49 protein-coding genes, 1 tRNA gene and 3 pseudogenes (1 of these 53 running past the window's edge) are annotated in these 57,671 nt (G+C 29.4%); 38 read left to right on the top strand and 15 right to left on the bottom strand.

What is annotated here, in order from left to right; all coding sequences use genetic code 11:
• The 7 genes from ftsY to CAMP5053_RS00875 all read left to right on the top strand — a co-directional run.
• Window positions 1-455 carry the 3' portion of a signal recognition particle-docking protein FtsY gene (ftsY, locus tag CAMP5053_RS00905; protein ID WP_261545191.1) on the top strand. Its footprint begins 412 nt before the window's first position, so only the last 455 of its 867 coding nucleotides appear in the window; the start codon falls outside the window, past its left edge; it ends in the stop codon at window positions 453-455.
• A gap of 3 nt (window positions 456-458) precedes the next feature.
• Window positions 459-1,799: a DNA repair protein RadA gene (gene radA / locus CAMP5053_RS00900; protein WP_258108000.1), complete on the top strand. Its 1,341-nt coding sequence runs from the start codon at window positions 459-461 to the stop codon at window positions 1,797-1,799.
• Complete coding sequence (locus CAMP5053_RS00895) at window positions 1,790-3,298, top strand: phytoene desaturase family protein (RefSeq protein ID WP_337217091.1); 1,509 nt, start codon at window positions 1,790-1,792, stop codon at window positions 3,296-3,298. The genes radA and CAMP5053_RS00895 overlap by 10 nt, the downstream gene beginning before the upstream one ends.
• Window positions 3,299-3,360: 62 nt before the next feature.
• On the top strand, window positions 3,361-4,041 hold the full coding sequence (locus tag CAMP5053_RS00890; RefSeq protein ID WP_039668715.1) for a F0F1 ATP synthase subunit A: 681 nt from the start codon (window positions 3,361-3,363) through the stop codon (window positions 4,039-4,041).
• Window positions 4,042-4,165: 124 nt separating this feature from the next.
• Complete coding sequence (gene gatB / locus CAMP5053_RS00885; protein ID WP_087699293.1) at window positions 4,166-5,584, top strand: Asp-tRNA(Asn)/Glu-tRNA(Gln) amidotransferase subunit GatB; 1,419 nt, start codon at window positions 4,166-4,168, stop codon at window positions 5,582-5,584.
• Window positions 5,585-5,586: 2 nt separating this feature from the next.
• Complete coding sequence (locus CAMP5053_RS00880; RefSeq protein WP_214100287.1) at window positions 5,587-6,489, top strand: NAD(P)H-dependent glycerol-3-phosphate dehydrogenase; 903 nt, start codon at window positions 5,587-5,589, stop codon at window positions 6,487-6,489.
• Window positions 6,486-7,649, top strand: a complete 1,164-nt coding sequence (locus CAMP5053_RS00875) for a metal-dependent hydrolase (protein WP_087699297.1) — start codon at window positions 6,486-6,488, stop codon at window positions 7,647-7,649. The genes CAMP5053_RS00880 and CAMP5053_RS00875 overlap by 4 nt, the downstream gene beginning before the upstream one ends.
• Window positions 7,650-7,660: 11 nt before the next feature.
• Here CAMP5053_RS00875 and cetZ (CAMP5053_RS08585) read toward each other — a convergent pair.
• The 5 genes and pseudogenes from cetZ (CAMP5053_RS08585) to CAMP5053_RS00855 all read right to left on the bottom strand — a co-directional run.
• A pseudogene (cetZ, locus tag CAMP5053_RS08585) lies at window positions 7,661-8,086 on the bottom strand (energy taxis response protein CetZ); the annotation flags it as partial.
• Window positions 8,087-8,188: 102 nt separating this feature from the next.
• Window positions 8,189-8,854 (bottom strand): annotated as a pseudogene (cetZ, locus tag CAMP5053_RS08580) (energy taxis response protein CetZ); the annotation flags it as partial.
• A gap of 166 nt (window positions 8,855-9,020) precedes the next feature.
• Entirely contained in the window at window positions 9,021-9,455 is a 435-nt protein-coding gene (locus CAMP5053_RS00865) for a hypothetical protein (RefSeq protein WP_263667247.1), read from the bottom strand.
• Window positions 9,456-9,476: 21 nt separating this feature from the next.
• A tRNA-Leu gene (locus tag CAMP5053_RS00860) sits at window positions 9,477-9,562 on the bottom strand.
• A gap of 29 nt (window positions 9,563-9,591) precedes the next feature.
• Window positions 9,592-9,915 (bottom strand): F0F1 ATP synthase subunit C, encoded by a 324-nt coding sequence (locus CAMP5053_RS00855; RefSeq protein WP_012661906.1) that lies wholly within the window; start codon window positions 9,913-9,915, stop codon window positions 9,592-9,594.
• Between the two features lie 194 nt (window positions 9,916-10,109).
• On the opposite strand from CAMP5053_RS00855, the gene CAMP5053_RS00850 reads away from it, so the two are divergent.
• From CAMP5053_RS00850 to pckA, 5 genes are read left to right on the top strand one after another with little or no spacing between them, the layout of a single operon-like run.
• The gene (locus tag CAMP5053_RS00850) at window positions 10,110-11,462 is read left to right on the top strand and encodes a sodium-dependent transporter (protein WP_263667249.1); all 1,353 of its coding nucleotides are present in this window, start codon (window positions 10,110-10,112) and stop codon (window positions 11,460-11,462) included.
• Between the two features lie 9 nt (window positions 11,463-11,471).
• Entirely contained in the window at window positions 11,472-12,809 is a 1,338-nt protein-coding gene (locus CAMP5053_RS00845; RefSeq protein ID WP_263659755.1) for a sodium-dependent transporter, read from the top strand.
• 9 nt (window positions 12,810-12,818) lie between these two features.
• On the top strand, window positions 12,819-14,153 hold the full coding sequence (locus CAMP5053_RS00840) for a sodium-dependent transporter (protein ID WP_133319885.1): 1,335 nt from the start codon (window positions 12,819-12,821) through the stop codon (window positions 14,151-14,153).
• Window positions 14,154-14,211: 58 nt separating this feature from the next.
• The gene (locus CAMP5053_RS00835) at window positions 14,212-15,990 is read left to right on the top strand and encodes a biotin/lipoyl-containing protein (protein ID WP_337217090.1); all 1,779 of its coding nucleotides are present in this window, start codon (window positions 14,212-14,214) and stop codon (window positions 15,988-15,990) included.
• A gap of 10 nt (window positions 15,991-16,000) precedes the next feature.
• Window positions 16,001-17,575, top strand: a complete 1,575-nt coding sequence (pckA, locus tag CAMP5053_RS00830) for a phosphoenolpyruvate carboxykinase (ATP) (protein WP_337217089.1) — start codon at window positions 16,001-16,003, stop codon at window positions 17,573-17,575.
• A gap of 17 nt (window positions 17,576-17,592) precedes the next feature.
• Here the strand turns inward: pckA and CAMP5053_RS00825 are convergent, their stop codons facing one another.
• Window positions 17,593-17,958, bottom strand: a complete 366-nt coding sequence (locus CAMP5053_RS00825) for a histidine triad nucleotide-binding protein (RefSeq protein ID WP_039626806.1) — start codon at window positions 17,956-17,958, stop codon at window positions 17,593-17,595.
• An 84-nt stretch (window positions 17,959-18,042) separates the two neighbouring features.
• On the opposite strand from CAMP5053_RS00825, the gene pheS reads away from it, so the two are divergent.
• The 8 genes from pheS to efp are packed head-to-tail and all read left to right on the top strand — an operon-like array spanning window position 18,043 to window position 27,887.
• Window positions 18,043-19,035 (top strand): phenylalanine--tRNA ligase subunit alpha, encoded by a 993-nt coding sequence (pheS, locus tag CAMP5053_RS00820; RefSeq protein ID WP_337217088.1) that lies wholly within the window; start codon window positions 18,043-18,045, stop codon window positions 19,033-19,035.
• Complete coding sequence (gene pheT / locus CAMP5053_RS00815) at window positions 19,032-21,362, top strand: phenylalanine--tRNA ligase subunit beta (RefSeq protein WP_337217087.1); 2,331 nt, start codon at window positions 19,032-19,034, stop codon at window positions 21,360-21,362. Before pheS ends, pheT begins: the two co-directional genes overlap by 4 nt.
• Window positions 21,359-22,645 carry a 3-phosphoshikimate 1-carboxyvinyltransferase gene (gene aroA, locus CAMP5053_RS00810; RefSeq protein WP_337217086.1) on the top strand — a complete coding sequence of 429 codons (1,287 nt, stop codon included), beginning with the start codon at window positions 21,359-21,361 and terminating at the stop codon, window positions 22,643-22,645. The genes pheT and aroA overlap by 4 nt, the downstream gene beginning before the upstream one ends.
• Window positions 22,635-23,471, top strand: a complete 837-nt coding sequence (locus CAMP5053_RS00805) for a 4-hydroxy-3-methylbut-2-enyl diphosphate reductase (protein WP_087699982.1) — start codon at window positions 22,635-22,637, stop codon at window positions 23,469-23,471. The genes aroA and CAMP5053_RS00805 overlap by 11 nt, the downstream gene beginning before the upstream one ends.
• A 55-nt stretch (window positions 23,472-23,526) precedes the next feature.
• Window positions 23,527-25,194 carry a 30S ribosomal protein S1 gene (locus CAMP5053_RS00800; protein WP_087699984.1) on the top strand — a complete coding sequence of 556 codons (1,668 nt, stop codon included), beginning with the start codon at window positions 23,527-23,529 and terminating at the stop codon, window positions 25,192-25,194.
• Between the two features lie 6 nt (window positions 25,195-25,200).
• On the top strand, window positions 25,201-25,680 hold the full coding sequence (locus tag CAMP5053_RS00795) for a hypothetical protein (protein WP_087699986.1): 480 nt from the start codon (window positions 25,201-25,203) through the stop codon (window positions 25,678-25,680).
• Window positions 25,677-27,257 (top strand): phosphoglycerate dehydrogenase, encoded by a 1,581-nt coding sequence (gene serA, locus CAMP5053_RS00790; protein ID WP_087699988.1) that lies wholly within the window; start codon window positions 25,677-25,679, stop codon window positions 27,255-27,257. The genes CAMP5053_RS00795 and serA overlap by 4 nt, the downstream gene beginning before the upstream one ends.
• Window positions 27,258-27,317: 60 nt before the next feature.
• Complete coding sequence (gene efp / locus CAMP5053_RS00785) at window positions 27,318-27,887, top strand: elongation factor P (RefSeq protein WP_039618934.1); 570 nt, start codon at window positions 27,318-27,320, stop codon at window positions 27,885-27,887.
• A 16-nt stretch (window positions 27,888-27,903) separates the two neighbouring features.
• Here the strand turns inward: efp and CAMP5053_RS00780 are convergent.
• Together CAMP5053_RS00780 and uvrB are read right to left on the bottom strand one after the other, a co-directional pair.
• Window positions 27,904-29,881 (bottom strand): annotated as a pseudogene (locus tag CAMP5053_RS00780) (LTA synthase family protein).
• 8 nt (window positions 29,882-29,889) lie between these two features.
• Window positions 29,890-31,863, bottom strand: a complete 1,974-nt coding sequence (uvrB, locus tag CAMP5053_RS00775) for an excinuclease ABC subunit UvrB (protein WP_337217085.1) — start codon at window positions 31,861-31,863, stop codon at window positions 29,890-29,892.
• 156 nt (window positions 31,864-32,019) lie between these two features.
• On the opposite strand from uvrB, the gene CAMP5053_RS00770 reads away from it, so the two are divergent.
• From CAMP5053_RS00770 to ispG, 6 genes are all read left to right on the top strand, one after another.
• Entirely contained in the window at window positions 32,020-32,253 is a 234-nt protein-coding gene (locus CAMP5053_RS00770) for a hypothetical protein (RefSeq protein WP_012661890.1), read from the top strand.
• On the top strand, window positions 32,240-32,479 hold the full coding sequence (locus CAMP5053_RS00765) for a hypothetical protein (RefSeq protein WP_012661889.1): 240 nt from the start codon (window positions 32,240-32,242) through the stop codon (window positions 32,477-32,479). The genes CAMP5053_RS00770 and CAMP5053_RS00765 overlap by 14 nt, the downstream gene beginning before the upstream one ends.
• A complete protein-coding gene (locus tag CAMP5053_RS00760) occupies window positions 32,480-32,950 on the top strand; it encodes a type II secretion system protein (RefSeq protein WP_214100300.1) in 471 nt (156 codons plus the stop codon).
• The gene (locus CAMP5053_RS00755; RefSeq protein ID WP_337217084.1) at window positions 32,947-34,791 is read left to right on the top strand and encodes a primosomal protein N'; all 1,845 of its coding nucleotides are present in this window, start codon (window positions 32,947-32,949) and stop codon (window positions 34,789-34,791) included. Before CAMP5053_RS00760 ends, CAMP5053_RS00755 begins: the two co-directional genes overlap by 4 nt.
• Before the next feature lie 120 nt (window positions 34,792-34,911).
• Entirely contained in the window at window positions 34,912-36,405 is a 1,494-nt protein-coding gene (locus tag CAMP5053_RS00750; protein ID WP_214100302.1) for a C69 family dipeptidase, read from the top strand.
• Between the two features lie 56 nt (window positions 36,406-36,461).
• Window positions 36,462-37,526, top strand: a complete 1,065-nt coding sequence (gene ispG, locus CAMP5053_RS00745; protein WP_250322407.1) for a flavodoxin-dependent (E)-4-hydroxy-3-methylbut-2-enyl-diphosphate synthase — start codon at window positions 36,462-36,464, stop codon at window positions 37,524-37,526.
• Here the strand turns inward: ispG and CAMP5053_RS00740 are convergent.
• From CAMP5053_RS00740 to CAMP5053_RS00720, 5 genes are all read right to left on the bottom strand, one after another.
• Window positions 37,523-38,887: a nicotinate phosphoribosyltransferase gene (locus tag CAMP5053_RS00740; protein WP_337217083.1), complete on the bottom strand. Its 1,365-nt coding sequence runs from the start codon at window positions 38,885-38,887 to the stop codon at window positions 37,523-37,525. The two genes, ispG and CAMP5053_RS00740, sit on opposite strands and share 4 nt — an antisense overlap.
• Window positions 38,888-38,907: 20 nt before the next feature.
• Window positions 38,908-40,014 (bottom strand): cell division protein FtsZ, encoded by a 1,107-nt coding sequence (gene ftsZ / locus CAMP5053_RS00735; RefSeq protein WP_039626779.1) that lies wholly within the window; start codon window positions 40,012-40,014, stop codon window positions 38,908-38,910.
• Between the two features lie 11 nt (window positions 40,015-40,025).
• Window positions 40,026-41,405, bottom strand: coding sequence for a cell division protein FtsA (ftsA, locus tag CAMP5053_RS00730; protein ID WP_087699999.1), 1,380 nt, complete (start codon window positions 41,403-41,405; stop codon window positions 40,026-40,028).
• Window positions 41,402-42,880 carry a peptidylprolyl isomerase gene (locus tag CAMP5053_RS00725; RefSeq protein ID WP_337217082.1) on the bottom strand — a complete coding sequence of 493 codons (1,479 nt, stop codon included), beginning with the start codon at window positions 42,878-42,880 and terminating at the stop codon, window positions 41,402-41,404. Before CAMP5053_RS00725 ends, ftsA begins: the two co-directional genes overlap by 4 nt.
• Window positions 42,881-42,959: 79 nt before the next feature.
• Window positions 42,960-43,538, bottom strand: a complete 579-nt coding sequence (locus CAMP5053_RS00720; protein WP_087700003.1) for a class II aldolase and adducin N-terminal domain-containing protein — start codon at window positions 43,536-43,538, stop codon at window positions 42,960-42,962.
• 59 nt (window positions 43,539-43,597) lie between these two features.
• On the opposite strand from CAMP5053_RS00720, the gene rsmH reads away from it, so the two are divergent.
• Window positions 43,598-44,515 (top strand): 16S rRNA (cytosine(1402)-N(4))-methyltransferase RsmH, encoded by a 918-nt coding sequence (gene rsmH / locus CAMP5053_RS00715; protein ID WP_087700005.1) that lies wholly within the window; start codon window positions 43,598-43,600, stop codon window positions 44,513-44,515.
• 3 nt (window positions 44,516-44,518) lie between these two features.
• Window positions 44,519-45,427: a hypothetical protein gene (locus CAMP5053_RS00710; RefSeq protein WP_192866630.1), complete on the top strand. Its 909-nt coding sequence runs from the start codon at window positions 44,519-44,521 to the stop codon at window positions 45,425-45,427.
• Here CAMP5053_RS00710 and CAMP5053_RS00705 read toward each other — a convergent pair.
• Window positions 45,424-45,915: a hypothetical protein gene (locus CAMP5053_RS00705; RefSeq protein WP_337217081.1), complete on the bottom strand. Its 492-nt coding sequence runs from the start codon at window positions 45,913-45,915 to the stop codon at window positions 45,424-45,426. The genes CAMP5053_RS00710 and CAMP5053_RS00705 overlap by 4 nt on opposite strands.
• A gap of 132 nt (window positions 45,916-46,047) precedes the next feature.
• Between CAMP5053_RS00705 and CAMP5053_RS00700 the strand changes: the two genes are divergently transcribed.
• Together CAMP5053_RS00700 and CAMP5053_RS00695 are read left to right on the top strand one after the other, a co-directional pair.
• Window positions 46,048-47,025, top strand: coding sequence for a glycosyl transferase family 90 (locus CAMP5053_RS00700; RefSeq protein WP_337217080.1), 978 nt, complete (start codon window positions 46,048-46,050; stop codon window positions 47,023-47,025).
• 11 nt (window positions 47,026-47,036) lie between these two features.
• Window positions 47,037-47,894 carry a D-amino acid aminotransferase gene (locus CAMP5053_RS00695; protein ID WP_214126542.1) on the top strand — a complete coding sequence of 286 codons (858 nt, stop codon included), beginning with the start codon at window positions 47,037-47,039 and terminating at the stop codon, window positions 47,892-47,894.
• Here CAMP5053_RS00695 and CAMP5053_RS00690 read toward each other — a convergent pair.
• A complete protein-coding gene (locus tag CAMP5053_RS00690) occupies window positions 47,891-49,267 on the bottom strand; it encodes a cation:dicarboxylate symporter family transporter (protein ID WP_337217079.1) in 1,377 nt (458 codons plus the stop codon). The two genes, CAMP5053_RS00695 and CAMP5053_RS00690, sit on opposite strands and share 4 nt — an antisense overlap.
• Before the next feature lie 283 nt (window positions 49,268-49,550).
• Here CAMP5053_RS00690 and CAMP5053_RS00685 point away from each other — a divergent pair, with 283 nt between their 5' ends.
• The 8 genes from CAMP5053_RS00685 to CAMP5053_RS00650 all read left to right on the top strand — a co-directional run bounded on the left by CAMP5053_RS00685 (window position 49,551) and on the right by CAMP5053_RS00650 (window position 57,601).
• Window positions 49,551-51,602, top strand: a complete 2,052-nt coding sequence (locus tag CAMP5053_RS00685; RefSeq protein WP_337217078.1) for an FTR1 family iron permease — start codon at window positions 49,551-49,553, stop codon at window positions 51,600-51,602.
• Entirely contained in the window at window positions 51,599-52,120 is a 522-nt protein-coding gene (locus CAMP5053_RS00680) for a ferrirhodotorulic acid transporter, periplasmic binding protein (RefSeq protein ID WP_012661874.1), read from the top strand. The genes CAMP5053_RS00685 and CAMP5053_RS00680 overlap by 4 nt, the downstream gene beginning before the upstream one ends.
• A 77-nt stretch (window positions 52,121-52,197) precedes the next feature.
• On the top strand, window positions 52,198-53,619 hold the full coding sequence (locus tag CAMP5053_RS00675; protein ID WP_337217077.1) for a Fe-S-containing protein: 1,422 nt from the start codon (window positions 52,198-52,200) through the stop codon (window positions 53,617-53,619).
• The gene (locus tag CAMP5053_RS00670; protein ID WP_337217076.1) at window positions 53,609-54,901 is read left to right on the top strand and encodes an ABC transporter permease; all 1,293 of its coding nucleotides are present in this window, start codon (window positions 53,609-53,611) and stop codon (window positions 54,899-54,901) included. Before CAMP5053_RS00675 ends, CAMP5053_RS00670 begins: the two co-directional genes overlap by 11 nt.
• Window positions 54,891-56,006, top strand: a complete 1,116-nt coding sequence (locus CAMP5053_RS00665) for an ABC transporter permease (protein WP_337217075.1) — start codon at window positions 54,891-54,893, stop codon at window positions 56,004-56,006. Before CAMP5053_RS00670 ends, CAMP5053_RS00665 begins: the two co-directional genes overlap by 11 nt.
• On the top strand, window positions 56,006-56,662 hold the full coding sequence (locus CAMP5053_RS00660; RefSeq protein WP_012661870.1) for an ABC transporter ATP-binding protein: 657 nt from the start codon (window positions 56,006-56,008) through the stop codon (window positions 56,660-56,662). Before CAMP5053_RS00665 ends, CAMP5053_RS00660 begins: the two co-directional genes overlap by 1 nt.
• Complete coding sequence (locus CAMP5053_RS00655; RefSeq protein WP_337217074.1) at window positions 56,652-57,143, top strand: TlpA family protein disulfide reductase; 492 nt, start codon at window positions 56,652-56,654, stop codon at window positions 57,141-57,143. The genes CAMP5053_RS00660 and CAMP5053_RS00655 overlap by 11 nt, the downstream gene beginning before the upstream one ends.
• The gene (locus CAMP5053_RS00650; protein ID WP_087700024.1) at window positions 57,104-57,601 is read left to right on the top strand and encodes a TlpA family protein disulfide reductase; all 498 of its coding nucleotides are present in this window, start codon (window positions 57,104-57,106) and stop codon (window positions 57,599-57,601) included. The genes CAMP5053_RS00655 and CAMP5053_RS00650 overlap by 40 nt, the downstream gene beginning before the upstream one ends.
• Window positions 57,602-57,671: the final 70 nt, after the last annotated feature.

Genomic DNA, 57,671 nt, shown 5'->3' with positions numbered 1-57,671 from the left:
ATATAGATATCATAGCTACTTCACAAGGACACGATCCTTCAGCGGTTGCTTATGATGCTATTTCTAAAGCTTTGGCAAAAAACTATGATAGGGTTATTTTAGATACAGCAGGACGCTTGCAAAATCAAAAAAATCTTGCTAATGAACTTGAAAAAATCGTTCGCATAAGCGATAAAGCTATGCAGGGAGCTCCTCATAGAAAAATCCTTGTGCTTGATGGCACTCAAGGCGTAGCAGGAATTTTGCAAGCAAAAGCTTTTAATGATTTAGTAAAACTTGATGGAGTGATTATTACAAAACTTGATGGAACGGCTAAAGGCGGGGCTTTATTTAGTATAGCAAGAGAACTTGAGCTTCCTATTTTATATGTAGGAGTAGGGGAGCAGCTAGGACAAATTCATGAGTTTAACCCTAGTGAATATGTTAAAACTTTAGTTGAAGAGATTTTTGCATAATTTATGGCTAAAAAACATATTTTATTTGAATGCCAAGCTTGTGGAAACCAACAAAGTAAATGGCTAGGAAAATGTCCTGAATGTGGTTCTTGGGATAGTTTTGTTGAGTTAAAGCAAGAACAAATTAAGGTTTTAAAAGAGTTAAATTCGCTCTCAAACACTCCAAGTTCTGCAGTATGTATCAATGATGTTATAGCAGAAAATTTCACACGTATTAGTACTGATGATAATGAGCTTGATTTGGTTTTAGGTGGTGGGCTTGTTGTAGGTTCTTTGGTGTTAATTGGGGGTTCACCTGGGGTTGGAAAATCCACACTTTTATTAAAAATTGCTTCCAATTTAGCTAAAAGTGGTAAAAAAGTACTTTATGTAAGTGGCGAGGAAAGCAAATCTCAAATCAAACTGCGTGCAGATCGTTTAAATGCAAATTGCGAGAATTTATTTTTACTTACTGAGCTTTGCTTGGAAGATATTTTAAGCGAGCTTTCTAAAAAAGATTATGAAATTTTAATTATTGATTCTATACAAACTTTATATTCTAATAAAATTACTTCAGCAGCAGGTAGTATCACTCAAGTTAGAGAAATTACCTTTGAGTTAATGCGCTATTCTAAGGCCAATAATATTAGCACTTTTATCATAGGGCATATTACTAAAGATGGAGCTATAGCTGGACCTAGAATTTTAGAGCATATGGTAGATGTAGTGCTTTATTTTGAAGGTGATGCTAATAAAGAAATAAGAATTTTAAGAGGTTTTAAAAATCGTTTTGGAAATATTTCTGAAGTTGGTATTTTTGAAATGACTTCTAAGGGTTTAATTAGCGCTAAAGACATAGCTAATAGATTTTTTACGCGTGGTAAGGCAGTAAGTGGTAGTGCTTTAAGTGTAGTGATGGAAGGAAGTAGAGCTTTAGTACTAGAAATTCAAGCCTTAGTTTGCGAGAGTGCTTATCCAAAACGCAGTGCAACAGGCTATGAAAAAAATCGCTTAGATATGCTTATAGCTTTACTTGAGAGAAAGCTTGAAATTCCTTTGGGTCATTATGATGTTTTTATTAATGTAAGTGGTGGAGTGAAAATTAGCGAAACTGCAGCAGATTTAGCGGTGGTTGCGGCGATTATTTCAAGTTTTAAAAATCGCCCTTTAAGTAAAGATAGTGTTTTTGTGGGCGAACTTAGTTTAAATGGTGAGATCAAAGAAGTATTTTCACTTGATGTGCGTTTAAAAGAAGCTAAAATGCAAAAATTTAAAAATGCCATAGTGCCTGTAAAACCTATGGAAGAACTTGGCTTAAAATGTTTTGTAGCCAAAGAATTACGTGAGGTTTTAGAATGGATGTAAAATTTGATGTAATCATTATAGGTTCAGGTCTTGGAGGCTTAAGTGCGGGTGCTTTTTTAGCTAGAAATGGTAAAAAAGTTTTAGTTTTAGAACAGCATTCTTTAATCGGTGGTTGCGCTACTTGTTTTAAAAGAAAAGGCGCTTTGATTGATGCGGGACTTCATGAGATGGACCTAGGTGAAGCAAAAACTGATATGAAGCATTTGGTTTTTGATAAGCTTGGTATAAAGAATAAAATTCAAATTTTACCTTTACCAAATGCATGGAGTATTAAAAGTAAAAATTATAATCTAACTTTACCTCATGGTATAGAAAAAGTAAAAGAAGTTTTGAAAAAAGAATTTCCACAAGAAAGTAAAGGTATAGATAAATATTTTAAAGCTATAAAAACGCAAGCTTATGCTATTCGAAGATTTCCTTGGGATTTAAAATTAAGTGAGTTATTGTTGTTTCCTTTTGACACTGCTTGGATATTTATTAAAAATAGATTGTTTAATAAAAAAGTTTATGATGTTTTAAATGCTTATATTAAAAATGATAAGCTAAAAAAGATTTTAAATGCAAATATGAGTTATTATCATCATGATAGTAAAGAATTTATTTTTAGTTTTCATGCTATTGCACAAAAGCATTATTATGATGGTGGGGTGTATATTAAAGGTGGCTCGCAAGCTTTAAGTGATGTCTTGGCTGAGGTTATCAAAGAAAATCAAGGGCAGGTTTTAGCTAAGGCTGAAGTTGTTAAAATACTCACAAAAGATCAAAAAGCTTATGGAGTAGAATACATTCAAAATAATCAAAAACACACCATCCATGCGCAAAATATCATCGCAAATTGTGATCCTTTAATCGTATATAAAGACTTGCTTAAAGATTTAAATTTAACCCAAGAAATCAAAGCAATAGAGTCTAAAAAGCGCGCTTGTTCTTTGGTAAGTGCTTATTTTATTTATGATAAAGATATTTCTAAAATTTATAAAAATATGGATTATTGTAATTTTATATTTGAAGATGATTTTTTAAATAGTTCATATGAAAATACTAATATTTTAAAACTAGATATCAAAAAAAGACCTATGGCTTTTGTGAATTATTCTAAGGTTGATAGTGGCTTAGCTAGTGATAAGTATATAGGTGTTGTAGCTTTTAGTTCAAATTATAGTGAATGGGATTTAAATAAGCAAGATTATAAAACTAAAAAAGAAGAAGTGTTAAAAGCTATAGTGCAAAGACTAGATGAGATTTTTCCGAATTTAAGTTCACACTTAATCCATCAAGAATTAGCTACCCCAAAAACTATACAAAGATACACTAAAGCTTATGAAGGTGCAATTTATGGATTTTCTCAAGATCAAGAAGGAGTTAAATATAGGTTACATTATAAAAGTAAAAGTATAGAAAATTTGTATTTTGCTAATGCTTTTATATTTCCTGGTGGTGGCTTTACAGGCGCGATTTTGGGTGGATATTTTTGTGCTAATAAAATGAATTTTCATTAAAATATAAGCAATTTTTTTCTATAATATTAGCTTTGAAATATTTATTCTGCTAAGGATTTTTAATGAAGGATTTATTTTTATTTAGTTCTTTTATAGATTCTAGTCACACTTTTGCATACTTTTTTCATTTGGGTATAGTAGTTGTGATTTCTTTGATTTTAGCAAAACTTGCTACAAGATCTATGCAAATTGTCCCAAGAGGTAGTCAGAATTTAGCCGAAGCTTACATGGAAGGCATTTTAAGTATGGGTAGAGATACTATGGGTAGTGATGAAGCTGCTAGAAAATATTTACCTTTAGTTGCAACTATAGGTTTTATGGTATTTTTTAGTAATATTATAGGAATTATCCCTGGTTTTGAAGCTCCAAGTGCTAGTTTAAATTTTAGTGCTTCTTTGGCTATTATAGTATTTGTGTATTATCATTTTGAAGGCATTAGAACTCAAGGATTTTTTAAGTATTTTGCACATTTCATGGGGCCTGTGAAAATTCTAGCGCCTTTAATGTTTCCTATAGAAGTGGTTTCTCATTTTTCAAGAGTTATTTCTTTATCTTTCCGTTTATTTGGTAATATTAAAGGAGATGATTTATTCTTAGCAGTTATTTTAGCTCTTGTGCCTTGGGTTGCACCACTGCCTGCTTATATGCTTTTAACTTTTATGGCATTTTTACAATCTTTTATTTTTATGATTTTAACTTATGTTTATTTAGCAGGTGCAACTGTAGTTGATGAGCATCATTAATTTTTAAAAAGCAAAAAATTATTTTTTGCTTTTTTCTTTTTTAATATACTTCTTTTATTCTTTTTTAAACTCTTTTTGAAATAAAAAACGCTAGAATAAACAAAAAATTCTAAGGAAAATTTTAATGTTTGAAGTTGTTATAGGACTTGAAGTTCATGCGCAATTAAATACAAAAACAAAAATCTTTTGCTCATGTGCGACTTCTTTTGGAGAAAAATCAAATACTAATGTATGCCCAACATGTTTAGCTTTACCAGGTGCTTTACCTGTATTAAATCAAGAAGCGGTAAAAAAAGCCATAGCATTTGGAAAAGCAGTTAATGCAACTATAAATAAAAAAAGTATTTTTAATAGAAAAAATTATTTTTATCCTGATTTGCCAAAAGCTTATCAAATTTCACAATTTGATATTCCTATAGTAGAAAATGGTGAGTTATTTATTAATGTAAATGGAGAAAATAAACGCATAGGTATCACCAGAGCTCATTTAGAAGAAGATGCAGGAAAAAATATACATGAGAGTAATTTCTCAAAAGTAGATTTAAATAGAGCAGGTACGCCTTTGCTTGAAATCGTTAGTGAGCCTGAACTTAGAAGTTCTGATGAGGCAGTGGCTTATTTGAAAAAGTTACATTCTATTATAAGATTTTTAGATATTTCAGATGCAAATATGCAAGAAGGTAGTTTTAGATGTGATGCTAATGTTAGTATTCGTCCAAAGGGTGATGATAAGCTTTATACTAGAGTGGAGATTAAAAACTTAAATTCATTTCGTTTTATCCAAAAGGCGATTGAGTATGAAGTAAAACGCCAAAGTGAAGCTTGGGAAGATGGAAAATACGATCAAGAAGTTGTGCAAGAAACAAGATTGTTTGATACGGTTAATTTAGTTACTAGAAGTATGAGAGGTAAAGAAGATTCTGCTGAATATAGATATTTCCCTGATCCTGATCTTTTACCTGTGATTTTAAATGATGAAATGCTAAATCAAGATATACCTGAACTTCCTGATGAGAAAAAAGCTAGATTTGTTAGTGAATTAGGTATTAAAGAAAGTGATAGTGAAGTGATTGTTTCTTCATTAGAGCTTTGTAGATATTTTGAGTATCTAATTAATCAAAAATTAAATCCAAAACTTTGTGTTACTTGGCTTACGACTGAGTTAATGGGACTTTTAAAAGGCGAATTGACCATAGAAAACTCACCTATAAAACAAGAAAAATTAGCTATTTTAATCAAACGCATAGAAGAAGGTGTTATTAGCGCTAAAGCAGGTAAGGATATTTTAGCTTATGTGTTTGAAAACACAGAAGTTGAAATTGATGATGCTATTGAAAAACTTGGTTTAAAACAAGTAAGTGATGATAGTGCTATTGAAAAGATTATTGATGAAATTTTAGCAAATAATGAAGATAAAGTAACTGAATATAAAAGTGGTAAAGATAAACTTTTTGGTTTCTTTGTTGGTCAAGCAATGAAAGCAGGTAAAGGTGCATTTAATCCTGCTAAGGTAAATGAAATTTTAAAAGCAAAACTTGGTTAAATATGAAAATAGCAGTTGTTGGTGCAGGAAAATGGGGAAGTGCTTTATATGATGCATTGAGTGTTAAAAATGAATGCGTGATAACTTCTTTTCATGAAAAAGATCTTTCTTATTTTGTTAGCACCAAAGAAGCTTTAGAATATGAATATTTAGTTTTTGCTTTATACGCTCAAGGAATACATGAGTGGCTTGCAAATAATTTTAAAGATTTAAATCAAAAAATTCTTGTAGCTTCTAAAGGTATTGATTATAAAAGTTTAAAATTTATGGATGAGGTTTTTAGTGAGTTTATAAGTAGTGATAGACTTTGTTTTTTAAGTGGTCCTTCTTTTGCAAGTGAAGTTTTAGAAAAAAAACCTTGTGCTTTGGTTGTTAGTGGTAAAAATCAAGAGCTTTGTAATCAATTTGCAAGTTTTTTTCCAAATTATATTAAAACCTATACAAGTTCTGATGTTAAAGGCGCTGAAATTTGTGGTGCATATAAGAATGTTTTAGCAATTGCAAGCGGGGTTTGCGATGGTTTAAATTTAGGTAATAATGCAAGAGCTTCTTTGGTTTCAAGAGGCTTGGTGGAAATGCACCGCTTTGGACAATTTTTTAACGCTAAAGAAGAAACTTTTTTAGGACTTAGTGGGGCTGGAGATTTATTTTTAACAGCTTCAAGCAATCTATCAAGAAATTATAGAGTAGGTTTGAGTCTAGCTAGTGGTAAAAATATAAAAGATATTTTGATGGAACTTGGTGAGGTAGCCGAAGGAGTGCAAACTGCTTATGCTATACATTCTTTATCAAAACAATTTCAAATTTATACCCCAATTGTTAATGAAGTAGTCTTAATGTTAGAGGGTAAAAATGCTTGGGAATCTTTGAAAGATTTGATGTCATCAAAGGAGGAAATATCATGATTATCAAAAATGCAAAAATTTATGGTGAGCAAAAGCTTGATCTTAAAATAGAAGATGGAAAAATCACTCAAATTGCTAATGATTTAAATGATGATGAGCATATTGTTGATATAGAAGGTAAGACTTTACTTCCTTCATTTATTGATTTAAATGTTAGTTTGCTTGATAATGAATTTAGTATAGATAGATTATATGATCTAGAAAAAGCATGCTTAAAAGGTGGGGTGGGAACTATTGTTTTAAAAGATAGTTTAGAAGCTAATACTCAAGGCTATGCACTTTATTTTGATAAATTAAAATCTTTAGATATTAATGTTTTACCTATTATTAATGTATTAGATAAAACAAAAAAATTAAAAAATATTGCTACCTTGATTGATATGGGTGCAAAAGGCTTAGAGCTTTCAAGTACTTTGGGTGCAAATTATTTAAGACAATGTATGCAATATGCTAATATGAAATCAACTCCGGTGTTTTTAAAGTGTTTTGATGAGAGTTTTGATGATCATGGAGTGATGAATGATGGACAAATAAGCTTTGAATTAGGTCTTATAGGAATTAGTAATATAGCTGAAACTAGTGAAGTAGCAAAAATGAAAGAACTAATGGAATTTTATAAAAACAAAGCTTGTTTTAGTTCTTTAGCAATTGCAAGATCATTTGAATTATTGCATGATCAATATAGTGAAATTTCAATCCATCATTTAATCAAAGATGAAAGTGCATGTGAAAATTTCAATACTCAAGCAAAAATTTTACCTCCACTGAGAGCAAAAAATGAATTAATAAGTCTTAAAAAATTACTTCAAGATAAAAAAATTACTTTCTTAAGCTCTTTACATACTCCTAGCACTAAAAAAGATTTAGCTTTTGATGAAGCAGATTTTGGAGTTAATGCCATAGCTATGTATATGAGTTTATGTTTTACATATTTAGTAAAAGAAGGTATTTTAACTTGGAAAGAATTATGTGATTTTACAAGTTATAATCAAGCGCAATTTTTAGGGTTAAACAAAGGTAAAATAGAACTTGGTTTTGATGCTGATTTAGTTGTATTTGATGAAAATCTTTCTTTTAATGGAGAAGGTTTATATGTAAATGATATCTTACAAGGTAAGGTAGAAAAAAGCTTTATAGCAGGAAAAGTTTTTAGCCTTTAAGCTAAAAACTTTTATTTATTCTGCATAGCTTGTGCTACTTGAGCTGAGCTATTTCTAATTTTTTCCATACACTCTCTAGCTTCTTTAGCTAAGTCCACACTTTGATTTACGCCGCTTAAGCCATCTTTAATGCTTTGTACCACTTCAGCTGTTACATTTCTTATAGAATTAATGGTAGTAGTAATTTCATTTACTGAATGTCCGGTTCTTTCGGCTAGATTTCTAACTTCATCAGCAACTACGGCAAAGCCTCTACCATGCTCACCTGCACGCGCTGCTTCAATAGCTGCATTTAGTGCTAAAAGATTAGTTTGATCAGCTATATCACTAATGGTTTGAATGATATTTTTAATTTCTTCTGATTGCTCATTTAGCGATGAAACCAAATTACTACTATTATTCATCATATCAGCAATGCCTTGAATATTTTGAACTGTATTTTCTATAACGCTATCACCTTCTTGAGTTAAATTATCATTTTGCTCAGCTAATTCGCTGATAAGTTTTAATTTTTCTTCATCTCTTACAACTTGCTCGGTAATATCTGTTGCAAATTTAATAACTTTGTAAATTTCTCCATCATCATTTTTAATAGGATTATAACTTGCTTCTAAATGGATTAGCTTATTGTTTTTACCAAAGCGTATAAATTTTCCTGATTGAAATTTACCGCTTCTTAGCTCTTCCCAAAAAATTGTATATTCTTTTGAATTTCTAAATTTTTCTTCACAGAACATACTATGATGCTTTCCTTTGATTTCGCTTAATGAATAGCCCATAGTTTGAGTAAAATTTTCATTAGCACTTAAAATTTCTCCATAAGGATTAAACTCGATAATGGCCATAGAACGATTAGCGGCATCTATGGTGTTTTTTAGATCAAGCATTTCATAGTGTCTTTGAGTGATATCGTTTGCAAATTTAATAACCTTATATACTTCGTTATTTTGGTTTAAAATAGGAAGATAATTTGCTTCAAGATAAATATCTTTCCCGCCTTTTGCAATACGTCTAAAAAGACCATTTCTTGATTTACCGCTTTTTAAATCTCTCCAAAAGTCAACATAGCGTTGTGATTTTACTACCTCAGGCAAGCAAAACATACTATGGTGTTTTCCCTTAATTTCATCTAGAGAGTAATTCATGGTTTTTAGAAAATTTTCATTAGCACTAATAATAGTCCCATCTGTTTGAAATTCTATCATAGCCATAGTTTTACCAATGGCATTAAGTATATCTTGAAAAGCTTGAATGGACTGCTCTAATTGAGTAATTTGTTCATTAATTTTTTTCTTGTTGATAAACATAAAACCCCTTTATAAAATAATTTGAAATTATATAGTGTTTTTTAAAATAAATAATTTGTTTATATTAGTTTTTTGTTAAATTAGAGAATTTTTCTTGTAAAGAAAATCTTATTAAATCATTGATTTTTTCACTATCATTTAAGAATTGTTTATTGAGATTTTCTAGTTCTTTTAAAAAATTAAAAAGAGTTTCTTCCCATAATGCATTATTTTTTTTACTTAAATTCATGGTTTGAATATGATTAAGTTTTCTACTCATATCGCTTAAATTTTCTAAAAATTCATCTTTGTAATTTTCATTTTGAAGTGTAAAAGTATTTTGCAAAAGATTATTTTTGATATTTCTTATTTCTTCATTGATTAGATCACAAAATTCAGGATAGATGTCATTTTTTATAGGTTCAAGTAAAGATTGCTCGTCTAATTTTAAAGTGTATTTTTTAATAGCAAAGAAAAGAACTAAAAAAGCTAATGCACTAATTAAGAGATAAAAAACCATTTTTCTAAAATTTCCTTAAAATGGTGCGGTTAGCGAGATTTGAACTCGCACACGCTGAGCGTACCACCCCCTCAAGATGGCGTGTCTACCAATTCCACCATAACCGCATAAGCCCCACAAGAGGGCTTTGAAAATTTTAAGCTGCTACTAATGCTTGGAATGGATTAGCATAAAGAGCGATAAGAGCAATAACAAGCGCATAAATAACTTGAGCTTCAATCATCGCTAAAGCAATAAACATAGTAGTCATTAATTTACCACCAAGACCAGGGTTTCTAGCAGTACCTGCTATAGTTGCTGCTGCAGTATTACCCATACCGATAGCTCCACCTAAAGCTGCAACACCAAGTCCTAAACCTGCTGCTAAGATAGAAAAAGAAGCTAACCATTGATTCATAGAACCTTCAGCTGCAAATGCAAAACCGCTTAAAGCTAGCATTAAAAATACGATTTTTTTCATAGTTTTTCCTTATAAAAATTTAAATCCTTTCGGCTTGCGTATCCCTACTCGTGATTTATAAAAGCGTAATTATATATCAATATAGCTTTAAAATTATTGAAATTTAAATTAATAGATCTATTTTAAAACAAATTAAAGTTTTTTTTAGCTACATTAAAAATTTTTTATAGTTTTATAAATTTAAGGTTATTTTTATGAATGAAAAATTTTCTAAAATAGGTTTTGTATTAGCAGTGGCAGGTTCAGCTGTTGGACTTGGAAATGCTTGGAAATTTCCAACTTTAGTAGGACAAAATGGAGGCTCAGCTTTTGTACTTTTGTATTTACTTTTGACTTTGGGCGTAGGTTTTGTGATATTTTTAGCCGAACTTAGCATAGGAAAACTCAGCGAAAAAGACCCAGTGAATGCTTATTATACTTTAGCTCCAAAATATAAAAGAGCTTGGTCTATAGTTGGTTTTTCTTTAATAGGTGCTATTTTGATTGTATCTTTTTATAGTGTGATTATAGGATGGATTGTCAAATATGCTTATTTTGGATTTTTTCCTTTACCAAAAAGCATAGAAGAGAGTGGCGCTATTTTTGGAAATTTACTTTCTAATGATGTTTTATCTCAATTTATATGTTTTACTTTTGTATTTATAGTTATTTTTTATGTAGTATCAAAAGGTGTTAAAAGTGGTATAGAAAAACTCAATGTTTGGATGATGCCAAGTTTATTTATACTACTTATTTTAATGCTTGGATATTCTTTTAGTATGGATGGTTTTTCTAAGGCAAGTGAGTTTTTATTTTCTCCGGATTTTTCCAAGCTTGGGGTAGGAGCTTTTTTGAGTGCATTGGGACTTGCTTGTTTTTCTTTATCTATTGGAGTGGGCTCGATTATAACTTATTCTGCAAGTTTATCAGATAAAACAAATTTTATTACAAGTACTATTAATATTATTATTATTAATATTATCATTGGTATTATGATGGGGCTTATTGTATTTACTTTTATATTTGAATTTAATGGCAATCCAGCTCAGCAAGGTCCAGGTTTGATTTTTGTATCTTTAATGAGTTTATTTTCAAATATTGACCCAATTGGCTTTTTACCTTTGGGAAATATTTTAGCTGTGGCTTTTTTTATTGCATTGTTTTTTGCAGGGATTACTTCAGCAGTTTCCATGATAGAGCCTTTAACTTTTTATTTAATCAATTCTTATAATTTTACAAGAAAAAAAGCTTTGATTTTTATAGCTTTCATTGTATATTTTTTGGGAAGTTTGTGTATTTTATCAGGAATTGAGTGGAGTAAAGATTCTTTAGAATTTTTTGGAAAAAGTTTTTTTGATATATTAGATTTTATTGCTTCAAATTTAATGATGCCTTTGGGCGGATTATTTGGTGCAATTTTCGTAGGTTTTGTGCTTAAAAAAGAAGCTTTACAAACTTTATTTTATCCTTATATGAGGGGTAAATATTTTGAGTGTTGGTATTTTTTTGTAAGATATATCTCACCTTTAGCGGTGATTTTAATCATGGTAAAACAATTATTTTTTTAAGGTTAAAAGATGAATGAAAAATTTTCTAAAATAGGCTTTGTATTAGCGGTAGCAGGTTCAGCTGTTGGACTTGGAAATGCTTGGAAATTTCCAACTTTAGTGGGTAACAATGGCGGTTCAGCTTTTGTGGTGGTATATTTACTTTTAACCTTGGGTGTGGCTTTTGTGATATTTTTGGCTGAACTTAGCATAGGAAAACTTAGTGAAAAAGATCCTGTAAATGCTTATTATACTTTAGCGCCAAAAAATAAAAAGGCATGGTCATTTGCGGGATTTTTTATGCTTGGTGCTATTATTTTAGTGTCTTTTTATAGTGTTGTTATAGGTTGGATAGCAAAATATGCTTATTTTGGGTTTTTTGAATTACCTAAAGATACAAAAGAAGCAGGCGCTATTTTTGGAAATTTACTTTCTAATGATGTTTTATCTCAATTTATATGTTTTACTTTTGTGTTTATGGTAATTTTTTATGTAGTATCAAAAGGTGTTAAAAGTGGTATAGAAAAACTCAATGTTTGGATGATGCCAAGCTTATTTATACTGCTTATTTTAATGCTTGGATATTCTTTTAGTATGGATGGTTTTTCTAAAGCAAGTGAGTTTTTATTTGTACCTGATTTTTCAAAATTAAGTGTTAATTCTATATTAGACGCACTAGGGCTTGCATTTTTTAGTATGTCTTTGGGTGTATGTGTGATTTTAACTTATGCAGCAAGCTTGCCTGATAAAACAAATTTTATAAGCAGTGCTTTAAATATTATCATTATTAATACTATCATTGGTTTGATGATGGGACTTATTGTATTTACTTTTATATTTGAATTCGGAGCCGATCCTACTCAACAAGGTCCAGGACTTATATTTATATCATTAACAACGCTTTTTGCAAAGTTAGGATTTTTGGGAAATGTTTTAGCCATAGCCTTTTTTATAGCTTTATTTTTTGCAGGGATTACTTCGGCTATTTCTATGATAGAACCTTTTACTTTTTATCTTATAAATCGTTATCAAATTTCAAGAAAAAAAGCTTTGGTTTTTGTGGGTATGATTGTTTATTTTCTTGGAAGTTTATCTATACTTTCTTTTTATCATGTAAGTGCATCAAGTTTAAATTTCTTTGGAAAAAGTTTTTTTGATATTTTAGACTTTTTCATACAAAATTTATTAATGCCAATTTCTGCTTTAATTACAGCATTTTTTGTGGGTTTTGTGCTTAAAAAAGAAGCTTTACAAACTTTATTTTACCCATTTATGCGTGGGATATATTTTGAAATTTGGTATATCTTTTTAAGATACATTTCTCCATTAGCGGTTATTTTAATCATGGCCAGACAGCTTTTTTTCTAAGGTGTTAAAATGAATGATAAATTTTCTAAAATAGGTTTTGTGTTAGCAGTAGCAGGTGGAGCTATAGGGCTTGGAAATGCTTGGAAATTTCCAACCTTAGTAGGCCAAAATGGTGGTTTTGCTTTTGTACTTTTGTATTTACTTTTGACTATTAGTATAGGATTTTGTGTATTTTTGGCTGAAATTGCTATGGGAAGATTAAGTCAAAGTGATCCTGTCAATGCTTATAAAAGCTTAGCAACTAAGTATGCTCAAAAATGGAAATTTGCTGGATTTTTTATGCTCGGTGGAATTTTTGTATTATCTTTTTATCTTGTTATTATGGGTTGGGTTTTAAAATACATGATAACTTCGATTTATTATCTACCTAGCAATACTCAAGAAGCAGGAGCTTTATTTGGAAATTTAATACAAAATAGTATTTTAGAAAGTAGTTTGTATTTTTTAATTGCTTTTTTTCTTACCTTGTTTGTTGTTTCAAGAGGGGTTAAAAGCGGTATAGAAAAACTTAATGTTTGGATTATGCCAAGTTTGTTTATTATGCTTGTTTTAATGCTAGTATATTGTTTTTTTCAAGATGGTTTTAAGGAAGCTTTTGTTTATTTGTTTTATCCTGATTTTACCAAGCTTAGTTTAAACTCTGTTTTAACAGCTTTAGGTCTTGCTTTTTTTACTTTATGTTTAGGTATAGGTTGTATTACCACTTATGCAGCCTCTTTAAAAGACGATACAAATTTAATTACAAGTTCGGCCATAATTGTGCTTTTAAATATCAGTATAGGTTTGATGATGGGACTTATTGTATTTACTTTTATATTTAAATTTAATGCTAATCCTGCAGAAGGAGCTGGGCTTGTATTTATATCTTTAACAACTTTATTTTCTAATTTAGGTGCTATCTTTGGACATTTTTTAGCTTTTTATTTTTTCTTAGCTTTATTTTTTGCAGGGATTACTTCAGCAGTTTCTATGATAGAACCTTTTACTTTTTATCTTGTAAATGAATATAAAATTTCAAGAAAAAAAGCTTTGGTTTTTATAGGCTTTGTAGTCTTTCTTTTGGGAATGAGTTGTATTTTATCTTTTAGTGCTAATTATGGGGCTAGCTTTAGTTTTTTTGGTTTAAGTTTTTTTGATATTTTAGATAAATTAACTTCTAATTTTATGCTCCCACTTGGAGCTATTGCAAGTGCTATTTTCGTAGGATTTTTTGTGGAAAAAATAAAAATTTACAATTTATTTTCTAAGTTTATGAGTAGAAGTATTTTTGAAGTATGGTATTTTTTACTTAGATTTGTTGCACCTATTGCGATTATTATCATTATGTTAAATCAAATTTTATAAATTTATTTTTTAAGAAAGTAGAGTTATAATTGCAAAGATGTAAAAATAAGGAAAAATTATGGCTAAAAAGTTAATTGATGTGATGGATACCACATTTAGGGATGGTTTTCAATCTGTTTATGGTGCTAGAGTTTTAATGAATGATTTTTTTCCTGCCCTAGAAGCAGCTAAAGAAGCAGATATTAAGCATTTTGAATTTGGTGGTGGAGCTAGATTCCAAAGTCTATTTTTTTATTTGAATGAAAATGCTTTTGAAATGATGGACAAATTTAGAGCCATCGTTGGAAAAGATGCAAATTTACAAACTCTTGCAAGAGGGGTTAATACCGTAGCACTTGATACAGGTAGTAAAGAAATTATCAATTTGCATGCAAAAATGTTTGCAAAACACGGCACAACTACAATAAGAAATTTTGATGCATTAAATGATGTAAATAATTTAAAATTTAGTGGAGAATGTATAGTTAAACATGGTTTAAAACATGAAATTACCATTACTTTAATGGATTTACCTCCAAAATGTAAAGGTGCGCATGATGTGCCATTTTATGAAAGAATTTTAAAAGAAATTCTACAAGCTCAAATTCCTTTTGATAGTATTTGTTTTAAAGATGCAAGCGGAACTTCAAATCCAAATAAAATTTATGAAGTTATTAAAATGGCTAGAAAAAACCTGCCTGAAAATATGCATATAAGATTACATACGCATGAAACCGCAGGGGTGAGTATAGCATGCTATTTAGCAGCTTTAGAAGCAGGTGTTGATGGTATAGATTTAGCTGCAGCTCCTGTTAGTGGTGGTACTTCTCAACCTGATATTTTAACAATGCTTCATGCTCTAAAAGGAAGCAATTTTGATCTTGGTTTAGATGAAGAAAAAATTTTAAAATACGAAGAAGTATTAAAAGATTGTTTAAAAGATTATTTTCTACCACCTGAAGCAACGGCGGTAAATCCTTTAATACCTTTTTCACCTATGCCAGGTGGAGCATTAACTGCTAATACGCAAATGATGAGAGATAATAATATTTTAGATAAATTTCCTCAAGTTATAAAAGCTATGCAAGAAGTAGTAGAAAAAGGTGGTTATGGTACTTCTGTCACTCCTGTATCGCAGTTTTATTTCCAGCAAGCTTTTAATAATGTAATGTTTGGTCCTTGGAAAAAAATTGCAGATGGATATGGAAAAATGGTTTTAGGATATTTTGGAAAAACTCCCGTTGCTCCAGATCCTGAAGTAATTAAGCTTGCAAGTGAGCAATTAAAATTAGAGCCAACTACAAAATTAGCAACAGATATTGCCGATGCAGATGAGAGTAAAAGCATAGCTTATATTAAAAACTTATTGGAAAAAGAAAATTTAGAAACAAGTGAAGAAAATATTTTTATCGTTGCAGCTTGTAAAGAAAAAGGCATAGCTTTCTTAAAAGGTGAAGCTAAGGTTAATGTTAGAAAAAATAGCAAATTAAAACCAAGTCTTGTTAATGAAAATCAATTTACTGTTTCAGTTAATGGTAATAAATACCATGTAGAAGTAAGTGCAGGTTTTGATAGAGATGTTAATGTTAAAAGTGCTGTAAAAGTAAGTAGTAACAACGCAGAAGCTAAAAAAGCCCAAACAGGCGATAATGCTATCGTTGCAAGTATGAATGCAAATGTATTTAAAATTTTAGTCAAAGAAAATGATAGTGTAAAAGCAGGGCAAGTTGTAGCTGTACTTGAAGCTATGAAAATGGAGATTGAAGTTAGTGCAAGTAAAGATGGAGAAATTGCAGAACTTTTAGTAAATGCTGGTGAGAGTGTAAGTGAAGGCCAAGCTTTAATGACTTATAAATAAGGAGGCAAAAATGATAGGTTTAGAAAATTTAGGTTTAGAAAATATCGGACAAGTTTTTCATAATCTTAGTTATGATGAGCTTTTAAAACACGAAAAAAACAATAATGAAGGTGTATGTACTAAAAATGGTACTTTTAGTGTGGATACGGGAATTTTTACCGGAAGAAGTCCTAAGGATAAATATTTTGTAAAACAAGATCCTTCACAAAAATATATTGCTTGGGGTAAGATTAATCAACCTATTAGTGAGGAGTTATTTGAAAAACTTTTAGCAAAAGCTAAAAAACAACTTAGTAATAGTGATATTTATATCCAAGATGCATATTGTGGAGCTTCGTTAAAAAGTCGTAAAGCTGTGCGTTTTGTAACGCAAATTGCATGGCAAGCGCATTTTGTAAAAAATATGTTTATTCGCCCAAAAGAAGAAGATCTTAAAGAGTTTAAGCCTGATTTTGTAGTATATAATGCTTGTAAATGTGTGAATGAAGATTATAAAAAAGATGGTTTAAATTCAGAGGTTTTTGTCATTTTTAACATAGAAAAAAATATAGCAGTAATTGGTGGAACTTGGTATGGTGGAGAGATGAAAAAAGGAATTTTTTCTATGATGAATTATTGGCTTCCACTTGAAAATAAACTTTCTATGCATTGTAGTGCTAATGTTGGAGAAAAAGGCGATGTGGCGCTTTTCTTTGGGCTTAGTGGTACAGGTAAAACTACTCTTTCAACTGATCCAAAAAGAAAATTAATAGGCGATGATGAGCATGGTTGGGATGATGAGGGTGTGTTTAATTTTGAAGGAGGTTGTTATGCAAAATGCATTAACCTTGATCCTCAAAGTGAGCCAGAAATTTATGGGGCAATCAAACAAAATGCACTTTTAGAAAATGTAGTTTTAAAAGATGATTTAAGCGTTGATTTCAATGATGGCTCTAAAACTGAAAATACTAGAGTTTCTTATCCGATAGAGCATATTTTAAATCACGAGCCAAGCCTTAGTGCAGGTCATCCTAGTAATATCATTTTCCTTTCAGCGGATGCTTTTGGTGTTTTACCTCCGGTTAGTAAACTTAGTAAAGAACAAGCAATGTATTATTTTCTAAGTGGTTATACTGCTAAAGTAGCAGGAACTGAAAGAGGTATTACTGAACCTGTTGCGACTTTTTCAGCTTGTTTTGGAGAAGTGTTTTTGCCATTACATCCAACTGTTTATGCAAAACTTTTGGGCGAAAAAATCAGCAAGCATAATGTGAATGTTTATCTGGTAAATACCGGTTGGAGCGGTGGAACTTATGGTGTAGGTAAAAGAATGAGTATTAAAGCTACTAGAGCTTGCATTAATGCGATTTTAGATGGTAGTATACAAAATTGTGAGTTTGAAAACTATGATTTATTCAATCTTGCAGTTCCAAAAGAATTAGCAGGTGTAGAAAGTAAGCTATTAAATCCTATTAATACTTGGGAGGATAAAAAAGCTTACGAAGAAACCAAATTAAAGCTTGCGAAAATGTTTATAGAAAATTTCAAACGCTATGAAGATGTAAAAGAAGGAGCAGAATTTAAATTAGCTGGCCCTGCTATCTAAAAAGAGTTGAGCTCTTTTTAGAATAGTGATTCAGGATTGATTTGGGTTTCTTTATTTTTTGGAAGCTCAAATCCACCTAACATATGAAAATGCAAATGAAAAACTTCTTGTCCGCTATTTTTTCCACAATTTGTGATTAATCTATACCCACTTTTATCAAGTCCTAAAAGAGTAGCTAGTTCTTGAATGAATTGTGTCATTTCGCTCATTAATTCAGGTCTTAATTCTTGAAAGTTTTCAAAATGTTCTTTTGGAATGATTAAAATATGAATAGGTGCTTTAGGATTGATATCATGAAAAGCTAAAAATTTTTCACTTTCTAAAACTTTATTAGCAGGAATTTTTCCTTCTACGATTAGTTCAAATACGGTTTTTTCTCTCATTTGGTAGTCCTTTTTTTATTATTTTTGCTAATTTTAAATAATTTTACATTAGAATGTTTAAAAAAAATTTAGTTGGAGCTAAAATTGCAAGATATGATAGAAAAAATTGCTTCTGTAAATACTTTAGCAGAGCTTGAAAATATAAAAGTAAGTGTTTTAGGAAAAAAAGGTATTTTGACTTTAGAATTTGCAAAGTTAAAAGATTTGCAAGGTGAAGAAAAAAAAGAATTTGCCAATGGTTTAAATAAAACAAGAGATGAATTTAATGAGGCTTATCAAATAAAATTAAAAGAATTAGAAGAAAAAGCTTTAAATGAAAAAATGAAACAAGATGTGCAAGATTTTAGCTTTTTTGATGAAACTTCAAATGCAGGTGCTTTGCACCCAATCATGCAAACTATGGATAAAATCATAGAATATTTTACAGCTTTAAATTTCAGTATAGAAAAAGGGCCTTTGATTGAGGATGATTTTCATAATTTTGAAGCATTGAATTTACCACAAAATCATCCTGCAAGAGATATGCAAGATACTTTTTATTTTGAAGATAAAACCTTGCTTAGATCTCAAACTTCTCCAGTTCAAATTAGAACTATGCTTTCTCAAAAACCACCTATTAGAATGATAGCACCAGGTGCAGTTTTTAGAAGAGATTTTGATATTACTCATACCCCTATGTTTCATCAAGTAGAAGGACTTGTGGTAGAAGAGGGTGATAAAGTCAATTTTGCAAATTTAAAAGATATGCTAGAGCATTTTTTAAAACATATGTTTGGCGATGTAAAAGTGCGTTTTAGACCAAGCTTTTTTCCTTTTACAGAGCCATCTGCTGAAGTAGATATTTCTTGTGTGTTTTGTAAAGGTTGTGGATGTAGGGTTTGTAAGCAAACAGGATGGCTTGAAGTTTTAGGATGTGGCGTTGTTGATCCTAATGTTTATAAATTTGTTGGTTATAAAAATGTAAGTGGCTATGCTTTTGGTTTGGGTGTGGAGCGTTTTACTATGCTTTTACATAAAATTCCTGATTTGCGTTCTATGTTTGAAGGTGATTTAAGATTATTGGAGCAATTTAGATGATTATTAGTAGAAATTGGTTAAATGAATGGATTGATTTAAGTGAAATATCAACACAAACTATAGTAAATACTTTAAATTCTATAGGATTAGAAGTTGATAGTTTCAAAAGTGTTAAAGCTCCCCAAAAAGTTGTAATAGGTAAGGTTTTAGAAAAAGTTAAACATGAAAATTCAGATAAATTGAATATTTGTAAAGTAGATGTTGGGAATGAAATTTTACAAATTGTTTGTGGCGCAAAAAATGTTGATAAAGATCAATTTGTAGCCGTATCTTTAGTAGGTGCAGTGCTTCCAAATGGACTTGAGATAAAACCTGCCAAACTTAGAGGGGTTGAATCTATGGGTATGATTTGCTCTTCTAGTGAGCTTGGTTTTGGAAAAAGCAATGAAGGTATTATGGTTTTAGATGAAAGCATGGGGGAGTTGGTTTTAGGAAAAGCTTTAAATGATTATGAACTTTTTAATGATGAATTAATTGAAATAGAACTTACTCCAAACCGCGGGGATTGCTTGAGTTTATATGGTGTTGCTAGAGATTTGAGTGCAGCACTTGATTTAAATTTAAAAGAATTAAATCCTTTAAAAGAAAGTGAAAATAGCGTAGGTATAGGAAGAATACTCAGTGTTAAAAATCAAAGTGATGTTGAAGGATTTTTTGCTTATAAGGCACTAGAGATTAAAGAAGAATTTAAGTTAAATATCACGATACAAATTCGTCTTGCTTTGATTGAAGCATATAAAAATAACAACATAGAAAATCTTTTAACTTATGCAACTCATGCAAGCGGAGTGATTTTTTGTGCTTATGATTTTCATAAGCTTTGTCAAGAATGTCAAATCGATGAAAAGATTGTTTTAGAGATTAAAACTCAAGAACATGGAGAATATGGGGTTTATTATAAAGATGAGTTGATTGCTTTAGCAGGTATAGTGCAAGAAGATAAATTTAAAATCAATGATGAGAGTAAAATCATCATTATAGAAGCAAGTTATACTCATCCTCAAACTATAGCAAATGCAATAGCCTTTTATAAAAAGAAAAATGACACTATATATCGTTCTTTAAGAGGCAGCGAGCCTAAGCTTTCTTTGGGAATGGAGTATTTATTTAATGAGTGCTTAAAAATTAGTGCAATGAGTGTTTTTTCAGGAAGCCAACAAGTTTTTAAAGAAAATGAAGCAAATATTATTGGGATTTTTGGTGCAGAGGTTGATAAAATCATTGGTATGCCTATAGATAAAAATAATTTAGTCAAAATTCTTAGAAAACTAGGCTTTGAAATAAGTGTGGTAAATGATGAACAATTTAATATTAAAATTCCACTTCACCGTAGTGATATAGTAAATATAGCTGATATTAGTGAAGAGATAGTAAGAATTATTGGTATTGATAATATCCCATCAAAAGCTTTAGAATTTAAAGAAAAAAATCGCTTAAATCAAGTATATTTTGATTATCAAGAGCTTAAAAATTTAAGATTAAAAGCAAGTAGCAATGGATATTTTGAAAGTGTGCATTATGTTTTGGATAATGAAGAAGAATTAAGTCAGCTAGGATTTAAATGTATTAAAAACAAACTCATTAATCCTATTACTAACGAACTTAATACTTTAAGAAGTACTTTAATAAATCATCTTTTAAATGCAGTAAGCTTTAATCTAAGAAATTCAAAAAAGAAAATTAAACTTTTTGAATGTGGTAGTGTTTTTGATGAGTTTTCAAACGAGCATGCTAAATTTGCAATGATCTTTAGTGGTTACAAAGAAGAAGCTAAAATCATAAATAAGGCCAAGCCTGTTTTAGTGGATTTTTATACTTTTTTAGCAGAATTAAAGAGCATTATAGGTGAGTTTAGTTTGCAAAAATCAGAATACGCATTTTTAAGCCCATATGAGCAAGCAAATGTATATAAAAATGGCAAGAGTATAGGATTTATAGGTAGAGTGCATTTAAGTATAGAAAATAAAAGAGATTTGGTTAAAACTTATATTTGTGAGCTTGATTTAGAAGGGTTAAAACAAGACTTTAAAACTGCTAAAGCTTATTCTAAATTTCCATCTATGAGCAGGGATTTAAGTATAGTTATACCTAAGGGTTTTGAATATGAAAAAATCAAACACACTATTGCTAAATTAGATATTGAAAGATTAGAAAGTTTTAGAGTAGTAGATTTATATACAGATGAGAATTTAGGCGATTTTTATAGCTTGACTATTAATTTAGTATTTAGAGATTTTGAAAAAACCTTAGAAGATAATATTATTCTTGGATATATTGATAAAATCATCAAAGCTTTAGATGATGAACATGGTTTAAAACTTCGATGAAAATCAGTCCTATTTCATCTTTTAAAGTAGAGCTTGAAGATATAGCTTCTGATAAGTCTATATCTCATCGCTTTGCTATCTTTTCTTTGCTTACCCAAGGAACTTGCAAAATTAAAAATTATTTAAAAGCCCAAGATACCTTACATACCTTAGCAATTATTCAAGCTTTGGGAGCTGAAGTTGAAGAAATTAACGGATTAATTTATATTAGAGCTCCAAAATATATAAAATCTCCAAATTGTGTTTTAGATTGTGGCAATTCAGGTACAGCTATGAGACTTTTAATAGGTCTTTTAAGTGCTATCGAAGATGAATTTTTTGTACTTAGTGGAGATTGTTATTTAAATGCTAGGCCGATGAAGCGGGTAAGTGAGCCTTTGATGAGTTTAGGAGCTAAAATTTATGGAAGAGCTAATGCGAATTTAGCACCTATTTGTATACAAGGATCCAAGTTAGAAGGTTTTGATTTTAGTAGTAATATTGCCTCAGCTCAAGTAAAATCAGCTTTAATTTTAGCAGCTTTATTTGCCAAAAAAGAAAGTTATTTTAAAGAAATTGATCTTTCAAGAGATCATAGTGAGATTATACTTAATAAAATGGGAGCTTGCATTGAATATTTAAATGAGGATAAAACTTTTATTAAAATAAATCCTTTAAAAGAAAAATTAAAAGCATTTGAAGTATGTGTACCAAATGATCCATCATCAGCCTTTTATTTTGCCTTAGCCGCTTGTATTTTACCTCATTCAAAAGTAGTTTTAAAAAATGTTTTGTTAAATAAAACACGCATTGAAGCCTTTAAAATTTTAGAAAAAATGGGTGTAAAAATTACTTATAATACTACTAATGAAGATTTTGAAAGTATTGGAGAAATTTATGTTGAAAGTGCGCCCTTAAAAGCGATAAATGTGAGTGAAAATATCGCATGGTTGATTGATGAAATTCCAGCTTTGGCTATAGCTTTTGCTTGTGCAAAAGGAAAAAGTACTGTAAAAAATGCTAAAGAATTACGCGTAAAAGAAAGCGATAGAATTAAATCAATTGTATTAAATTTGCAAAAATGTGGCATAAAAGTAAAAGAATTTGAAGATGGTTTTGAAGTAGAAGGTGGCGAAGCTAAAAGTGCTAAAATAGAAAGCTTTGGAGATCATAGAATTGCGATGAGTTTTTTAATTTTAGGTTTAAGATGTGGAATGGAAGTAGATGATAGCGAATGCATTAAAACTTCTTTTCCAAATTTTATCGAAATTTTAAAGCAAATAGGAGCTAAAGTTGGAGATTGAGCTAGCAAAAAGTTATGGATTTTGTTTTGGAGTAAAAAGAGCCATTAAAAAGGCTGAGCAGATTAAAGATGCAGCTACTATAGGCCCTTTAATTCATAATAATGAAGAAATCACAAGACTTTGGAAAAATTATAATGTTAAAACATTAAATGATATCAATGAATTAAGCACAGAAAAAAAAGCCATCATTAGAACCCATGGAATTACAAAACAAGATTTAGAAAAATTAAAGCAAAAAGACATGGAAATTTTTGATGCTACATGTCCTTTTGTGACTAAACCTCAAAAAATTTGTGAACAAATGAGTAATGAAGGCTATGAAGTGGTAATTTTTGGCGATGAAAATCATCCTGAAGTAAAAGGGGTTAGAAGTTATGTAAGTACTAAGGCTTATGTAGTGCTTGATGAAAAAGAATTGCTTGATATTAAATTGCCTTCTAAAATTGCAGTGGTATCACAAACTACAAAAAAAGTAGAAAAATTTATGGAAATTGTAAATTATTTAATGCTCAGGGTTAAGGAAGTGCGTGTTTTTAATACTATATGTGATGCAACTTTTAAAAACCAAGAAGCAATCAATGAACTTGCCAAGAAAAGTGATGTAATGATAATAGTTGGAGGAAAAAATTCAGCCAATACTAAGCAACTTTTTTTAATAGCAAAAAATTACTGCGAGGATAGCTATTTAATCGAAAATGAAAAAGAAATTCAAAAAGAATGGTTTAGTGGTAAAGAAAAATGTGGTATTAGCGCGGGTGCTTCTACACCTGATTGGGTGATTAATTTGGTTTTGGAAAAAATCAAAGAATACACCAAAATTAACTAAGTTTAAAGAAAACAATACTATAATCAAGAATTAAAATTTAAAATAAAGGACCACGATGAGCGAGGTGAACAAAAAAGTTCAAAACAGACTAGAGGATATTATCATAGAAGAAGATTTTGAGCAAATGCTTGAAGAATCTTTTAAGTCTGATGAGGAGGCAACTACACAGGGTATAATTGTCGCGATTAAAGGCGATGAAGTATTTGTAAATGTAGGGCAAAAATCAGAAGGTATTTTAGCAATAGAAGAAATTCAAAACGACAAAGGCGAATTTATCTTCAAAGAAGGCGATACATTAGAAGTTGCTATAGTGGGTTCTCGCGGTGGCAGATCTTTACTTTCTCATAAAAAAGCTTTAAGAAAGCAAAAAGTTAAAGAATTTATTGATAATTATAAAGATGATGAAAGTATTTTTGATGTAAAAATCATTGGTAAAAATAGAGGTGGCTTTGTAGCTGTGGATGAAAATGGAGTAGAGTTTTTCTTACCAAAATCACAAAGTAGCTTTAAAGATTCAAACAATATCATCAATAAAACCTTTAAAGTTAAAATCATCAAAATAGACAAAGAAGCTCAAAGTATAGTAGTTTCTAGAAAAAAAATAGTAGATGAAGAAAGAAAAAAACGCAAAGAGATTATCTCAAATGTGTTAAATCAAGAAGAAATTATAGAAGGTACTGTTAAAAAAATCACTACTTACGGTATGTTTGTTGATGTAGGTGGTGTTGATGGTTTGGTTCATTATAGTGAAATTTCTTACAAAGGGCCAGTAAATCCTAGTTCATTATATAGTGAAGGCGATAAGGTTCCTGTAAAAGTGATTAAATATGATAAAGATAAAAAACATCTTTCTTTATCTATCAAACTTGCTATGCCTGATCCTTGGGATGAAATTAAAGATGGTTTAGAGGTTGGTGACACCATTAAGGTTACAGTTTCAAATATAGAGCCATATGGTGCTTTTGTTGATTTAGGAAATGATATAGAAGGATTTTTACATATAAGTGAAATTTCTTGGGATAAAAATGCTAAGAATCCAAAAGATTATATTAGCGAAGGTCAAGAGCTTGATGTGGAAGTGATTGAGATTAATGCTAAAGAAAGAAGACTTAGGGTTTCTTTAAAAAATTTATTAGCAAAACCTTTTGATGAGTTTTTAAAATCACATAAAGTAGGTGATGTAGTAAAAGGTAGTGTTACTTCTGTGACTAATTTTGGTGCCTTTGTAAAAATTGCAAATTTAGAAGGTTTATTGCACAATGAAGACGCTTCATGGAATAGAAACGATAAATGCAAAGATATGTATAAAGTTGGTGATGTTATGGAAGTTAAAATCATCAAGCTAGACAAAGAAAATCAAAAGATTTCTTTAAGTACTAAAGAATTGCAAAAAAGCCCTGTGCAAGTTTATGCGCAAAAACACCAAGTAAATGATATTATCTCAGGAAAAATTAGAGATATTAAGGATTTTGGAGTTTTTGTGGAGCTTGAAGAAGGTGTTGATGCGCTAATTCACAAAGAAGATTTAGGTAATATTGATTTTTCAAGTTTAAAAGTAGGCGATACAATAGAAGCTTTAATTGTTTTCATTGATGAAAAGAAAAATAGAATTCGTTTAAGCGTGAAAAGTCTTGCAAAAATGAAAGAAAGAGAAGCGTTAAATGAAATCAATGATAATGATAAAGTAACTTTAGGTGATATTATCAAAGATCAACTTTCATAATAAAAAATGAAAAAATATACCCTTTATGGTATTTTAGGCTTTTTAAGCTTAGCTTTATTTGTTGCTTTTGTTTTTATGGTGAGATATTTAGATGTTGGAAATCTATCTATCTCACAAAATGTTAAATATTCTTTTGATGAGATAAAAAAAGAATTGCCGCAAACTTGGCAAGATAAACTTTCAAATCTTAAAATCAATGACTTCTCTCCAGCGGCAAATGAATTTTATATGAGTTTTAATATGGATGATTCTATAGTAAAGCCAAAGCAAAAATTCTATATGCTTGATGTGAATAAAAATGATGTTTATTCTATGTTTTGTTTAAAGCAAACTTTGCATTCTTTTTTTATTAAATATACTTTAACACAGAGTAAAGATGAAGTTGCGATTTATTTAGATACAGATAATGAAAAAGTTTTAAATGCACTGATCGACAAATTAAAAATTTACAACATAAATGCAAAATTAAAGGAGGTTTGGTTATGAAAAAAATTATTGTATGTGATGCAATATTAGACAAAGGTGTAGAGCTTTTAAGAAAAGCTGATGATGTAGAGCTTATCGAAGCGGCACATTTACCTAAAGATGAGCTTTTGACAAAATTAAACGATGTGGATGTGGCTATTACTAGAAGTTCAACGGATGTGGATTTGAAATTTATCAATGCATGTTCTAATTTAAAAGCTTTAGTTAGAGCAGGTGTTGGGGTTGATAATGTTGATATAGATGAATGCTCTAAAAAAGGCATTATAGTAATGAATGTGCCAACGGCTAATACCATAGCAGCGGTTGAACTTACTATGAATCATTTATTATGCTCTGCAAGATCTTTTGTAAATGCTCATAATTTTTTAAAAATACAAAGAAGATGGGAAAGAGAAAAGTGGTATGGTGTTGAGCTTATGAACAAAACTTTAGGGGTTATAGGTTTTGGTAACATAGGTTCAAGAGTAGCTGTACGTGCAAAAGCTTTTGGTATGAAAGTTATAGCTTATGATCCTTATGTGGTAGCTTCTAAAATGACTGATTTGGGTATAGAGTGTGTGAATTCTTTAGATACAATCTTAACTCAAAGTGATTTTATTACCATACATACACCAAAAACAAAAGAAACAACAGATATGATTTCTTTTGAAGAAATTTCTAAAATGAAAGATGGCGTAAGATTGATCAATTGTGCCAGAGGCGGTCTTTATAATGAAGATGCTTTGTGCGAGGGGTTAAAAAGTGGTAAAATAGCTTGGCTTGGCATAGATGTATTTAATAAAGAACCTGCAACTAATCATCCATTTTTAGACTTTGAAAATGTTTCTGTTACTTCTCATCTTGGTGCAAATACCTTGGAAAGTCAAGAAAATATTGCTATTCAAGCATGCGAGCAAGCTTTAAATGCTGTAAGAGGAATTTCTTATCCTAATGCTTTAAATTTACCAATTAAAACTGAAGATTTGCCAAGTTTTGTAGCACCTTATATTGAGCTTATTTCTAAAATGGGCTTTTTGGCTGCTCAACTTGATAAAACTCCTATTAAGGCTATTAAACTTGAAAGTGAAGGACAAATTAGTGAGTATAATGAGTCTTTGCTAACTTTTGCAACAGTGAGTGTTTTAAGAGGAATTTTAGGTGAAAATATTAATTATATTAATGCGCATTTTGTAGCTAAAGATAAGGGTGTGGAACTTTCTTCTTGTATTTTACCAAGTAGTGGTTATAGTAATAAAATCACCATAAAGGTAATTACAGATAATTCTAATCTTTCTATTTCAGGAACTATTTTTGGTGAAAACGAACAAAGGATAGTAGAGTTAAATGGTTTTGATGTAGATTTTAAACCTAAAGGGAAAATGATAATTTTAAACAATAATGACATACCAGGAGTTATTGCTAATGTTAGCGGAATTTTAGCTAAAAATAATGTCAATATAGCTGATTTTAGACTTGGTAGAAATGGCTTTGGAAAAGCTTTGGCTGTGATTTTGCTTGATACAAAAATTTCAAAAGCTTTGCTTGAGGAATTAAGAGCTATTGATGCTTGTATTTTTGCAGAATATGCAGAAATTTAAGGCTTTTTATAAGCCTTAATTGTTACAATTATTTTTTAATTTTAAAATTAAGGAAAATATATGGCTTCTTATGGAATGGGAGATTTAAAAAAAGGTTTAAAAATAGAAATTGATGGTATTCCTTTTAAAATCGTAGAATATCAACATGTAAAACCAGGAAAAGGTCCTGCTTTTGTGCGTATTAAAATTAAATCTTTTATTGATGGTAAGGTTTTGGAAAAAACTTTCCATGCAGGGGATAAATGTGAATCTCCAAATTTAGAAGAAAAACAAATGCAATATCTATACGATGATGGTGAAAATTGTCAATTTATGGATACTCAAACTTATGAGCAAGTTGCAATTAGTGATGAAGATGTGGGTGAAGCTAAAAAATGGATGCTTGATGGAACCATGGTAGATGTTTTATTTCACAATGGAAAAGCAATTGGCGTGGAAGTACCTCAAGTAATGGAGCTTAAAATTATTGAAACAGCGCCGAATTTTAAAGGTGATACTCAAGGTTCAAACAAAAAACCAGCTACTTTAGAAACAGGTGCAGTAGTGCAAATTCCTTTCCATGTGCTAGAAGGGGAAGTAATCCGTGTTGATACTGTGCGTGGAGAGTATATAGAAAGAGCAAATAAATAAGCTAAGTTGTCTTAGCTTATTTATTATTTAGCCTTTTATTGAGTTGCCACCAATTTATTTTATAATATAACTCATGAAATTCTTTATGGTATTTATCTAAAATAATTTCTTGACTTGTGTTTTTGATTGAAGTGTTTTTTTCAAAAAAATATCCTTTATTTGTAATATATACACCTTTATCATCAATCCACAATGCATCATTTATCCCAAATTCTAGTTTTTCGTTTTTAGCTAGACCTAATATATTTCTTCCGCCCATGCTAATATATTCTACGTTACTAAGACTTATATTATATAAGGTCGGAAATACATCTTTATGTGATCCTACTCTATTTTTATCATAATGAATATTATATTGTAGTATTTTTGGGATGTATAAATAAAAAGGAACACTATAAGAAAAAGCTTTTGTATTATTTAGATTATTTTTCAAATCTCTTGTTCTATGATCTCCTGTTGCGGCTACAATAATCTTGTCTTTTAGCTCACTATGTTTTATTTTGCTTAAGAATTTTCCAAATTCATTGTTTGCATAAGTATATGCTTTTAATATAGCTAGTTGTTTTTTATGATTATATGGAAGAAGATTTAATAGTTTATTTGGTATTTGATCATGATTAATCTTTATATTATAATCTAAATATGGAGGATGATTTGATATTGTTAGGGCAATGATTAATGTTTTATATGGATTATCTTGCAATATTTCATAAGCTTTTTTATATAAAAATTCATCGGCTACTCCATAGCCATTTTGCGTTGTTTTAGCTTGAGGATAAGAATTAACTATACTATTTTCATCTATAATTTCATCTACTCCTTGTATTTTTAAATACTCTTTTATATTTTGCCAAGATCCATTTCCAGCACTTATAAAAATAACCCTATAACCTGCTTTTTTATAAATTTCAATAGGAGTAAGAGGTAGTTTTATTGTTTGAAATTTACTAGTTGAAATATTTGAAAATGGACTGATAAATAATAAATTTGCCAAACTAGGTATAGTTCCATTGCTTGATGGTAAAAATCTCTTAAATAAAAAATCTTGCTCAAAATGTTGCTTTAGTTCACCTAAAAAATTTATTTTTTCAGAACTATACTCATTAATTTCTAAACCAAAACTTTCCATTATATTTAAAAAAATACTTGGTTTTGTAGTATCTGCTATAGGGTTATTTTGACTTATATCCATATAAGGAAACAATTTACTTTGAATTTCTTTTGCAGTGCTATCATCAATTGAGGGTATTTTTTGTTCTTCTTTGTATTGTTTATGAGCCCAAGCAAAAGTCATTATAGGATTTAGCATAGTATCATTTACAACTTTAAATTCGCTAAAGGAATAGTTTTGTACATTAATAGCAACATGTTTAAATGGTCCCCTAAGAGCTAAAATGTATATAAAAATTAAAATGATATTTAAAAATAATAAGGTATGAATTTTATAGTTGTTTTTGGTAGTTTTATAATATAAAATTTTTAAATTTAAAAATACACAGCATAAAGAAATAAATAAAGCTAAAAATGAAATTTTTAAAATAGGGTAATCATTATAGATGATATCTAAAATAGTGCTAATATTGTCATTTTTTATACTAAATAAAAAAATATTAAATTTGTCATTATAAAGTTCGTAGTAGTAATATTTTGCAAAAGAAAAAATTATACTTATAATAGCTATAAATGCTATATAAATACTTGAAACAATGCTATATAGTCTATATACCCCCCCCCGTAAATATCACTAGTTTTTTGTGTTTAAGATGAGAAATTATTAAAGAAAGAAATCCACAAAACAAAAGCGGTAAAAAAGCAACACTTAAAAATCTTATATCATGATAAATTCCATAAAAATACATTTTTAATATATCATAGAAATTATTTTGTATGATTTTTTGTGAAATAAAATCATTTTGCATGAAAAGCCTATTAATAGTAAATATGCTTATAAATAAAAAACAAAAGATAATAATTTGAATGAGCGTTTTTTTCATTTTTTCTCCTATAAAAATTTTAGTTTTCCAATTTCATCTCTAAGCATTGCTGCTTTCTCAAACTCAAGGTTTTTAGCTGCCTCTAGCATCTGTTTTCTTAATTCTTTTACTATTTTAGCACGTTCTTTTGCAGGCATTTTTTCAAGTTCTTTGCCTTTGCGATAAATTTCTCCTTGTTCAAGTTCATGTTTTAAACTTTCTTCTATGTTTCTTTTTACTGAGGTTGGTGTGATGTTGTGTTTTTTGTTATAAGCTTCTTGTAAAGCTCTTCTCTCATTGGTGGTATCGATAGCTTCTTGCATAGATTTTGTGATTTTTTTAGCAAAAAGTAATACTTTTCCATTGACATTTCTAGCTACACGCCCCATTGTTTGAATGAGTGCAGTGGTACTTCTTAAAAAACCTTCTTTATCTGCATCCATAATCGCTATAAGGGAAACTTCAGGTAAATCAAGTCCTTCTCTTAAAAGGTTAATCCCGATTAAAATATCAAAAGCACCGCTTCTTAGGTCACGGATGATTTCATTACGTTCTATTGCATCAATTTCTGAGTGCATGTATTTTACTTTTAAGCCAAGCTCTAAGTAGTATTTACTAAGTTCCTCAGCCATTTTTTTAGTTAAAACGGTTATTAAAACTCTTTCATTACGTTCTATAACTTTTTTAGCTTCATCGTATAAAATTTCAACTTGATTTTCACTATCTTTGATTTCTATTTTAGGATCTAAAAGCCCTGTTGGACGCATAATTTGATAAAAAATATTTTCTTTGCTTAATTCTAGTTCTAAAGGCGCAGGTGTAGCTGAAACAAATAAAAATTTACAATTTTTTTTAATAAATTCATCAAACATCAAAGGTCTATTATCTAAAGCACTTGGCAAGCGAAAACCATAATCAACCAAAGTTTGCTTTCTACTTCTATCCCCTGCAAACATCCCACGAAATTGTGGTAAAGATACATGAGATTCATCTACAATGACTAAAAAGTCTTGGTTTTTAATAGCAAAATAATCAAAAAGCGTATAAGGTGTATCACCGCTTTTAAGTCCTGTTAAATGCAAGGCATAATTTTCAACTCCTTTGCACATGCCAGTGCTTTGAAGCATCTCAAGATCAAATTCCACTCTTTGTTTTAGTCTTTGTGCTTCTACGAGTTTATTTTCATTTTCAAAATAAGCAAGACGTTCATTTAATTCAGTTTTTATACCTTTTATAGCCTCTTTAAGTCTAGCTTCACCTACGCTAAATTGACTAGTTGGATAAAGTATAAATTTTTTTAAATCTTTACCTTTTTTATTTTCTAAGACACTATAATGATACATCGCCTCAAGTTCATCGCCAAAAAACTCAAGTCTAATAGCCTCATCCTCATAATAAGCTGGATATATATCTACTATATCTCCATTGACTCTAAAATCAGCTCTATCAAAGAAATTATCATTGCGTTTATAGCCCATATCTACAAGTTTTTTCAAAAGTTCTTTTTGTGAAATTTGCATATTTAGTTCTAAAATCAAAACCATACCTACATACTCACTAGGATTTCCTAAGCCATAATTTGCTGAAACGCTAGCTATGCAAATAACATCATCATAACTTAAAAGTGAAGCGCTTGCACTTAGTCTTAATCTTTCTAAGTCTTCATTGGTAGAACTATCTTTTTCTATAAAAACATCCGTTCTTGGTATATAGGCTTCTGGTTGATAATAATCATAATAACTTATAAAATATTCCACGTGATTGTTTTTAAAAAAGCCTTTAAATTCACTATAAAGTTGTGCACATAAGCTTTTATTATGGCTCATGATAAGAGTAGGTATATTCAAGTTTTTAATGATATTTGCCATAGTGAAAGTTTTTCCACTGCCTGTAACACCTAGTAAGGTTTGATATTTATTACCTGCTTTGATACTTTTTACTATACCATCAATGGCTTGTTTTTGATCAGGACTTGGCTCAAAATCACTAGTAAGTTCAAACATAAATTTTCCTAACTTGTATTTTTGCTAATTTTACACAAAATTTTTTGTAAAAAATTTAAATTTTAAAACAAAAAGCTATGTAAAATTAAATTTTTTTTTGTTACAATTATGTGTTTAAAATACTCTAAAATATAAAATCAATAAAGGCAAGAAAATATGTATGATGAAAGAATAATCAACACAATGACAGATAAAGTAAATGAGCTTTTGGCTAAATATAATGAAGTGTGTGAAATAAATGAAAATTTAAGAAATGAATTAGTAAGTGTAAAAGCACAAAATGAAGCTAAAAATAATCAAATCGCGCGTTTAGAAGAAGAGCTTAAAAATAAAAATATTGAAAGCGAAGATGTAATTAAAAAAATAGAGGCAGTTCTTGGCAAACAATAACCAAAGAAAAGTTACAATTAATGTCTATGCAAAAGATTTTGTTGTAACATGCAGTAATGAATTTGCAAATCATCTTGAAGATGAAATTGCTTTAATTTCTGGAGGCACGGGCAAGATAGAACTTGCAAATTTCATTAATGCTTTTGTAAAACTTAGCTACGAAAACTATATCTTAAAAAAAGAACTCAATAAACTTATCAATACTATCGATGAAGAAATAAAATAAATGCAAATAAAAAAAGCTTTTACTTTGATAGAGCTTGTTTTTTGTATGATGATTATTGCTATTCTTAGTGTAATTGCTTATCCGTATTTTTCTTTTGGAAAAAATGATGCTAAACTCATTCAAGTAAAAAGTGAGGTAGAGCTCATCAATGCTTCTTTGTCTTTACTCAAAAATCAGTTTTTATTTAAAGAAAGTAAGGATTTTCCAACAATTTTAGATGAAGCTTTGATAAATAGCGAAAATCAAAAATTATTTGTATGTTCTAATTCTCAAAATCATAAAAATACAAAACAATGCACTTATAGTGTTTTAGAAAAACCAATCATTTCATCTAAAAAATCGTGGATGAAAACAGCAAATACTCAATATAGATTTTTCATAAATACTAAAAATTACATAGATTTTTCTTATAATAGTGAAAAGGTTTTTTTAGAATGTGTGAGTTTAAACTGTAAGGATTATGGGTTTTGAATTTTTATCAACTTGCTATTAAAGGATATTATTTAGATACCTTAACTTATGAGAGTGAGGAAGAATTTGAAATTTTAGATGAGGTAGTGGTTGATCTTGCAAGGAAAAAAAATCTTAAAGCTATAATTTTACAAAAATGCTCAAAGCCTGATTTTAAAACCCAAGCTATAAAAGAAAAAACAGGTTTTAAGCTAACGCAATACCAATACGAACTTGCTCAATTTATTGCTTATTATTATGCTAGTAAAATAGCTTTTGTTTTGGGTATGTTTGAAAGCATTAAAGAGTATAAAAATGAAAAAATTCATATAGAAAAAGCACCTAGTTTAAGTAAAAACCAACAAGAAGCTTTGGAATTTATAAAAACTAAACAAACTAGTTTGCTATTTGGTGATACAGGAAGTGGTAAAACTGAAATTTATATTAGCCTGATAAAAGAATATCTAGAGCAAGGAAAGCAAGTTTTGCTTTTAATGCCAGAAATCGCTCTAACTCCGCAAATGCAAAAAAGATTAAAAGTGTATTTTGGTGAGCATTTTTTCTTGTGGCATTCTAAAATTACTAAGAGAAAAAAGCAAGAATATTTGCAAGATTTAGCAAATTCAAAAGCTCTTTTGGTAGTAGGAGCTAGATCGGCTTTGTTTTTGCCTTTTAAGAATTTGGGTTTGATTATTATTGATGAAGAGCATGATAATTCTTACAAGGCTTCTAATAATCCAAAAATCAATGCAAGAGATTTGGCTTTATTTGTAGCAAAAAAAATGTATATAAAAGTTCTTTTAGGTTCAGCTACCCCAAGTGTTGTAAGTTTTTATAAACATCCTTGTTTTAGACTTAAAGGAACCTTTTTTGAAAGTAAAAAGCAGTTTTTATATGATGAGAGTGAGCTTAGTGTTTCATCAAAATTGCTTTTAGAGTTAAAAATTAGCTTAAGAAATAAAAAGCAAGCTGTAGTATTTTTACCTACAAGGGCAAATTTTAGACAAATTTTATGCAAAGAATGCGCTAATACCATTAAATGCCCTTTTTGTTCTATTGCTTTGAGTTTACATAAAAATAAAAATGCATTAAAATGCCATTATTGTAATTTCACTAAAGAAATCGATCAAACCTGCCCAACTTGCAATGGAGTTATGCTTGAAGCTAAAAAAATGGGTACAGCAGAGCTTTGTGAGCTTTTGGAAAAAGAATTAGCTGGGTTTAATCCTATCATAAAAAGATTTGATAGTGATGAGATTAGCAGTGTAAAAAAGCTTGATATGATTTTAAAAGATTTTAATCAAGAAAAAATTGATATTTTAGTAGGTACTTCTATGCTTGCTAAAGGACATGATTATCATAATGTGGATTTGAGTGTGATTTTGGGACTTGATGAGTATTTATTTAGACCTAATTTTAAAGCTTTAGAAGAGACTTTGGCTCTTGCTATGCAAGTAGCAGGTCGTGCAGGTCGTAAGGGTGAGGGTAGGGTGCTTTTACAAACTAAGAATAGATCTTTTTTTGAAAAATATATACAAGATTATGATAGTTTTTTAAAAGATGAATTAAATGTTAGAAATGAGCTTTACCCTCCATTTAAAAGACTTTTAAGGCTAATTATTGAAGATGAGGATAAAAACAAAGCTTTAAATTTATGTGAATTTATAGCTAATAAAGTTCAAGAATTAAAACAAGTGCAATTAGTAGGCCATGGTGCTTGTGGTATTGAAATGCTAAATAAAAAATGGCGTTTTTATGTATTATTGCGTGCTAATACCCATCAAGAACTTGTAAAATTTGAGCATTTTGCTTTAAATTTTAAAAATATTACTTGCGATATAGATCCAGTTGATTTTTCTTGAAAAATATATTTATTTATAAATAATTATTATTTTATAATAAAAACAATATTTTATTTTTAATTTTAAATTTATTTTGATAAGAATATACTTTTTTAATTTCTTAAATTTAAAGGAGAGAAAATGAAAAAGTTTAGTTTTCTTGTAGGTTGTGTACTTTTTGGTGCTTTGTTTAATAATGCTTTAGCTTGCACTACTATTTTAGTACCAAATGAAGCAAGTAAAGATGGTTCTATGTTGGTTGCAAGAAGTGCTGATAGTAAAGCAGATAAGGCACAAGTTTTTCTAATCCATCCAAGAGTTGAAAATCAAAAAGGTATTTATAGCACTAAAGCACATCAAGGAATGAATGATTTTACTTACCCTTTACCTACTAAATCTTTTCAATATAGCACTATAGCTAATTGGCAAAGTACATTACACGGTGCTACTGGTTTTAATGAAATGGGTGTTGGGATAAGCGCTACTGAATCAATTTATGCAAAAGATGAACTTTTAAAATTTGATCCTTATAATGAGAAAAATGGCATTAGCGAAGATGATATTTTGGATGTTTTGCTTCCAAGAATTAAAAGTGCAAAAGAAGGTGTTTTATTATTGGGTGATATTATAGAAAAACAAGGAGCAGCTGAGGGCTTTGGAGTAGCTTTTGTGGATTCTAAAGAAATTTGGTATTTAGAAAGTGCCACAGCACATCAGTGGATGGCTGCAAAAATTCCTAATAATTCGTATTTTGTTAGTGCGAACCAAGGTAGGCTAAAACAACTAAAATTCAACGATGAAAATACCTTGCATTCTAAAAATTTAATAAATTTTGCCATAATACATAAAGCGTATAATCCTAAAGTGGATAAGGATTTTGATTTTTTTAAAGTTTATACAAGAAATGATGATAGAGATTTAACTTATAATTATCCTAGAGTTTGGTGGATACAAAAAATGTTTAATCCATCTTTAAATCAAGATGTAAAAAATGGTGCTAATTTTAATGTGTTTTTGCAACCTGAGCAAAAACTTAGTGTGGATGATTTAAAAAAAGCTTTAAGATCGCACTATGATGGAACAAAATATGATCCATATGCAAATTTCAATGAAAATGAAAACATTTACCGTGTTGTGAGTGTGTTTAGAACTTATGAATCTCACATTATGCAAGTTAGACCGTGGCTTCCTAAAGAAATAGGTAGGTTAAATTATGTCGCAATAGGAATGGCTGATTTGAGTGTGTATTTGCCTTATTATTTTGGTAATGATGAGTTTATTGCAGGATATCAACAAGGAACAAATGAAGCTGATGATAAATCAATTTATTGGATTTATCGCAAGTTGCAAACTCTTGTAATGAGTGATTATAATAAATATGCTCCTATTGTAAAAAATGCTTATGCTAAATTTGAAAAAGACACATCTTTAAAACAAGAGGTTATGGAAAAAGAATATTTAAATCTTTATAAAAAAGATAAGAACAAAGCAAAGCAAATTTTAGTTGATTTTTCATTGCAAAATCAAATGGAAGCTAAAAAACTTACTCAAGATTTAACAAATCAAATTTTTACCCTTTTAACAAGAGATATGGATATAAAATATAAATCTCTTAATAAAAATAAAAAAGATTAATGATATAGCCCATTTTTGGGCTATAATACTCTAAAAATATTTTTAGAGTGATTTTAATGACAAGATACAAAACAAGACAAATAAAAGTAGGTGATGTTTTAATAGGTGGTGATGCTCCTATTTCAGTGCAATCTATGCTTTTTACTAAAACAAGAGATATTGAGGGTTGTTTAGAGCAGCTTAACAGGCTTTATTTTGCTGGTGCAAATATAGTGCGTTTAGCTTGTTTGGATATGGCAGATGCAAGAGCTTTAAAAGAAATCAAAGCAAAAAGCCCCTTACCTTTAATAGTGGATATACATTTTAATCATAAGCTAGCAGTTTTTTGTGCTGAATTTATCGATGGGGTGAGAATTAACCCAGGAAATATAGGCTCAAAAGAAAATATCAAAGAAGTGGTGCAAGCTTGTAAGCAAAGAAAAATTCCTATTAGAATAGGGGTAAATCATGGCTCTATAGAAAAACAATTTAGTGATAAATATGGTTATAATATAGAGGCCATGCTTGAGAGTGCTTTGTATAATATAAAATTACTAGAAGATTTGGACTTTTTTGATATTAAAATTTCTATGAAAACTTCAGATGTACAAAATACCATAAAAGCTTATGAGGCTTTAAGACCACTTTGTGATTATCCGTTTCATTTAGGGGTTACTGAAGCAGGAACTAAATTTCATAGCACGGTTAAAAGCTCGATTGCTTTAGGAAATTTACTTTTAAAAGGTATAGGTGATACAATGAGAGTTTCTATGACAGGGGAGCTTGAAGAAGAGATTAAGGTAGCAAGGGCTATTTTGCAAGATAGTGGAGTGCAAAAAAGTGGAGTAAATATCATCTCATGCCCAACTTGTGGAAGAATTCAAAGTGATTTGATTAAAGCGATTAAGATAGTAGAAGAAAAAACTAAACATATAAAAGAACCGTTAAATATAAGTGTTATGGGTTGTGTTGTAAATGCCTTGGGTGAGGCTAAGGGTGCTGATGTGGCGATTGCTTTTGGAAAAAATCAAGGTTTAGTTATAAGACATGGCGAAGTGGTAGCAAAATTAAAAGAAGATGAGCTTGTGGATAGATTTTTACTTGAGGTAGAAGATGAGGTGAAACTTAGAGAAAAAGATTAATTTTTTTCCAAGTAAGTTTTTTGCATATTTTGTAATTTTTTAGAAATTTTTATTTTATAAATACTTGGATTTTGAAGTTTTTTTAGTTTAAAATCCAAACTATCAACACTTTTTTTATGGTAATCTTGAATATTTTTCAAGTTAGGAAGCTCATAGATTAATTTTCCATCTTTAAAAATAAGCTTATGTAAATTTTTATATGTGTAGCCTTGATAATTTTTGATATTTTCATCATGTGTATATAAAATATCAAAACTTGCTTTATTGTTTTTATAGTATCTTATAAGTTTTTTAAAATGTGGCAAGGTTGTTTTGCTTGAACTTGCGCTGATTTTTATTTTAGGGATGATTTGATTGTTTTTTTCTAATGCAACAAGTTTATAAACAGCTCCAAAAATAGGCGAACTTGCTGAAGTAATAAGTTTTTCTCCAATACCAAAAGCATCGATTGGAGCTTTATTTTTTAGTAATTTTTCTATGATGAACTCATCTAAGGCGTTACTAGCTATGATTTTGCATTTTGTTAAGCTGGCAAGATCTAGTTTTTTTCTAATATATTTAGAGATTTTAAGCAAATCTCCTGAGTCAATACGGATAGAATAATTAAGCATAGAATCTTGTGCATTTAACTCATTAAAAACTAAAATAGCATTTTCAATACCTTTTTTATAATCATAAGTATCAATCAAAAGGCTTATATTATCTTTATAAATTTGACAATATGCTCTAAAAGCACTTAGCTCATCATCAAACATTTGTATCCAAGCATGGGACATAGTTCCGTTTATAGGAATGTCGAATTTTTTTCCAGCTAAAGTACAAGCACTTGTATGAAAACCACCTATAAAAGCAGCTCTAGCACCATTTAAAGCTGCACTTTCTCCATGGGCTCTACGAGAGCCAAATTCTAAAAGCAATTTTTCTTTTGCAATTTGAGTGATTCTACTAGCTTTAGTAGCAATCAGACATTGATGATTTAAGGTTAAAAGTATGAAAGTTTCTAATAATAAAGCCTCTATTATGGGTGCTTTGATAATCATTAAAGGTGTATTAGCAAAAATACATTCACCTTCTTTAACACTTAGTATATCTCCACCAAATTTTAAAGTTGAAAGATAGTTTAAAAAATCATTATCAAATTTATGAGTATTTTTTAAAAATTCTATATCGCTTTGAGAGAAAGAAAAATGATTAATATGATTTATGATTTGTTCTAATCCACAAAAAACAGCATAAGAAGCATTATCAGGAGCTTTTCTAAAAAAAACTTCAAAATAAACAATCTGCTTATGCATATTTTTTTTAAAATATGCATAAGCCATACTTAATTCGTAAAAATCACATAATAATGAAGAATTCATATAAGGATTTTTACTAAAAATTAATCCATTTGACGACGCAAGAAAGCAGGAACATCAAGTTGAGAAATTACTTCCTCATCAAATCCACCGCTAGCCTTGCGTAAATTCATATAGCTATTTTTTTTACTTTCTTCTTGTTCTTTAGCACTTTCTATTTCAGCTTTATCTTCAAAACCTGTAGCAATGATAGTTACTTCAACACGATCGCCCATACTTTCATCAGTAGTTGCACCAAAGATTACTTTTGCGTTTTCATCTGCTATATCGCTAATACTTTGAGTAGCTTGTGAAATCTCTATCAATGAGCATTCGGGGCCAATTTTATAATGGATAATTACGCCCTTAACACCTTTCATAGTCATACCGTCTAACAATGGAGATTCTATAGCACTTGATAATGCATCCATGATGGCATTTTCACCTTCTCCATGACCTACACCCATTAAAGCTAAACCTCTATGGCTCATAACAGTTCTAACATCAGCAAAGTCAACATTAATATCGCCATCTTCTAAAAGGATAGACACCATACCTCTAACAGCTCTAGCTAAGATATCATCTACTAGTTTAAATGCTTCTTTTATGCCTGCTTTTTTTGGAAGTATGCTAAGAAGTTTTTCATTTTGGATTACAATGATAGAATCACTTTCTTTTTTTAATTCAGCCAAGCCAGCTTCGGCTAATTTTTTTCTTTGCTTTCCTTCAAAAGCAAAAGGCATAGTTACAACTGAAACGGTTAATGCACCTACTTCTTTAGCAGCTTGTGCTACAACAGGAGCTGCACCTGTACCAGTTCCACCACCAAGACCTGCTGAAATAAACACTATGTCACTTTGACTTAAAGCAGCTTTTACTTCTTCAAAACTTTCTCTTGCGCTTTCTGCTCCAATTTCTGGTTGCATGCCAGCACCTAAACCTTTGGTTTTTTTCTCGCCTAGTTGAATTCTAGTCTTTGCTAAAGATTTAGCTATAGCTTGTGCATCGGTATTTGCTGAAATAAGATCAAGATCGTGCAAGCCCATATTTACCATATGATCTATCATGTTACCGCCACCGCCACCGCAGCCTATAACTTTTATTTTTGCACCTTTTGCGTGTTGCATTTCTTCTACTAGATATTCGCTCATTGTATCTCCTATTAGAACTGGTTTATTAGTTTATTCCAAAATTTATGCATAAAACCTGATTTTTTATCTTTTTTGGTTTCAACTTTTGTTAATTCTGCTTTTTCCTCTTCAAAGTCTTTTTGATCTTGAAAAATTTCTTCAAAATCTTTGTTCTCTTCTTCATGCTCTTCTATGGTAAGATTTTGTTTAATCTGTTTATTGATAAACTCAGGTTCTCCTTTATATCTTAGTTTCTCATTAGAATCTAACTCATAAGGAGTAAAATGTCCACCACCATATAAGCAAAGACCTATAGCACAGCTATTTTCTGCATCTTCAAAAATTTCTTTAAAGCCATCCATAGTATCTTTTTTTGCGGTCGCTATTCTAACAGCTTTATTATCAAAATAAGCTGAAGCAAGTTTGTCAAGTCCTGCAAATTTTGTCATTCCACCTGTTAATACTATGCCTGCTCCTGCTTGATTTGCGCAAGCATTATCGCTTAACATTTTAGCTAAAATAATAATAGTTTCTTCAATTCTTGCATAAATAACATTAGATATGACTTCTATTGAAACTTCATTTTTTCTTTTTTCATCACCCATATATGGTATTTGTATGATAGAATTTTCATTTTGTGCCAAAGATGCGTAGTTTAGTTTTAATTTTTCTGCTTCTTTTGGTGGAGTATGTAAAGCTATAGATAAGTCATTAGTGATATTTACTGAGCCAATTTGTAAGCATTCATTATAGCGTATAGAATTACCTGCATGGATAACCATATCACAAACCGCTCCGCCCATATCGATTAAAATAGCACCTAGCTCTTTTTCACTATCATCAAAACATGCAATAGAAGAAGCATAGCCTGAAAGAACGATATTATCTACTCTAAGATCAGCAAGCTCAACTGCTTTTTTTAGATTTTTTATATGCACTTCTTGTGAGATTACAATATGTGTAGAAACTTCAAGACGATTTCCGCTCATTCCTAAAGGATCTTCTACATGCTCAAGATCATTTACTTTAAAATTATAAGGCAATACATGAATGATTTCATATCCACTAGGTATATTTGCGGTATGTTTTGCTGTGCTTACTGCTCTGTGAATTTCCTTAATACCTATTTCATGATTTGGTATATTAACTACTCCTATGCTATCTACGCTTTTTGCATAAGCACCTGAAATAGATACAATTACCTTATCATAATGCACGCCTGACATCATTTGTGCATCAGCTACTGCTTCTTCTATAGATTTTGAAGCAAGTTCTATATTGGTAATTGCTCCCTTTTTTATACCATTTGATTTTGATTTTCCAAAACCAATGATTTTAAGTCCTTCTTCGTTTTTTTGTGCCAAAATAGCACAAGTTTGTATTGAGCCTAAGTCGATTCCTAAAATATTCAATTTATATTTCCTTTATAATAGCGTTGAATTGGATATAATTCTATAAGTTTTTTTAATAATTCTTCCTTAAGTAAAGCTTGCTTGGTTTGTTTAGCGCTTTGTTCTATGATGAATTTATATATTTCTTCTTTATTTTTATTTTCTAAAGTTTGCTTTGTGATTTCATAAACTATTGCTTTATCATCAAACAATACATAAGATTTAGCTTTGTTTGAGTCAAATACATGCATTAAAAACTCACTAAATTCAGCATCATTCATCATATCACCCACTTTTGCATTTTTACTTGAATCACGGCTATAAGTTCCTATATCTGTGCCTTGGAAATTATCTAGGGTAAGTTTTGCTTTTTCTTCTAATAAGGCTTTAGTTTTTTCTTTGATGTAAAGCTTGCTTACTTCATTTTTAGCTTGCTCAAAAGTCATAGTTTGTATAGGATTTATTTTTATAACTTTTGCAACCATATAGCCATTTTCAAATTTAAAAGGCTTAATAAAATCATTTTCTTTAGCTTTTTGTATATTTTCTAAAGGATAATAAATATCAGCATCGCTGATTGTGATATTTTTATCAAAATTAAGCTCATTTTTTCTTAAAGCTACATAGTTTTCGTTAGCTTTAAGTTTGAGTTTTGAAAGCTTTAAATCCTTTATAACTTTATCTTTGCTTTGTTCTAAGCTTAGAATTTTACCTGCAAAATCTTTATAATCATTTTTATTTTCTTCATAGTAAGTTTGGATTTCTTTATCATCAATTTTAATTATATCGGGGTTTAAAAAATAGGTTGCAAGCTCGTAACTTTTTTGTGTTTTATAAAGCTCTTTATTTTTCTCCCAAGTTTGTTTTAACTCTTTTTCATCAATTGCTATGTTTTTATTATCAAGTTTTATAGCTTGAACTTTTAAACTATCTTGCATTAAAAAACTTGCAGCAAACATATCAAGTTCATTTGGTTTGATTTGTAAATTTAAAATAGTATTGATTTTTTTAAGTAATAACTCATCGTGTATGATTTTTTCATAAGTTTTTGGTGTATAATTGTTTCTTGCAAGAAGATTATAATATAAATTTTTATCAAAAACACCTGAAGCATTATGAAAGATTTTTTGATGTGCTAAATCATAAGCAATCTCTTCCTCACTCACATTTAAACCTAAGGTTTTAGCATAAGAAAGTAATAGTTTTTCTTGTATAAGTTCATTGATAGCTTGGGTATCTAAGCCATCTTTTTGTGCCTGTTCTTGTGTGTAATTGCCATTGTTTAACTGAGAATAATAGCTAAATAATTGAGAATATTTAAGATTAAACTCATCATAGCTGACTTTTTCATTGCCTACTTTTGCAACAGAATTTGATCTGTCAGTGTTAAAATCATAACTCCCCCAACCAACAAAACCTGCTCCAACAAAAGCAATAACACTAATCCAAATAGTTACAACTAAATATTTTTTATGATGCTGCATCCAAGTGAGCATTTTAACCCCAATCTAATTAAATAAATTAAACCATAAATTATAGATAATTTGTGATTAATAAAAAATTAATTTTAAAAGATTATGATAAATTTGTTTCAGCTAAATGGATAATTTTGCAAGAATTTTCAATTAAATCTATAATTTTGCCTAATTCATAGCTTGTTCTACCATAAGCAAAGATACCATAACCTTTTACAACAACAAAATTTTGTTTTTGTTCTAGCATATAGCGATAAATTTCAGTTTGTGACCTATCCTCCCAATCCTCATAATTTTTAGGGTTATAAACTCGAATTTCTTCTAAAAAAATTTCACCAAAATAATCTTGAGGCGTTATAAAATCATGATTTAAACTCATGGATAAGGTATAAGCTGGACAAGCAAAACATATAAATTTAGCTTCAGGTATATTCTCATATATACTTTTATGGATTTCAGAATCACTACTAGCTTCATCCCAGCTGTAATCTTTTGCAAATTTTAAAATACTTAGATTTTTTTCATTTAGTTGATTTAAAAATGCATTGTTTTTATTGATAATAAACGAACCTTGAGATAATTTAGCTGAAACTGAACCATGACAAATTCCAAAAAAATTTTTTTTAAACATTGAGGCAGAAAGCATTGTAATTTGAGAAATGATATTTTCTTTATTCATTAAAAACCTTGTTTTAAACTTTGCTAAGATATTATACTAAAAAAATTAAAGGGTTTATTTTGCAAAGTCCACATATTCCTGTTTTATTGCAAGAAGTTTTAGATGTTTTTGATGATTTTGATGGTGGAGATTTTTTAGATTGTACTTTAGGTTATGGAGGACATTCTAAAGCATTATTGCAAGCTCATAAAAAACTAAGATTAATTGCTTGTGATAAAGATTTAGAAGCTTTAAATTTTTCTAAAGAATTTTTAAAAAATTTTCAAGATAGAATAAGTTTTAACCATATAGCTTTTAAAGATATTTTAACTCAAATTCCAACGCAAAACTTAAGAGGAATTTTAGCTGATATCGGTGTATCTTCTTTGCAGCTTGATAAAAACGATAGAGGTTTTTCGCTAAATTCTGATTTTTTAGATATGAGAATGGATCAAAACAATCCTTTAAGCGCTAAAGAAGTGGTGAATTCTTATAGCAAGGAAGCTTTGGAGCGAATTTTTAAAGACTATGGAGATTTAGCACCGGTTGCTTCAATGCTTGCTCAAAAAATTATCAATGCAAGAAGCCAAAAAGAGATTGCAAGTGCAAAAGAATTAAGTCAAATCATAGGAAATGCTAAGTTAAAAGGACGCAATGTATCTTTAGCTTTGCTTGTGTTTCAGGCTTTACGTATAGAAGTGAATAATGAGCTTGGCGAGTTAAAATCCTTACTTGAAAGTATAGAAAAAGCAAAATTAAAAGATTGCAAATTAGCTATTATTAGTTTTCATTCTTTAGAAGATAGGATAGTAAAAAATACTTTTAAAAGATGGGAAAAAGACTGTATTTGTGATGAAAGAGCCATAAAATGTGAATGTGGTAAAAATCATAGTCTTGGTAAAATTTTAAGTAAAAAAGCTATAAGTGCCTCCAAAGAAGAAATAAGCTATAATAGTAGATCAAGTTGCGCAAAAATGAGAATTTTTTATTTTAGGTAAATAATGGTTGAAGAAGATTTTTTAAAAGAAAAACAAAATATACGCGAAAAAATGTTGAAATATTCTAGGGCTATTAAAGAAGGTAGGCCTTATGAGGAATATGAGCAAAATTTCAATGAAAGCGATCGCATATTAAAAAATAGAATACAGCGTAAAAAAAGACCTAAATTTACAGATTTTGATGAAGAATACGAAGAAAAACCTAAAAAACAATCCGCTATTTATTTAAAAGAAGATTTGATTAATGTTAAATTAGAAGAAAAAAAACCTTTTAAATTACAACTTAATTTTTTCAAAAAACAAAAAGAAAAATTTGATAAAAAAAATATTGCAAATTCTAAAATGCTTAAAAGTAGCAAATCGCCACAAGAAGTAAAAAAAGTAGAAAAAAAAGATTCTATCCAAATATCTAAAATTCTTACTCAAAGTAATGTTTTTGTCACTTCAAAATTTCAAGATTTAAAAGAAAAAAGAAAAGAAAAAGTCAAACTCAAACAAGAATTAAAAGAGCAAAAAAAAATCGAACAAGAAAAAATAAAAAAAGCTCAAGAAGAATTAAAAGAAAAAGAAAAATTAGCTAAGCAAGAGCAAAAAATTTTAGAAGAAAAAGTAAGGCTTGAAGAAAACCAAGAATATAATCAAGAAGATAAATATGAGCTTTTAGATAGCATAGTAAGCGAGGAAAATAAAAATTTAAGTCCTAAAAATTTATTATACGCAGGTTTAATGATAGCATTTGCTTTGTTGATATTTTTCCCACAAATTTACATCAGAAATCAAATTTATTATGTAAGTAGAGATATAGCGGATTTAAGATCACAAGAACTTGTTTTGGATGAAGAAAATAAAGAACTTCGAAGGCAACTTGAAATGCTTTATTTTCAAAATCAAGTTTTAGACTTTTTAGATTAATCTTGTGTTTGAATGATTTTTTCTAAAACATATTGCTCAAGTTGGTTTTTTGGAATTTCTTCTTTAATAGCTTGATTATAAATATTTTCTGCTATTTTTGAGTATTTTTCATAAGCAAAATATGGAAAATGTAAAACCCAAGCTTTTTTTAGTAATCTTTTGCTAATGATTTTTCTAGTGTAAATTTTAAAAATATCATAGCCAATAAAAACACAAGCAGTGACAAAAATAGCACTTAAAATGCTAATATGAAAATCAATAATTGTTAAAAAATAATGTGTAATTAAAATTAGAGGAATGATAATTAAAGCACAAAAAAATGCATAAATAAGATAAGAATTAAACACTTTAAATTTAAAATTTAATTTTGCAGGATCTACCATCATACCTTCATTAAACAAGGCGTTTGCTTCTAGTAAATCTTTTAAATTAACAGGTTGATTTGAAACTTTAAAAATAAAGTTTAAAATAAATTCTTGTATTTTCATTGTTTTACCCAAAATTAGTATGTGATTTTTGTGATTTTAACATTTTTGTTTTTAAATAAACTAAATTTTAAGTCTTGTAAATGAAATCTTGTGTTAAAATTTATATTATTTTAATATCAAAACGGAAGAAAAATGGCAGATTCTAGATTTATGATGAATGTAAAAGGTATAGCTAAAAGTTTTATACCTAGAAAAATTTATCAAAATCAATTGCAAAATATTTTAAAAAAAATTTTAAAATTAAAAAATATAGATAATATTATTACTCGCTTAAATTATTACAATCTACAAAATGATTTTTTTGATATAAAAAATTTTCAAAATTATGAAAAAATAGGAAAATTTCCTTTTAAAAAAACTTCCTATGCTTATGATGCTTATGCAATTAGTAAATATTTTAATGATGATTTTTTATGGATTAAAGGTTTTGGGGATATTAGTTATAATCTTAAATATCCAAGCATAGCTAAATCAAGACCGGTTGAAAATGGTTTTAATAACATCATTTTAAAATTAGATAAAAACAGACATTTTGATTTTATACAAGATAAAAATCAGTTTGAAGATAAAAAAGACTTACTTTTTTTTAGAGGTGCGATTTATCAGCCTCATCGTATTAAATTTTTTGAAAAGTATTTTGATAATTCTCGTTGTGATATTGCTCATGTTGGTGGTAGAAAAATTCAAGCCGAAAAATGGATTAAAAATTTAAATTTTAAAATCAGCAGAGCCTATCAAACCCAGTTTAAATTTTTACTTTCATTAGAAGGCAATGATGTAGCAAGCAACTTAAAGTGGGCGATGAAAACAAATTCGTTAGTTTTAGCCCCCAAAATGCGTTATGAAACTTGGTTTATGGAAGGAAAGTTAGTTCCAAATGAGCATTTTGCTTTAATTGATGATGATTATGAAAATGTAGAAGCTTTGCTTGATTATTATTTAGCTAATCCACATAGAGCAAAAGAAATCATTCAAAATGCCCATGTTTACATAGAGCAATTTTTAGATGAAAAGATAGAATTTTATATAGGAATTTTAGTTTTAGCTAAGTATTTTTATTATTCTAATCAGCTTGATTTACCAAAAGATATTGTTGATTTATTTGATTAAAAGGAGGGTTTATGCAAGAAATGGAAATAGTATTTTTAAATGATGAGTTTGTAAAAGCTAGCGAAGCTAAAGTGAGTGTTTTTGATAGAGGTTTTATCTTTGGAGATGGAATTTATGAAGTAGTTCCTGTGGTAAATGCAAAAATAGCTGATAAGGAAGAATTTTGGGAGCGTTTTGAGCGTAGCTTGGCTCAAATTGAATTAGAAATTCCTTATACAAAAGAAGAATTTGAAAATATTTTAGAGCAATTAATCATTAAAAACTCTCTTAAAGAAGGTGGACTTTACATGCAAGTTACTAGAGGGGTTGCTAGTAGAAATTTTGCTCTTTTAAAGGGACTAAAACCTACTATTATGGCTTTTGCTTTTGAATGCAAGGTGATTGAGCATGAGTGTGCTAAAAACGGGGTGAGTACTATTTCAACAGCTGATTTAAGATGGAAAAGAAGGGATATAAAATCTATTTCTTTATTAGCTCAATGTCTTGCAAAAGAAGAAGCTGTTAAAGCTAAGGTTTTTGAAGCTTTTATGGTAGAAAATGCTTTAGTAACGGAAGCTTCTAGTAGTTCAGCTTTTATTATAAAAAATAAAACTTTAATCACTAAGCCATTTTCTAATGAAATTTTACCAGGAATTCGCCGTAAAAATATCTTGAAATTTGCAAAAGAACTTGGTCTTAAAGTAGATCAAAGAGCTTTTAGTATGAAAGAAGTATATGAGGCTGATGAGGTGTTTATTTCTGCAGCTACTTTTTTGATTTTGGGTGTTATAAAAGCAGATAGCAAGGTAATTAATGATGGTAAAGTAGGTTTTTATACTCAAAAGTTAAGAGAAAAATATGTAGAAAAAATACAAAAAGAGGTTTTTTAATCAAAACCTGCGTTTGTAAATTCTTTAGGATTATCAAGAGCGTAGCGGAATTTTTCCCAGTCTATTTGTTTATCCCAAATAGCTACGATTAAAGCTGCTACGCTATTACCACATAAATTTCCTACCGCACGAATTTCAGACATAAATTTATCCACACCCAAAAGTATAGAAATAGCAGCCACAGGTAAAACCTCTCCTAAGCTTGCTCCTAAGCCATTGTTAGCTTCTGCTATATGCATATTAGATAAAGCTGCAAGTGTGCTTCCTAGTATGATAAAACCTGAACCAGTTACACCAACAGCACCTTTTGAAGCTATCATTAGTACGATTAAAATGCTAATTTCATGCATTAAAGAAAGCTCCACATTAAAAGCTTGTGCAAGAAAAATCAAACTCATAGCTAAATAAATATTAGTACAATCAAGATTGAAACTATACCCAGTCGGCAATACCAAACCCACGGTGGCCTTTGAAATTCCTGCTTTTTCAAGTTTTCTCATAAGTGGGGCTAATGCTGATTCACTAGAACTTGTAGCAAAAACTATCAAAACTTCTCTTGAGATAAAACGCATAAATTTAAAAATATTAACTTTGGCAATAAAACAAATAAGTCCTAAAACTCCAAAGATAAAAAGCAAAGAGGCAAGCAACATAACAACAAGCAAATATCCTAAATTTAATAAAGAATCAAGCCCATATTTTGCCACTAAAAATGCCATCGCAGAAAAAGCAGCAATAGGAGAAAAATACATAATAATTTCTAGAATTTTAAAAACAAAGCTTTGCATTATTTCTAAGGTTTTTTGTATAGCTTTTCTCTCATCAACCCTCATAAGTGAAACAATAAAAGCACAAGCTAGAGCTATAACTAAAATTTGCAAGGTTTTTCCTTCGCTAAAAGCAGCGATGATGTCAGTAGGTATAGCATCTTTTAAAATATGCAAAATCTCATTTTGCGCGCTTATTTCTATGTTTTTATTAACAAATTGAGCTACGCTATCTTTATCTAAGGTACTTGGATCAAGATTCATTCCTTTTCCAGGTCCCATAATATTTGCCATAAAAATACCAATAGCTAAAGCAAAAGTACTCACTACTTCAAAGTATAATAAAGCTTTAGCACCTATACTTCCAACTTGTTTTAAACTCTCAAGACTAACAACTCCTAAAACAATAGTTAAAAATATAATAGGTCCTATGAGAATTTTTAAAGCTTGTATAAAATAATCCACCCCGATTTTACTAGCTAATGCAAGTTCTTTATCTAATAAGCCAAGGCTAATGCCAGCTATTATTCCTATAATTACCCAAAAACCTAAATTTTTTAACATTTTTTTGATTTTACTTGGTTTTTTATGAGTAATTACTATCATAAAAACTCCTTTATAATTTAAAAGCGACACATACTAGCAAAGAAAAACTTATTTTTATAACTAAAATAAATAAAAAATAAACAATAATCCTAAAAATAAGAATTTTTTAGCTTATTTTGTAGATAAAAGTAGCATTTTGTAGTATTTTCATCTGATTTATTATGAAATAAATAATGATAATGTTTATCTAAATTTAAGAAAGCTAGTACTATACTTGCGACTATGATTTTAAAAATGAATATCATTTTTGGAGAAAATAGTGTTTAGAAAAATAAGTTTATTAATGATTTTTTTATTTTGTTCTATTGTTTATGCTAGAGAGATTGATTATCAAAAAGAAGCTCAAGCAATCAAGCAAATTTTAAATGAAAGCATGATTTTATACAAAGAAAATAAAAATTTAGAAGCAAAGAAAAAAGCAGAAGATGCATACTTTCAGCATTTTGAAACCATGGAAGGTTCTATTGGGCGTAATGTCGGTAGAAAAGCCATTGTTATGGAGCGTAAATTTGTTAATTTAAGAAAGCTATATAAAAATAAAGAAGATTTTTCTAAAATAGAAGCTTTGATTAGTAGTTTGTATTTTGATTTAGATGAAATAGTTCCTATTTTAGAAAAAGGCTTTCAACTTAAAGCTGAAGCTAGTGATGTAAAATATGATAAAAAAGCAGCTGAAAGCTCATCTTTAAAAGCAGAAAAAGAGCGTCAAGCACAAGCTGAAGCGATGTTTGTAGCTTTACTTGGAGAAGATGTTAAAGAGCAAACTTCACAAAACTCAACTCAAAGTTTGATTGCTCAAGAGCAAAGCACTCAAAAAGATGAAGCATTGCTAGCTTTGCAAGAAGCTTCAGCTTTGGATACAAGATTGCAATTTTTGATGGATTCAATGATTTCAAAGCTTGATCAAGCTGCATTAGCTTTTGTAAATAAAGACTATCAAAAAGCTAAAGATTTGATTCAATCAGCATTATTTGAAGACTATAGAAACTCAAAAGTAGAAGTTTTAGTAGCAAGATATACTAAAGCAGGAGTGGATAAAAAAATTCAAACCAAGCTTAGAACTATTATAAGAAAAATCAATGCTAATACTTTAGATGAAAAAACTATTAGAGATGAAATTTCAAACATATCAGATTTACTATATGAAGCGTTTTTAGCTTTGCCTAAAGAAGAATTAGCCTTACTTCAAGTTAAAGGTTTTGATGAAAGTGTTATGAGTGCTAAAAACTATACTAAAATATATGATGATATGAAAATTGCTCTTAATGATATTTTGCAAAATTATGAGGGATTTAGTTTAAATAGCATAGATGCTTTGCAAAATGTGTATTTGGATATTTTTGAAGCAAGTGGTATGGAAAGTAAAATTGGTGCCATTGATAGTGCTTTAAAATTAAAAATCGAAAGTTATTTTTCAAAAGGTGTTGCACTTATTAAAGCAAGTGCTTCTAAAGAAGAATTAAAACAAAATTTTGATGAGCTTAGTACATTAGTAGAAAGCTCTTTGGATAAAATTCAAGAATCTTCACCTATGTCTTTATTTATATGGGCTTTGGGTATTATCTTAAGAGAAGGCTTGGAGGCTTTAATCATTGTTGTAGCTATAGTTTCATACCTGGTTCAAAGTGGCAATAAAAAGCGTTTAAATATAGTATATTCAGCACTTTGGAGTGGGATATTTTTAAGTTTTGTAACTGCATTTTTTATTTCATGGATTTTTAAAGAACAAGCAGGGCAAAGTAGAGAGTTACTAGAAGGTGTTACCATGCTTGTGGCTGTTGCATTGTTATTTTATGTAGGTTTTTGGCTTTTATCAAATGCACAAAATAAAAAATGGGCAAATTATGTAAAAACTCAAGCAGTTGAAGCTATCTCGAATAATTCAGCAAAAACCTTATGGTTTAGTGTGTTTTTAGCTGTATATAGAGAAGGTGCTGAAACTATTCTTTTTTATCAAGCTTTATTATTTGATGCAAAAACAAGCACAGATTATAGTTTTATATTTATAGGATTAGCTAGTGGATTAATCATACTTATAATACTTTATTATTTATTAAAAGCTGGTGCTTTAAAAATACCAGTAAAACAATTTTTCTATATAACTTCATACATTATTTTTTATATGGTCTTTGTCTTTACAGGCAAAGGCATTGGTGAGCTCATAGAAGCTAAGGTTATCACCCCAAGCTTACTTCCTTTTGATTTTGAAGGAATTTTATGGCTTGGAATTTATCCTTACTATGAGAGCATCATACCTCAGTTTATGGTTTTAATCTTACTCATTATGGGTATTTTTATAACAAAGCAAATTTCAAATAAAAGGGAAAAAATATGAAAAAAACTTTATTAAGTTTAGGCGCAGCAGCTAGTATTTTAGCTAGTTCAGTTTTTGCAGCAGAGGTGCCAATTGGCGATCCTTATGAGTTAAATGGTATGGAAATAGCAGCAGTTTATTTACAACCAATCGAAATGGAGCCAAGAGGGATTGATCTTGCAGCAAGTTTAGCAGATATTCACCTTGAAGCAGATATTCATGCATTAAAGGGCAATAAAAACGGCTTTCCAGAAGGCTTTTGGATTCCTTATTTAACTATAGCTTATAAGCTAACTAATCTTGATAATGGTAAAGTAAAAACAGGAACCCTTATGCCTATGGTAGCAGATGATGGCCCTCACTATGGTGCAAATTTAAAAATGGATACAGGCATAGGAAATTATGAGTTGGTATTTTTAATAGAAAGCCCAGAAAAACAAGGTTTTGGACGCCATGTTGATAAAGAAACAGGTGTTGGTAAATGGTTTGAGCCATTTTCAGTTAAATACAACTTCAAATACACAGGAAAACCTAAGTGATTCTTCCCTAGCTTTTTTGCTAGGGTTTATTTATAAAATTATTGATTTTATAAATAAATTCTATCAAAGAAGAGCCTATGTCGATTTATTTTGTACATTTTTTTGGAGTATTTTTTTCTTATGCGCTTTTAAGTGCTTTATTTTTTTATAATTTAAAAAATTCTTTAGTGTTTAAACTTGCTTTTGTGGGTTTTGTTTTTTCTTATTTTGCTTTTTTTATTAGCGCTAAAACACTAAGTTATGATTTGTTATATTTTTCTAATGATATTTTATTTGTTTTATTGTCTTTGGGTGTTATTGTTTTTTCTTTTATAAAAAATAATTTTTTAAAAGAAAAAATTCAAGCAATATTGCTTTTTTTATTATCTTTTGTTTTTGGTATAAAATACTTACATATTTCTATAGACTTTCCTATATTAAGCACTAATTTTTTAGATTCTTTAGCGATTAGTTCTTTTGGGCTTATTTTGCTTGCTTTTGTTGTGTGTTTTGGGACTTATCTTTTTACAAGATGGCTAAGAGAATTTAAATTTAAGTTTTTAAATTTATTTTTATTTATTATAGTGATTTTTTATCTAAATGAAGCTTTAGCTCAAATTTTATTACACCTTATGAGAGAAGGTATGATAGAAACAGAAAGTTTATATTTAAGCTATGTGGCAAAAAGTGTATATTATACTAAATTTTATACATACATATGGTTTTTATTGCTAGGAATTTGTATAGTTTTAGCTCTAAAGCAAAGAGCGAGAGAAAACACCAAGAAAAAAGATTTTGATATAGAATTTAGAAAAAATCAAGCAAAAAATTCAACTATAACTAGCTTTAGTGCAAGTATTTTTAGTGCTATGATTTTAAGTCTTTGTATTTTTCTCTTTTATGACTTGCATGCTTCAAGACCAATCACCATAGACGAGCCAACCTATGTAGAGCCAAATGAAAATGACGAATTTGTCTTTGATGTAGCTATTTTAAGAGATAATAACTTACACCGCTTTGCTTATATTAGCGATGAGGGTAAGGTAGTGAGATTTTTCTTAATTAACAAAAGAGAAGATAAAGACTCTCCAGTAGCAGTTTTTGATGCTTGTAGTATATGTGGGGATATGGGTTATGTGAAAAAAGGTGGAGAGTTAATTTGCATTTCATGCAATGTTAGAATTTTCTTACCAAGTGTAGGTAAGGCAGGTGGGTGTAATCCTATCCCTATGAAATATAAATTTGAAAATGGTAAAGTTATCATACCTTTTTCAGAAATTTTAGATGGGGTAAATTTTTTCACTCAAGTAGTAGAAAAGAAAGTTTATGATCCTATTGATCATACCGAACTTATTAATTTAAAAGCACCAAGATCTTATGTTTATAAAGGAAGAACATATTTTTTTGCTAATGAAAAAAACTATGAAGAGTTTAAAAACGATCCTTTAAAATACATCGATATGAATAAGACTTCAAAATATAGAATTCATAATTTATTAGGAAATGACTATGCAAGTTAAGATTGTAAAAAATTCCATTTTTCAAAATAAAATTCAAAAATCTCTAGCCTTACTAACGATTTTTTTAGCTACTTTGCTTATGGCTACGATGTTAAATCTTACTTTAGGCATAGGTAATGAAATCACAAAAGAACTAAGAAGTTATGGATCAAATATTTTAGTTTTACCTAAAGGTGCAAGTTTAAGTGTAGAAGTGGGTAATAAAATCTATGAGCCTTTGAAAAATCAAAATTTTTTAGAAGAAAGCAAACTCCATACTATAAAAGAAATTTTTTGGAGAAATAATATCAACGCCTTTGCGCCATTTTTAGATACCCAAGTAAAAATTCAAACTCCAAATGCAAATTATGAAAATATCTCTTTAGTGGGAACTTATTTTGATAAAGCTATAAAGGTGCAAGATGATGATGATTTTTATGCAGGTATTAAAGAATTATACAAATATAGTCAAATCAAAGGAAAATACCCAAAAGATGATAGTTTAGATGAAGTAATGCTAGGAAAAGATTTAGCACAAAAGTATGATTTAAAAATAGATGATGAAATTACCCTTTTGCAAAATGATCAAATTTTTAAAGTAAAAATTGTTGGTATTATAGACTTAACTCAAGCCTTTTCAAATAAAATTATCACCTCTTTACTTTTAGCACAAAAGCTTTCTAAAAAAGAAGGTTTATTTGCCAAAGCAGAAGTTTCAGCTTTAACTATACCTGAAAATGATTTAGCGCAAAAAGCAAGACGTGATGTAGATAGTCTTAATCAGCTTGAGTATGATCAGTGGTATTGCACTGCTTATGTAAGTTCTATTGCTTATCAAATCGCAGAAGATTTTAAAGGTGCTAGTACAAAAGTAGTAAGTGCGATTTCAGATGCAGAAAGTTTGATAGTATCTAAAATTCAATCTTTAATGGCAGTAGTTAGCATTATATGTTTAATTGTAGCTTCTATAGCCATATCATCTTTAATGAGTGCGGATATTTTTAGAAGAAAAAGCGAAATAGGACTTTTAAAAGCTTTAGGTGCTAGTACTTTGCAAATTTATATGATTTTTGCGTTAGAAGGGGTTGTGGTAGCTTTAGTTGGGGCTGTTTTGGGTTTTGCTTTTGGTGTGGGAGTTTCAGAAGTTATTGCTCTAAGTATATTTGATCATACTATTGCTATATCTTGGATTATTTTACCAATTTGTTTATTTTTTGCGGTGCTTATAGTATTTTTAGGATGTTTGTTTTCTATCAAAGGAATTTCTAAACTTTCTACTTCAGAGGTTTTATATGGCAAATAATTTTTTTATGCAAGAGGTTTTTAAGTCTCTTATTTTTTCTTATAAAAGAGTTTGTATTATTTTTATAGCTGTGTTTATGGGTGCTATGGTCAGTGCTTCATTTTTTAATATTTATTTTGATATTGACACAAAATTGTCCAAAGAATTGAAAGCTTATGGAGCTAATTTTATCATCACGCCAAAAGATGATGAGTTTTTAAGCATGGATGAATTTAATCAAGCTAAAGAAAACTTGAAAGCAAAAGCTTTAACCCCATTTTTATATGGTTTTTATAATCTTGAAAGTTCAAGTGCGGTAGTTGTTGGGGTTGATTTTGCAAATTTAAAGCTTACCAAGCCTTTTATGGAAGTTTTAAAAGGAAGTTTCTCTTTGAGTGATTTTAGTGAAGATGGTGCCTTTGTGGGAGCGGATTTAGCTAAACAACTTGAACTTAAAATAGGACAAGAATTACAAATTTATAACCCAAGCATTTCTAAAATAGTCAAAGTAAAAATCAAAGCCATTTTAAGAAGCAATGATGAGCAAGATGGGGTTTTAATCATCTCTTTAAAAAAAGCGCAAGAATTAGCAGCTAAAGAAGTGATAAATTATGCTCAAGCTATTTTACTAGGCGATTATGAAAGTTTAGATCAAAAAGCAAAAGAACTTAGTAAGGCTAATGTAGAAGCTAAAGTCATAGCCTCAGTATCCATTAGTGAAGGTGTGATTTTAGAAAAGATTAAAGCTTTAATGGCTTTGATTAGCTTAACGATTTTACTCATTAGTTCTTTGAGTGTAAATACTACTCTTAGTGCAGTGATTTTTTCAAGAAAAAAAGAAATAGCCCTGCACCTTGCACTAGGAGCTAAGCATAAAGAAGTTATTAAACTTTTTGGAGCTGAAGTGTTTATTTTAAGCTTAAGTGCGAGTTTGCTCGGTGCTTTTTGCGGATATTTTTTAGCAAATATTTTTGGATATTTGATTTTTAATGCAAGTATAGATTTTAGATTGCTTTCGGTATTTTTTGCAGTGCTTGTTTCTTTAGTATTTGCATTTTTTGCAAGCATCTTACCGCTAAAAAAAGCTTTAAAAATCAATGTTTGTGAAAATTTAAAGGGTGAGTGATGAAAAATATTATAAAAATTTCAAATTTAAATCGTAATTTTAATGAAGTTAAAGCTTTGCAAAATATCAACCTAGAAGTAAAGCAAGGCGAATGGCTAGCCATTATGGGTCCATCAGGTTCAGGTAAATCAACACTTTTAAATATACTTTCTTTGATGGATACTCAAAGTAGTGGGGAGTATTTTTTAGATGATAAAGAAGTTGGAAATTTAAGTGAAGAAGAAAAAAGTGTGATTAGAAGAGAAAAAATAGGTTTGATTTTTCAACAATTTCATTTAATACCTTATTTAAATGCCTTAGAAAATGTCATGCTAGCGCAGTTTTATCACTCAAGTATAGAGCAAAAAGACGCTATAATGGCACTAGAAAAAGTAGGGCTTTCACACAGACTTACGCATTTACCTAGTCAGCTAAGTGGCGGGGAGCAACAAAGGCTATGTATAGCAAGAGCTTTAGTGAATGATCCTGAAATTTTATTAGCAGATGAGCCAACTGGAAATTTAGATGAGGCAAATGAAAAAAACATTCTAGAGCTTTTTTGTAAATTAAAACAAGATGGCAAAACCATAGTTTTAATCACTCACAATCCAGACTTAGCCACATTTGCTGATAGAACTATCATTTTAAGTCATGGAGTAATGAAAAGTGAAAATTAAAAGTATAATTTTAGCTTGTTTGTGTTTAGTTTTTTTAAGTGCGTGTTTTGAAAACAACAATAAAAATGGCGGTAAAATAGGTCTAAAAGCACCAGAAATCGCAGCTAAAAATTTAGAAGGTGAGAAAATTAAACTAGCTGATTTTGATAATCTCATTGTTTTAACTTTTGTAGAGCAAGGTTGTGCTTCTTGTTTAAAAGATTTGCCACTTTTAGAAAAACTAGCTAACGAATACCCTAAAAAAATCACTATTTTGGCACTTGATTCTATAGATAAGGGGAAAGATTTTGAAGAATTTGCTACAAAATATGATTATAAAAATATTATATTTTTGCAAGATGATTTAGATATATCGTGGCAAAGATTTAGCGTTTTTGTGGTGCCAACTACTTTTGTCATTAAAGATGGAGTTGTGCAAGATAAAATCATAGGAGAAAAACCATGGTCACAGCTAAAAGCTTCTATTGCTTCTTGGCTTTAATAGGCATTTTTTTCTTTAGTGCATGTTCAGATAATGAATTTCAAACCCTAAATTCAAATCAAAACTATACTTTCAAATATGATGGTTTTGAAAAAACCTTAAAAATACAAAATACAAATCAAGCTTATGCTTTATTTTTTTTCACGCAAGATTGTGGTGCATGTAATGCACAAATTCCTATGCTAAATGAACTTTATAAAGAAAGAAATTTTTCTATTTTAGCAGTGTTAAATGGAGCTAAGTCAAAAGAAGAAGCTCAAAAAATTCTTTTGGAAAAAAAGCTAGATTTGCCACTTTTATATGAAGCTAAAGCAAGCTCGTTTTTGTCTAAAGCAGTGGGTGGAATTTATGGTGTGCCTGTGATAGTTTTTTATGATGAAAAAGGTAATATGAATGAAAAATTCATCGGACTTACTCCAAAAAGTGTTTTAGAAAACAAGATTAAATTTTTACAATAAATTTAGGTATTTTATAAAGTATATTTCGGTAAAAAATAATTTAAAAATTTATAGCACTATTTTTTTACTC

Source organism: Campylobacter sp. S4:11, from assembly GCF_024723695.1.
In the GTDB taxonomy this organism is placed as follows: domain Bacteria; phylum Campylobacterota; class Campylobacteria; order Campylobacterales; family Campylobacteraceae; genus Campylobacter_D; species Campylobacter_D jejuni_C.
Note: the sequence above shows the minus strand (reverse complement) of the source record. Positions and strands in the feature narration are given on the sequence as shown.

Coding starts and splice junctions, on each gene's coding strand:
- radA (WP_258108000.1), top strand. CDS start 459: ATGGCTAAAAAACATATTTTATTTGAATGCCAAGCTTGTGGAAACCAA.
- CAMP5053_RS00895 (WP_337217091.1), top strand. CDS start 1,790: ATGGATGTAAAATTTGATGTAATCATTATAGGTTCAGGTCTTGGAGGC.
- CAMP5053_RS00890 (WP_039668715.1), top strand. CDS start 3,361: ATGAAGGATTTATTTTTATTTAGTTCTTTTATAGATTCTAGTCACACT.
- gatB (WP_087699293.1), top strand. CDS start 4,166: ATGTTTGAAGTTGTTATAGGACTTGAAGTTCATGCGCAATTAAATACA.
- CAMP5053_RS00880 (WP_214100287.1), top strand. CDS start 5,587: ATGAAAATAGCAGTTGTTGGTGCAGGAAAATGGGGAAGTGCTTTATAT.
- CAMP5053_RS00875 (WP_087699297.1), top strand. CDS start 6,486: ATGATTATCAAAAATGCAAAAATTTATGGTGAGCAAAAGCTTGATCTT.
- CAMP5053_RS00865 (WP_263667247.1), bottom strand. CDS start 9,455: ATGGTTTTTTATCTCTTAATTAGTGCATTAGCTTTTTTAGTTCTTTTC.
- CAMP5053_RS00855 (WP_012661906.1), bottom strand. CDS start 9,915: ATGAAAAAAATCGTATTTTTAATGCTAGCTTTAAGCGGTTTTGCATTT.
- CAMP5053_RS00850 (WP_263667249.1), top strand. CDS start 10,110: ATGAATGAAAAATTTTCTAAAATAGGTTTTGTATTAGCAGTGGCAGGT.
- CAMP5053_RS00845 (WP_263659755.1), top strand. CDS start 11,472: ATGAATGAAAAATTTTCTAAAATAGGCTTTGTATTAGCGGTAGCAGGT.
- CAMP5053_RS00840 (WP_133319885.1), top strand. CDS start 12,819: ATGAATGATAAATTTTCTAAAATAGGTTTTGTGTTAGCAGTAGCAGGT.
- CAMP5053_RS00835 (WP_337217090.1), top strand. CDS start 14,212: ATGGCTAAAAAGTTAATTGATGTGATGGATACCACATTTAGGGATGGT.
- pckA (WP_337217089.1), top strand. CDS start 16,001: ATGATAGGTTTAGAAAATTTAGGTTTAGAAAATATCGGACAAGTTTTT.
- CAMP5053_RS00825 (WP_039626806.1), bottom strand. CDS start 17,958: ATGAGAGAAAAAACCGTATTTGAACTAATCGTAGAAGGAAAAATTCCT.
- pheT (WP_337217087.1), top strand. CDS start 19,032: ATGATTATTAGTAGAAATTGGTTAAATGAATGGATTGATTTAAGTGAA.
- aroA (WP_337217086.1), top strand. CDS start 21,359: ATGAAAATCAGTCCTATTTCATCTTTTAAAGTAGAGCTTGAAGATATA.
- CAMP5053_RS00800 (WP_087699984.1), top strand. CDS start 23,527: ATGAGCGAGGTGAACAAAAAAGTTCAAAACAGACTAGAGGATATTATC.
- CAMP5053_RS00795 (WP_087699986.1), top strand. CDS start 25,201: ATGAAAAAATATACCCTTTATGGTATTTTAGGCTTTTTAAGCTTAGCT.
- serA (WP_087699988.1), top strand. CDS start 25,677: ATGAAAAAAATTATTGTATGTGATGCAATATTAGACAAAGGTGTAGAG.
- efp (WP_039618934.1), top strand. CDS start 27,318: ATGGCTTCTTATGGAATGGGAGATTTAAAAAAAGGTTTAAAAATAGAA.
- uvrB (WP_337217085.1), bottom strand. CDS start 31,863: ATGTTTGAACTTACTAGTGATTTTGAGCCAAGTCCTGATCAAAAACAA.
- CAMP5053_RS00770 (WP_012661890.1), top strand. CDS start 32,020: ATGTATGATGAAAGAATAATCAACACAATGACAGATAAAGTAAATGAG.
- CAMP5053_RS00760 (WP_214100300.1), top strand. CDS start 32,480: ATGCAAATAAAAAAAGCTTTTACTTTGATAGAGCTTGTTTTTTGTATG.
- CAMP5053_RS00750 (WP_214100302.1), top strand. CDS start 34,912: ATGAAAAAGTTTAGTTTTCTTGTAGGTTGTGTACTTTTTGGTGCTTTG.
- ispG (WP_250322407.1), top strand. CDS start 36,462: ATGACAAGATACAAAACAAGACAAATAAAAGTAGGTGATGTTTTAATA.
- CAMP5053_RS00740 (WP_337217083.1), bottom strand. CDS start 38,887: ATGAATTCTTCATTATTATGTGATTTTTACGAATTAAGTATGGCTTAT.
- ftsZ (WP_039626779.1), bottom strand. CDS start 40,014: ATGAGCGAATATCTAGTAGAAGAAATGCAACACGCAAAAGGTGCAAAA.
- CAMP5053_RS00725 (WP_337217082.1), bottom strand. CDS start 42,880: ATGCTCACTTGGATGCAGCATCATAAAAAATATTTAGTTGTAACTATT.
- CAMP5053_RS00720 (WP_087700003.1), bottom strand. CDS start 43,538: ATGAATAAAGAAAATATCATTTCTCAAATTACAATGCTTTCTGCCTCA.
- CAMP5053_RS00710 (WP_192866630.1), top strand. CDS start 44,519: ATGGTTGAAGAAGATTTTTTAAAAGAAAAACAAAATATACGCGAAAAA.
- CAMP5053_RS00705 (WP_337217081.1), bottom strand. CDS start 45,915: ATGAAAATACAAGAATTTATTTTAAACTTTATTTTTAAAGTTTCAAAT.
- CAMP5053_RS00700 (WP_337217080.1), top strand. CDS start 46,048: ATGGCAGATTCTAGATTTATGATGAATGTAAAAGGTATAGCTAAAAGT.
- CAMP5053_RS00695 (WP_214126542.1), top strand. CDS start 47,037: ATGCAAGAAATGGAAATAGTATTTTTAAATGATGAGTTTGTAAAAGCT.
- CAMP5053_RS00690 (WP_337217079.1), bottom strand. CDS start 49,267: ATGATAGTAATTACTCATAAAAAACCAAGTAAAATCAAAAAAATGTTA.
- CAMP5053_RS00685 (WP_337217078.1), top strand. CDS start 49,551: ATGATTTTTTTATTTTGTTCTATTGTTTATGCTAGAGAGATTGATTAT.
- CAMP5053_RS00680 (WP_012661874.1), top strand. CDS start 51,599: ATGAAAAAAACTTTATTAAGTTTAGGCGCAGCAGCTAGTATTTTAGCT.
- CAMP5053_RS00675 (WP_337217077.1), top strand. CDS start 52,198: ATGTCGATTTATTTTGTACATTTTTTTGGAGTATTTTTTTCTTATGCG.
- CAMP5053_RS00670 (WP_337217076.1), top strand. CDS start 53,609: ATGCAAGTTAAGATTGTAAAAAATTCCATTTTTCAAAATAAAATTCAA.
- CAMP5053_RS00665 (WP_337217075.1), top strand. CDS start 54,891: ATGGCAAATAATTTTTTTATGCAAGAGGTTTTTAAGTCTCTTATTTTT.
- CAMP5053_RS00660 (WP_012661870.1), top strand. CDS start 56,006: ATGAAAAATATTATAAAAATTTCAAATTTAAATCGTAATTTTAATGAA.
- CAMP5053_RS00650 (WP_087700024.1), top strand. CDS start 57,104: ATGGTCACAGCTAAAAGCTTCTATTGCTTCTTGGCTTTAATAGGCATT.